We start from the raw sequence: 57,671 nt of genomic DNA, 5'->3' as shown, positions 1-57,671 counted from the left end.
GGTGTGAATCGAAATATTACCTCTTTCTTCCATGTTCGTTTTTAAACCTTATGTAATTATATCAATCTATAGCTACAAAATACGCATTGTGGTGGCTTTCAAATCTTGTTCCACAGCGTTTTTACTACCCGTACTGTGACAGGTTGTCAGAATCTGCGCCAGGTAGTAAAAGCAGGGTCTAAGGTTATGGTTGCTTCTGACAGATTTTATACTTGCCCGGCTGCGCGTTGCAGCAACAGGCGTAAAAACAATGGTTTAAGAAATTATTTTATCTTTGCTTAAGTTAGTGTGCTATAAGTGCCTCGGTTTATATCCTATATCGCCCTGTTTCTCCTGCTCCTGTTTGGGCGGGCTATGGTGCCGGACAGCCTCCTGCTGCGCCTGCACAGCCACGGCCATACGCTGCATGTTCCGCATGAGGACCAGAATCAGGCGCACATCGATAAAAAGCACACGCACTGTGCCGTGGAAGACGTGTTTCACGCACCTTTCCAGCCTAGCCTTGAGCGTATTACGTTTGCACGCCCAACATTTACTGCCATATATACCACCGGCTACTATGCCAGCTGGCAGGCAATCCTCTCCATACCTTTCGATCTGCGTGGCCCGCCTGTGGCCTAGCCGGAGCACCTGAAACGTTTTCTTGTTGTACCTGAGGGCTTTTGCAACTTGCTAAGCCCGAAACATGTGTTTCGGCCAGACACTCCTATCTTTTTTACTCAGTTTATACTTTCAGGGATTATACTTTGATGGTGATCATCAGCATATCCCTATACTATTAAGCCAGATAAACACGTGCTTTATAAATTATATATCAAAAGTCTGTTGCTGCTATTGCTGCTGATAACGGGGCAGCTGGCTACTGCGCAGGACATGTCTGAAACTTCGGCAACAGACCTGGCGGATGCCGAACAGGACTGCGGCCTGACCTTATCAGGTAAGGTGATGGACCACGACACCCGGCAGCCGCTGGTAGGCGCAACCATACTGATCGTGGAGCAGAACAAAGCCACCATGACCGATGAGTACGGCAACTACCACTTTCACCACCTGTGCCGGGGCAACTATACTTTAAAAATTACCTACATCGGGTATGAGGAGGAACGCATTTCCTTTCGGATGAGCACCTCCACCGTACGTAACCTGACGCTGCACACCGATGCCCGCATGCTGCACTCCGTGGAAATCACCGGCTCGCGCATGACGGAGCAACCGCAGGCTTCCGAAACCCTCTCCGGCCGGGAGCTGGCGGAGACGCGCGGCCTTTCGCTGGGTGAGTCGCTGAAGAGACTTAGCGGCGTGAGTTCCATCCAGACCGGGCCCAACGTATCAAAGCCGGTAATCCATGGTCTTTTTGGCAGCCGCGTGCTGATCCTCAACAACGGCGTGCGGCACGAGGCCCAGCAATGGGGCGATGAGCACGCGCCGGAGATCGACCCCCTGAATGCAGACGAAATGAAGGTAGTGAAAGGCGCTGCCGGCGTACGCTATGGCTCGGACGCCATCGGCGGCATCGTGCTGGTAAACCCAAGACCCCTGCCGGATTCTACCGGGCTGAACGGTGAAGTGAACCTGATCGGGAGCACCAACAACCGCATGGGCGCTGCCTCGGCCATGCTGGAGGGCAAACTGGCAAAACTGCCTCCGTTGAGCTGGCGGGTGCATACTTCGGCAAAGAAAGCCGGTAGTGCCAGCACCCCGGACTATGTGCTTAAAAATACCGGCTTTGAAGAGCAGAACCTGTCGGCAACGCTTGCTTACCGGCAGCCCAGATTTGGCTCCGAAGTATACTACAGCTACTTCCACTCCAAGCTGGGCGTGCTTTCTTCGGCGCATATCGGCAGCCCTGCAGACCTTTTTAATGCTATTCAGCGCAAACAACCGGAGGAGACAGGAGATTTCAGCTATGCCATCGAGCGGCCATACCAGGACGTAACGCACCACCTGCTCAAAACCAAGGCCTATTACCAGACCGGCGACCTGGGACAGCTGCAACTGACGTACGCTTACCAGCAGAACATCCGCGATGAGTATGACAAGCACCGCCCCCGCGCCGACGGGCAAGCCGAACTGCACCTCGACCTGGCAACCCATTCTACAGACCTGGCCTGGGAGCACAAGCCTGTCGGCAATTTTTCTGGAAGTATAGGAGTCGGTACGCTGTGGCAGAACAATACCTATAAAAACCGCTACTTCATTCCGTTCTTCCGCAATTTTACCTCCGGCGTGTTCTGGACGGAGAAGTGGCGCAAGGGCAACCTGCAACTCGAAGCCGGAGCACGGTACGACCACAAAGACCTGCAGATCCGCAAGCGCGAAAACGACAGCACCGTGATCCGGCCGGAGTATGCATTCCACAATTTGTCGGGCAGCTTTGGGGCAATGTATGACCTGGGCTATCACCTGACCCTGAGCGGCAACCTTAGCTATGCTTCCCGGGCACCGCATGCCAACGAACTGTTTGCCGAGGGAGTACACCACGGTACCGCCACCTACGAGCAGGGAGACCCAAACCTGAAATCGGAGCACGCGACCAATGCTGTGGCAACGGTAAACTACCACTCCAACCGCCGCCTGAACGGCGAGGTGAGCGTGTACCGCAACTTCATCCAGGATTACATTTACCTGCAGCCAACAGGCGAGGTGATACAGACCATACGAGGTGCTTTCCCGCTGGCCAATTATCAGCAGACCGACGCTACGTTCTGGGGCGTAGACCTGAGTCTTCAGTATAACTTCACCGACAGGTTTATGCTGGAGTCGAAAGGATCGCTGGTGCGGGCCGAGAACAGCCGCGACGGAAGTTACCTGCCGTTTATTCCTGCTGACCGCATCGATAACTCGCTGCGTTACCAGTTGGGCACGATGGGCAGCGGCCGTTTAACCGGAACGTACGTGTCGCTGGGAGCGCTGACTGTTGCAAAGCAGCACCGTGCTGACGCGCAGAGTGAGCCATTTATACTTCCGCCAGACGGGTATTTTCTGGTGCACGCAGAGGCCGGTACAACCGTAAAGATCGGCACCCAGTTGCTGGAAGTAGGTATAACAGGCAACAACCTGCTCAACACCACCTACCGCGATTACCAGAACCGCCTCCGCTACTATGCCGACGAAGTGGGCCGCTTGCTGATGTTTCGGGTGAAAATACCGCTGGCACTATTGAAGAATTAAGCTCCGTAACAAAAACCTGCTGGCAGGGCCTGGGAGCCGGCAGTTTATTTCCGGTAGCTTAGGAATTGCTTAGCTCTGGCAGGGAAATTTTGCTTACCTTATATAGCCTTTGGGTAGTATATAACGTAATGCTCCAACAGGAAACGGTACAAACTCAACTATTTAGATATTTTTAAATTCAGACATAAACCAAGTATACCTTCTAATTATGAAAAAACTATTCAGACCGTACCTCGCTATTTTGCTAATGGGAGCCATGGCAGCCACCACAACTGCTTGTGACGACGACGATGAACCAGCAGCAGAATCTGAACAGGAGATGATCACAACAGTGACGCTATCGCTTGTGCCTTCCGGAAAAGGACAGAGTGTAACGGCCACCTGGAAAGATGCGGATGGCATAACCGGCAGCCAGCAGCCAACCATAGATGTGTTGAACCTGGCTCCGAATACAACTTACACCGGCACGCTTACCATTTTAGACGAGAGCAAAACGCCAGCCGCTAATATTTCTCAGGAAGTTGAGGCAGAAGGAGACGAGCACGAGCTGTTTTATACGACAACAGTTCCAGGCGTTACCATTGCAACTACGGATGTGGACAAGAACAACAGGCCGCTTGGCTTGAAAACAACCGTTACGACTACTGCAACAGGCACAGGCGAGGTTCGCATCCTACTGAAGCACCAGCCTGGCCAGAAAGGCGCTACCAGTGACCCGAACAAAGGCGAAACCGATATCGACGTGAAATTTAATACGGTAGTACAGTAAGCTACCACATATTAACACAGAAAGGCCTGGCTGCATAGCCGGGTCTTTCTGTTTATACTTCATACTTTATACTTCGGGCGCTTTACGCAGGCTCAAAGCTTAAGGCCAAGTGACAGGCCCATCAGTTGCTCGATGGTTTTGCCTATGCGGCTGGCCCGTGTTTCGGGGCGCTTTGCGTCAAGTATGGCCACTACAATTTCCTTGCGGTTTGTGAATGCCAGTTTCTCAAAGCTCTCCAGCAAGCCCACCGCTTCCAGTGCCTCGCGTAGGTCTTCGGGTATGGTTACGGTTTTGGTTTTCCTGTCTATGCCCGGATAATCTACACCGAACATGGAGGGCTCTTTCCGTTCAGCGGCCTGTTTAAAGCGCATCGACGACCAGGTATCATCAATCGCAATCTGCCGCACTCCTTCGTAGCCCATGTCAGCAACGGCTTGCCAGCCTTCGTCGCGGGTGAGGTCAGAGGTTATTTTTGAAGACTTCTTAGGGTAGGCGATCCACAACATGCCTGCAGGTTTAAGGGCTTCTATAGCCTGAGGCGCATCACGCTCCAGTTCGGCTCTGCTCTTCACAAATAACTGCACGGCATCAAAAGTACCTTTTTCACCTGTTGCTTCCTGTGTCGCAAAAGTGTACCCTTCTGAAGAAAGGGTCTGCGCCACTTCTTCCGGGGCATTTAAAAGTAGAAGTTTATGATCAGGCTTTACCTGCAGTTTCTTCCCAAGATTTTGCATGGCTTGCAATGGTTTCAGAGTTACGACAGTACGTTCAGTTCCCTAATCTAGGAGAAATACCGATACCTGCTGCTATTCAAGGCGTGGTTTCTTTTGCAGATAATACTGCAATCATTTATATTCAACTTATATATTGTATCTTATATATGAGCTCAACTACAACTGCTCCTCAGAGGCACTACCTGCTGAATGCCTCCGTTATTGTGGCTGCCCTTGGCTACTTTGTGGACATCTACGACCTGGTGCTTTTCAGCATCGTGCGCATCCCCAGCCTGCAAGCGCTTGGCGTAACAGACCAGGCAGCCTTGCTGGAGCAAGGTGTATTGCTGCTGAACATGCAGATGGTAGGTATGCTGCTGGGTGGTGTGGCCTGGGGTATACTGGGCGATAAACAGGGCCGTCTTTCGGTGTTGTTTGGTTCTATCTTCCTGTACTCGGTAGCCAATATCATGAACGGCTTTGTAACCACTATCCCGATGTACGCTTTCCTGCGCTTTGTGGCAGGCGTGGGACTGGCCGGTGAACTGGGTGCAGGCATAACGCTTGTATCAGAGGTGCTGCCCAAAGAGAAGCGCGGCTATGGCACCATGGTGGTTGCAACCATTGGCATATCGGGGGCAATACTGGCTGGCTTTGTAGGCGAGTATTTTGGCTGGCGCACGGCTTACTTTATTGGCGGCGGACTCGGCCTGCTCCTGCTCTTCCTCCGGATCGGGGTGTTTGAGTCGGGCATGTTCAAAAACCTGAAAGAGAGCAGTGTTACACGTGGAAACTTCTTAAGTTTGTTCAGCAACTCCGGCCGCTTCTGGAAATACATCAAATGCATCCTCATCGGGGTGCCTATCTGGTTTGTGGTAGGCATACTGATCACGTTCTCCCCGGAGTTCGGGATAGCCCTGGGGATAACAGAGCCGGTGTCGGCGGCAAAGGCTGTTTCGTTTTGCTACCTGGGCCTTACTTTCGGTGACTTTGCCAGCGGTTTTCTGAGCCAGCGCTTTAAAAGCAGGCGCAACATTGTGCTGGCGTTCCTGCTCCTGACCTCACTTTTCATAGGCGTGTACCTGCTTGCAGATAACCTCAGCCTGAATGCTTTTTATACCTTGTGTGTGGGGCTTGGCTTTGCCAGTGGCTACTGGGCGGTTTTTGTGACCATTGCTGCCGAGCAATTTGGTACAAACATCCGGGCTACGGTTACCACCACGGTGCCCAACTTTGTACGCGGCGCCGTTGTACCGCTCACGCTGGCTTTTACGGTGCTGAAGGATAGCACTGGCTTGATATCGGCCGCGTTTATACTTGCTGCCATTTGCCTGGTAATTGCTGTTATTTCCATTTTAACACTGGAAGAGACGTATAGTAAAGACCTGAATTACCTGGAGCCGGTGTAGCAGCAACAGCTACAGGTATTGTGCTACTTTTGGCTACAGAATAAAATGTACAAGCATATGAAACACAATATATTTACTTCTTTATATATTACAATTTTATTCTAAATAGTCCTATTTTAAACAACACAGGACATCCACAGGCAGTATAAGGATTATGGAATAACATAATCTAAAACAATGCCTATGGAAAAAATTTCTACTCTTAACAACAAATCCGATTTAACCCTCTTAGCCCTACTTTTTATGCTGCTTTTGATTTCCTGCTCTGCCCGTGTGGAGAAAGAGCCGGAAGAACAAACAGCCTTAACAGTAGCCGAGACAGCGCCCAAACAAGAAGCAGCCATCACCATCGCTGCCATTGAAACGCAGTCCGAAGAGGCTTATTTCGACCTGATTGCCGAAACGTCCGGCTGCCTGGGTGAAAACCTGTGGATAGGTGGTAAGATAGCGCGCACTGACAACGCTGCGCCGGGCAATACAGGAGCTACCACGAAGGGCAATGCATACAAGCTGACAAACCTGACCGCAACCGGTTTGAGCTCCAACAGCACGTATACCTTGAGCAATAACGAGGGCACCTTAAAAGCTGTCGGAGATGATAATGGCACCTTGTACATTCAACTTAGCGAGGGTGCCTTACAACTCGTTTCGCCTGACGGAAACCAGCCTGTTGTTGTAGCTTTCCAAACCTCTCCGGAGGATGGATACTATAACGGCAAACCGGGAAGCTGGCACTGCCAGTAGCACACCGTAACATAAAAAAGCAGCGGCCTGCACTATCTGGTGCAGGCCGCTGCTTTTTTATGTTATATTCACCGCTAGTCTATGTCTTCTTCGCTGCCCTCAAAGCCCAGCGCCTGCATGCGTTGGCTACCGGCTTCTATGGCTTTCTTTAACTCCGGGTTCTGCTCGATGCGCTTGCCAATTTCAGGGTCGAACATGATTTCGAAAATGGTTTTAAGATATGCCTTGTTTCCCATTCGCTGCTCCAGGGCCTCTTTGTCCTGCTCGGTCAACCCCTTCACCCAACGCTCCAGTTCCGGTTTGATCTTGCCGATCTCCACTACCAGTTCATCATTTATTTTGTTGACCATAGCGACGGTCTTCTTGTCGTCTTTTTCAGCAAAAGCCCCTTTCAGGCCGTTGGCATACTTCTCCATGATCTTGTCATACTTTGCTTCGGTAGGGTGCACATTTGCAACTGCAGTAGTTATAGTTGTTTTCAAAGGAGCCGCAACGGTGGGTTGCTGCATCAAGCCCAAGCCCATACCAGCACTCAGGATACTTACGATCAGGAATTTTTTCATACTTAATTTTAGTTTAGTTATAAACTATACGGGAACAAGAAGCTTTGGTAACTGCTGTAAAAGTAAGTATAATTTTGAAAAACAGGCCGCTACATTATTTTACCCGTACTTTTAAAGGCTATTTCTTAATTTTGAGTATGATTTTATACAACGTAACTACCAGTATTGACAACAGAGTGGCTGATGATTGGCTGCAGTGGATGAAAGAGGTGCATATACCCGAGGTAATGGCGACGGGCTATTTTCTGGCTAACCAGATTTGCCGTGTTGTAGAAGATGAGGAAACAGGAGGCACAACCTACGCAGTGCAGTATACCTGCCGCAGTGAGGCAGACCTGCTGGAGTACCAGCGGGAACACTCGCCGGAGCTGCAGCGCAAAGTAAACGAACGCTACCAGGGCCAGTACGCTTCGTTCAGAACGATGCTGGAAATTGTAGGCGTCAACGTAGAGCGCAAGTCGGAAACTGAATAGGTATATAAAGTATAAATCCCGCTGTAAGTATAGCTGCAGCGGGATTTATACTTTAAAGGATAATACTTAGGCAGTGTAGTTCCGGATTTGCTCTTCGGTCATGGTGCAGTTGATCCATTCACCGTCCAGCTCGGCGCCTATCTTGTTGTAGAAGGCAATGGCCGGCTCGTTCCACTCCAGCACCTGCCACCTGAAGCGCTTGGCTCCTACCTCCTTCGCTTCTTGGGCAACCGCATCGAACAGCATTTTGCCAATGCCGCTGCGGCGCAGGCGTTCTGTCACCACCAGGTCTTCCAGGAAAAGCATTTTACCTTTCCAGGTAGAGTACCCGGTATAGTACAGGGCAATGCCTATAATGCCTTCTTCGGACTCTGCTACAAAAAACTTGTAAATCGGCTCCTCGCCAAAGCCGTCGCGACGCATATCTTCCAGGGTGTTGGTTACCTCTTGTGGTGCCCGCTCGAACTCGGCCAGTTCCTTTATTAACGCATGCACCTGCGGAAGGTCATCTATCGTTCCTTTTCTTATGTTTATCATTTGCTAATTGTTGATTGCTGATTGTTTTGTCTGAATCAGGATTTACAGGATTTTAGGATTAGCAGGATTCTCGAACTTTATACTTCAACGGCCGTTATGCCTGCTGGTGAAAACACGCAGCAAGGGCAACAACTTTCTAACTCTTCAACTCTCTACTTCTCTAACTCCAAACGTTCTAACATATTCCATACCGTCCTGGCTTGCACCAGCTCTATGCCAGTTTGCTGACTGGTAAGTTTGTGCAAATATATGTTTTCTGAATCACCTGTGCCTGCTGTTGCTATAACCGTATCGCCCAGTACACTTTCGGCTCTGAAAATGATGTCCACCCCCTTTAGTTGCTGCTCCAGCACTTTTGTTGGCAAAGTATCCAAGGTCCATTGCAGGTAGCGGGTATTGGTTACGTGGCGGTTCAGATCGATATCGTGCCAGCGCACGGGCATTTGCTGCTCGTATTGCGGCTCCTGTAGTTGCGGCAGCTTACCTTTGGCAAAAGGTAGCGCCTCCTGTCCCGGCACAATTTCCACTTCCATGATAAAATCAGGCACCGACACCAGCTGGCGCTTTACCACATCCATTACCAGCCACACGCTGGTGGCCTGCCCCAGCAGCTCCCGCTCCGCGCTGTAGATCCGGAAATCGCGGTGCAGGAACACACGCTCCCTGCCGGAAGCCCAGGTCTCTACAGTTATACTTTCGCCGTGCTTGGGGTAGCGGAACAGTTCCACCCGGATGCGCTGCAGCACCCACGTCAGGCCACGCTCCAGCAAGTCATACATCGAAATGCCTAAGTTCCTGGTATTCTCCCAGGCAGCCTCCTGCATGTAACCCACCAGCGCCGGCAGGGTCGCCTGGCCGCGGTAGTCTATTTCGTTGGAACGTATCTGGAATTGCGTAGCGCCTGCGTATGATTTCATAGTGGTGGGTTTGGTGGTGAGCAAAGTTAAAAAGAATAGCTGTCAAAATAGCCCTCACTCGCGGGACGCGAGCGAGGGCAAGATATATTTCCTAAAATAACATTAACCTGCACGAACAAAAAAGCCGCGCTACCTGTAGCAGGCAGCGCGGCTGAAGTATAAATGGCAGATCTATACTTGTGTTATTGGTTTTGCCCCGCGTAAGGGTTTACGCCCATGTTCTTGTACACAAACGACCAGGTATCGGCAGCCTCCTGGATCAGCAGCGACGTTGGCTTACCGGCACCGTGGCCTGCACGCACATCCACCCGGATCAGGTACGGGTTGCCCGGGGCACCTTTGGCCTGCAGTTCGGAAATGAACTTGAACGAGTGCGCAGGTACAACGCGGTCGTCATGATCGGCTGTTTTTACCAGTGTAGCCGGGTATTTCACACCTTCCTTGATGTTGTGCAGCGGCGAGAACGCGTACAGGTTCTTGAACTGAGCTGCGTCGTCTGAAGAGCCATACTCTGGTACCCACGCCCAACCGATGGTGAACTTGTGGAAGCGCAGCATATCCATTACACCTACTGCAGGCAGGGCAACTTTGGCAAGTTCAGGGCGCTGTGTCATGAAAGCACCTACCAGCAAACCACCGTTAGAGCCGCCAGCTACAGCCAGTTTCTCAGAGGAAGTATACTTCTGATTGATCAGATATTCGGCAGCCCCGATAAAATCATCGAAAACGTTTTGCTTGTTTGGCGTCATGCCGGCTTTGTGCCAGTCTTCGCCGTACTCACCGCCACCACGCAGGTTAGGCATAGCATAAACGCCACCGTTCTCCAGCCACAGCATGTTCGAAATGCTAAAGCTTGGCGTCATAGAGATGTTAAAGCCACCATAAGCGTACAGGTACGTTGGGTTAGTGCCGTCCAGCTTCAGACCTTTTTTGTGCACAATAAACATCGGCACTTTGGTGCCGTCCTTGGATGTATAAAACACCTGCTTCGTCTCGAAAGCGTCGGTGTTGATGTCTACTTCGGTTTTGCGGAACAGCGTTACTTTGTTGTTCGGCACATCATAGTGGTAGATGGTTGGCGGATACGTGAAGGACGTGAACGTAAAGAAGGTTTCCTTGTCGTCTTTCTCGCCGCTGAAGCCACCTACAGTGCCAATGGTTGGCAATTCTACTTTTGTCAGTTGTTTGCCATTCTGGTCAAATACTACTACCTCGCTGGCGGCATCTTTCATGTAAGAAGCAATCAGGCGGCCACCCACGTGCGCAATGCTGGTCATTACGTTCTCCGATTGCGGAACAACAACTTTCCAGTTTGCTTCCTGTGGTTTCTTCGGATCGATGAGCACCAGGCGGTAGCGTGGCGCATTTTTGTTGGTGTGCACCAGCAGCTTATCGCCAATGTTATCTACCACGTTATACTCCGACTCGAAGTTGTTAACAATCGGCTTGATGGTAGATTTAGGATCTTTCAGGTCTTTGTAGAACAACGCGTTAGCACCGCTGGCACCTTCCGATGCGTTCAGGATCAGGAAGCGCTCGTCGTCTGTAGTGTGGCCATAATAGTTCCGAAGCGCATGTGCTTTGTCTTCATAAACCAGCTTGTCCTGGCTTTGCGGCGTACCAATTTTGTGGTAGTATACTTTGTGGTACTCGTTCTTGTTGGCCAGTTTGTTGCCTTCGGTTGGGGCATCGTAGCGGCTGTAGAAGAAGCCGTCTTTGTACCAGCTGGCGCCGGAAAACTTCACCCACTCTATCTTATCGCTCAGCTTTTTGCCAGTTGCCACTTCCATCACCTCGTAGGTGTTCCAGTCAGAGCCGCCGCTCGATGTGCCGTACGCTACATACTTGGCGTCTTTTGAGAACTCCAGGGCAGTAAGCGCTACAGTACCGTCGGTAGAGAATTTGTTCGGGTCCAGGAACACCTTTGGCTCATCCTTCAGCGTGTTTTGTACATACAGTACGCTCTGGTTCTGCAGGCCATCGTTCTTGAAGAAGTAGTACTTGCCACCCTCCTCAAACGGAGCGCCATACTTCGGGTAATTCCAGATTTGTGTTAAGCGGTTCTTAATCTTGTCGCGGAACTCGATGTCTTCTAGATAATCAAACGTAACTTCGTTTTGCTTCTTTATCCACTCATCCACTTCCTCGTTATGGGTTTCGAGCCAGCGGTACGGGTCGGCTACTTTGGTGCCGTGGTAATCGTCGGTGTGGTCAACTTTTTTTGTTTCAGGGTAATTAAGGGCCTTTTCAGCCGGAGTAGCAACTTCGGCTGTTGCAGTAGTTTCGGTATTCACGCTTGTGGTTTCAGTTTGTGTCGATTTGCAGGCCGACACAGCCGTAAGGCCGCCGGCAAGCAGGAGCATGGTTGTTTTCTTCATATAACGTTTGGTCAGCTTTCTGATTCCCTAAGATAAGTTTTTTTTAAGAAATAAAGAGTTCTCCTGCCCTTTAACAATCAACTGAAGGCAAGGCTATATACTCTATAAACCGAAATTCAGCTCGGTGCTGTCGCCAATGTTGATGCTGTGGCTGAGGCCTTTGAAGGAGGCATCGCTGCCGACAATGGAGTCGTGCATCACGGCGTGTACCAGCTCGCTGTAGGAGCCGATGATGGAGTTGCTAAGTATAGAGGACGTGATGGTGGCGTTATCCCCAATAGCAACGTGCGGCCCGATGATGGAATTGGCGATCTGGCAGTTCCGCCCGATACTTACCGGCGGAATGATGATCGTGTTCGGGAACTGGCTGAAGTCCTGGTTGCGGAACTGCGGGCGGTTGAGCAGGGTCGCGTTAGCTTCCAGCAGCGTCTCCTTGCGGCCGCAGTCGAACCAGTTGTCTACGTTTATAGTCCCCATTTTCTCGCCTTGCCGGATCATGTGCATCAGGGCATCGGTCAGGTGGTACTCGTTCTGGGTGCGGATATCTTCCCGGATAATGTGCTCCAGCGAAGCCACCAGCTTTTGCGGGTGCACGATCTTGTAAAGCCCCACCAGGGCAGAGTTCGATTTAGGGATTTTGGGCTTCTCCACCAGCTTCACGATAAACTCATCTGTGCCCACTTCGGATACCCCAAATAGCGAAGGTTTGGCCACTTTCTTCACGCCGAGCACCGAATAAGGAGCTTTAATGAAAGCCTGCAGGTCCACATCCACAATGGCATCGCCCAGCATGATCAGCACACTTTCTTCCTGTTCATAGGTATGGCGTGCTACCCAGAGGGCATGCCCCAGCCCTTCGCGGGGTTGCTGCACTACAAACTCTACGTTAAGCTGCGGGTACTTGCGCCGTACGTACTGCTCGATCTTCTCGCCCAGGTAACCGATCACGAAAACATAATCCTGTATGCCGGCCTGCACCAGCTTATCCACGATGTGGCCTAAGATGGTGTTATCTGCCACAGGCACCAGCGATTTAGGCTGTGTGTGCGTGTGCGGCCGAAGCCTTGATCCAACGCCTGCTACCGGTATTACTGCTTTCATAGATTATACTTTACTTGCAATATATTAAATTTTAAGTATAAACCACAGCCACTGTGCGGTTTAACTACTGTTAAGTTTGTGTAAACAAGGTAGTTCACACTCTGCTTTAACCTCTGTGCCACCAGCGCTTCTGTTTCTCAGCACCTACTTCCTGTTATTCCTGATTTTACCAGCCCAGCAAAGCCTCAGCCGCTCAGGATCTAACCTTTTGAAATGGTTTCGAGTACAGAACAGAATTGTATCTCTATACTTATATCTGTTAATTTGATCATGTTTACCTGTCCTTAGAACGATGATCTGTTAAATTCGTACTCATATCGCTCGTATAGGCAATTCCCAACGTATATAAAACATACCCAAAAACTCATGAAAAAGCTATTCTTTTACCTGATCGGATTCGTGATACTTGCCTCGCAGTCGTCGTGCGGCTACAACACCATGGTGCAGAAAGACGAAACCGTGGAGGCCTCCTGGGCCAACGTGCAGAACGCGTACCAGCGCCGCGCTGACCTGATCCCGAACCTGGTGAACACCGTAAAAGGTGCTGCCAATTTCGAGAAAGAAACCCTGACGCAGGTAATGGAGGCAAGAGCAAAAGCCACCAGCATACAACTGAATGCCGACCAGCTTACACCGGAGAACATCCAGCGTTTCCAGGAGGCACAAGGCCAGTTGAGCGGCTCTTTGTCCAGACTGCTGGCAACAGCCGAGGCGTACCCGGAGCTGAAAGCAAACCAGAACTTCCTGGAGCTGCAGGCACAGCTGGAAGGCACCGAGAACCGCATATCCGTAGAACGGCGCAAGTTTAACGAGGCAGTGCAGGACTATAACACCACGGTACGCTCCTTCCCTAACAACCTGATGGCCGGTATCTTCGGTTTCGAGCGCAAAGGGCACTTCCAGGCAGAGGCAGGCGCAGAGCGGGCCCCTACGGTACAATTCTAAATTGTCGGTTGTTAATTGTTGATTGTTTTAAAATAAGGAACAATTAACAACCAGCAATCAACAATCATCCATAAGTTATGGCTAAAGATAAAATTACACCGGAAGACGAAAAGCTGATTCTGGAAGCAATAAAGGAGGCGGAAAAAAATACGTCCGGCGAAATACGTGTGCACATCGAGAATCATTGCGAAAGCGATGTACTGGACCATGCCACAGAAATATTTGCGCAGCTCAACATGCACCACACAGCCCTGCGCAACGGCGTGCTGTTTTATGTAGCCCTTAAAGACCGGGAATTTGCCGTTTTAGGCGACGCCGGGATCAATGCCATCGTACCCGATCACTTCTGGGAAGATATTACAGAAACGGTTACAGAGCACTTCCGAAACAAACAGTATGCTGAAGGGCTTGCACAGGGCATACGCATGGCAGGCGAGCAACTGAAGGCCCACTTCCCGTACAACGCCCAGGGCGACATCAATGAACTGAGCGATGACATTTCGTTCGGAATATAACAACATGAAGCAACCGATCCTCTTTTTATACTTTTGCCTGCTGAGCATTCTGGCAGTGGGCCAGGATGGCGATTTTCCGCCGCGCCCTACCCCGCCGCGCCTTGTTAACGATCTGGCTGACATGCTGAGCCCGGAAGAGGAACAGGCGCTGGAACAGAAACTTGTCAACTACAACGATACCACCTCCACGCAGATCGCTATCGTTACGCTAACCTCCATTGGCGATTACGATGTGAACCAGTATGCAGCAGAACTGGGCGAACGCTGGGGTATAGGCGGCAAAAAGAACGACAACGGCATCATCATCCTGGTAGCCAAGAACGAGCGGCTGGTGTCGCTGCAAACAGGCTACGGCATGGAGCACATCATTCCGGATGCCATTGCCAAGCGCATTACCGAGCGTACCATCAAGCCTAACTTTCAGCAGGGAGAGTATTACAAGGGGTTAAATGAAGCAACCAGTTTCATTATTAGCCTGGCCAGCGGCGAGTACCAGGCAGACCCGACTGCTACCGCACAAGGTGAGGGAGGGCCATCGCTTTTCATGATCATCATCCTGGTCATCATCATTGTGCTTATACTTTCCAGAATGGGCAAAGGCGGCGGCGGAGGTCGTGGCATGCGCACGTTGGGTGGCCCGCTGCTTGGGCCGGGTGGATTTGGTACATTCCGGACCGGTGGAGGCGTTTTTGGCGGAGGCGGTGGCTTCGGGGGAGGCGGCGGCTTTGGCGGCTTCGGCGGTGGCTCTTTCGGCGGAGGCGGCGCAAGCAGCAAGTGGTAAGCCTTTTCAGGCATACGCTACAAGTATAAAGTATAAACGCCCGGTTCATCAGGTTTGAACCGGGCGTTTATACTTTATACTTGCCTCTTCAGGGTTTCAGCTTATACCAGAGCGCGTTTATGCTCCGGCTATACTTGCCAGTACAATCGTGTAGATAACAACCAGGGCTCCCATGCCCACACCAAAACCCGCTGCCGCTTTGCCTATTTTGCGTTTATGCGCCTGCTTTTTATAGGCAGCTGCATACGTCGGGTCGTTGAGCAATTGGTAATTGGGATTCGATTCGTATATATTGGGAGGTATAGATGCGGTTACAATTCCTCCTACCAACCCGGCAAGCGGGTATAAGATGGTTGCACCTGCCGTACCCCAGAACACACCTTTCCCTTTGTAGTATACATAAGCGTCCTGTTTGCCGCGCATCATCATGTCAGCGGTGTTGTTCGCAGCGGGTGCGGGGTTTGCTGCAGGCTGTGTTACAGGCGGTGCAGCCGCTGTTGCCTGGCCAACCGGTTGAGGCGCACTGGGCAGCTCAACGGCTGTTGCCATTCGGAGCTGGGCCACCTCCTGGCGCAGCACATAAAAAGAAGGACCTTTGGTATCGTTAAAATGCCTGTAATGTACCGTATCCTGATCAACGCGAGTGATCTTGCCGATGATCTCTTCCCCTGTTTTTTTGATGATGATGTCCTGCCCGTTTGCAACAGCACAGCTCAGAAAGAGGCACAGCAGGAGCGCCTGTGTTAGTATGTTTTTCATGATGAGGGAAGTTAAAGCAAAGGCGTATTCTGCGATTCAAACTAACACAATTTATACTATACTTCAAATGCTATATATAATTTTTAGCTGATTCCTTTATCTGTTTTTTCTGTTATTGTATGCAGCCCGCTTAGAAATACCCAGCCAAAAACAGCAGATGTCGTATACCACCCATCTGGGTTCAGGCAAACAGTTGAGCAATTGCCATGTTTTATACTTTTGAAGCTCAGCTATTAAATTATTTTTGCTTACACAACGTTAGCTTAAAACGACCCCTAACTCACACCTTCTGTCGCCTTGTACTAGTTGGGCAGCAGAACCAGTAGAGATGCATGATATTTAAAGAGAAAACCAAAGTAAAGGTAGTAGCAGGCTTCGGCCTCGCCCTCTCTGTAGTGGCAATCGCGATCTACCTCACTTACGCCAGCTTTACACAGCTCCTGACATCGGTGGAGCAATTGTCGCAGCCTAACCGCAAACTGGTAAAACTGCACCACACGCTTTCCGATATCGCCACGGCCGAAAGTTCGATCAGGGCCTACACGCTCACAACAGAAGACCGTTACTTCAAAACCTATCTGAAGGACCTCCGAAAGATAGAGTGCCAGATCGATACGCTGCGCACCATGATGAAGCAAAACGCAACTGAGCTCTCCCGCATTGATTCTATCTCGACGTTGCTGCAGCAGAAAAAGCAAAGTATGGAGCGCTACGTCAGCCTGAAGAAAAAGCGCAAAATGGAAGACTACTCTGACCGGGCCATCCGCCAGATCGTCTCTTCGGCTACGGCGCAGCCTGCCGCCACCATCATAAAACAATACACCAACACAACCACCACTTACCCCGACAAAACACAAGCCAAGGTTAAGGTTGCTGTGCCCGAAGAAAAAAGCAAGCGCGGCCTGCTCGACAAGCTCTTTACCAAACGTAGCGAAGAACCCGATACCATTGAACTGGACGTCACGTTGCCGCCGCAGGAAGGAGTACCGCTTATTACCATGAAGCAGGAAGTAACCGTGGATACCAGTAAAACGCCTGCTCCGCCCGTGGCACAAGTATCGGATGTGCGCAACATCCTGAGAAAACTCATGCGCGAGGTAACCACATATGAGAACATGCTGAAGGCAAAAGAGCTGGCGCTGCTGCAGCAGGATAAACAGATCATGGACCGCATCCGGGGCATGATCTATGAACTGGAGCAGTACGAAACGCTGCAAGCCAGTTCCAGCTCCGTGCTGGCCAGGCAGGTAGCCAACAAAACGTCGTTTATACTTTTGCTGGTTGGCGTGTTCGGCCTGGTAAGCGGCATTGCCTTTATTTTCCTCATCCTCCGCGACATTACCCGAAGCAACGTGTACAAAGCCCAGCTGATCCGCGCACGGAAAGAGGCCATCGGATTGGCGCGTGCCAAAGAGGCTTTTGTTGCAAACATGAGCCACGAGATCCGGACACCCCTGAACGTAGTGCTCGGGTTTTCGGAGCAGTTGCGCCACACGCCCCTTCAGCCCCAGCAGCAGGAGCACCTGCAGGCTATCAGCAGTGCTGGGGAGCACCTGCTGCACATCGTAAACGACGTACTCGATCTCTCAAAGATCGAAGCCGGCAAACTAAGTATAGAAGCCGCCCCTTTCAGCCTGCAGCACGTGGTAACGGAGCTGGAGCAAGCCTTTACCTTGAAAGCACAGGCCAAAGGCATCCGCTTTAGCTGCCAGCTGGACGAGGGCCTGAAACAACCGCTCTTGGGTGATGCCCTGCGCCTGAAACAGGTACTGTTTAACCTGGTAGATAACGGGATCAAATTTACTCATGAGGGGGAGGTGCACGTAAACTGCCGCCTGAAATCGCAGCGGCGTGGCCGCGTAGTTGTGGTCATTGACGTTTCAGATACCGGCATCGGCATCCCGATGGAGCAGACCGCCCATGTGTTCGGCGAATTCAACCAGGCCGATGACTCGATCATCCGGAAGTATGGCGGCACGGGCCTTGGCCTGTCCATCAGCAAACAACTGGTAGAGATGCACAACGGCTCTCTTACGCTCAGGAGCACACCCGGCGAGGGAACAACGTTCAGTATCATACTTCCGCTGAAGAAAGCCGTCGGCACAGCGGTAGGAGCACAGGCACCTATACAGACCACAGCACAGGATAAAGCGCTGTACGGCCGCAACGTACTGGTGATCGACGACGATGCTTATAGCCGCACCCTGTGCGAGCTCATCCTGACACGACTGGGCATGCACGTGTACCTGGCAAACGACGGGCAGGAAGCGCTGCAACTTATCGGGGAACAGCATGTGGATCTGGTGCTGACGGATATACAGCTGCCGGGCATGAGTGGCAAAGCCGTTGCCAGGGCCATCCGTAAACTGAAGCCGGAACTGCCGATCATCGCTCTCACGGCCAATATCATGAGCCGCAACAAACGCTTCTTTGCCAAAACCGGCATATCGGATTACCTGCTCAAACCGTACTCGGAACAGGAGCTATACCAGAAGCTGATCACCTATCTACCGGAACTTCCGACCCCGGAAACAGCGCCAGCCCCTGCTGCAGTTACAGCCAAAGCAAGTAACGATAACCTGTACGATTTAGCGGAAATGCGCCAGTTTGCGGGCTCCGACAGCGAAGCAATGGCTGCCATACTTGAAGTATTGATAAAAGATAACCGGCAGAACCTGCAGCTGTTGGAAAACGCTGCCGCAGACGGAGACTGGCAACAGGCTGGCATGTTGGCGCACCGCATGCAAACGGCTTTCCGGCACCTGCACGCGCAACACATAACACCAGCCTTAAGCGAACTGGAGCAACTGCTACACCAGCATGTCGCGGATACGTCTCACCTGCCCGGCCTGGTATCCGGCCTAAGTATAAGTATAGAAGAAGTACTGCATGCACTGGAGCAGGAGGTGGCAGCCATACGCAGCACAGAGGAAGCCATCGCCTGACAGCAGGTAGTTATACTTCAATGTTATAAAGCCGCATTTTGTTGTAGAGTGTCTTGCGGTCTATGTTGAGCAGGCGTGCTGCTTTGGATTTGTTATACTTCACCTTTTCCAGCATACTCAGGATCAGCTCCTTTTCGCCACGCTCAGCAGCGCTGCGCAGGTCAGTAACAGGAATCACTTCCTGGGCCTCGTGCTGTGCACCATTTACGGCAGGCTCCGGTGTATAATTCGCGATCTCGTAGGGCAGGTCGTCCAGCGTTACCAGGTTTGTTTTAGCCAGCAGCACCGCGCGCTTTACCACATTTTTCAGCTCGCGCAGGTTACCCGGCCAGCTATAGCGCTCAAATACAACAGCCACAGCAGCATCAAAGCCCAGGATGTTTCGCTCCAGTTCCTGGTTAGCCTGTTGCAGAAAGTGTTCTGCAAAAAGCATAATGTCAGGTTTCCGTTCCCGCAGCGCCGAAATATTGATCTTGAACTCGTTCAAACGGTGATACAGGTCCTCCCTGAACTCGCCGCGACTTACCGCCTGTACCAGGTCTTCGTTGGTGGCTGCGATGATACGCACATCCACTTCCAGGTCTGAGGTACTGCCCACTTTCCGTACTTTGCGCTCCTGTATGGCCCGCAGCAACTGCACCTGCACCTCATACGATAAGTTACCGATCTCATCCAGAAACAAGGTACCTCCGTTGGCAGCCTCAAACTGGCCTTCTTTGTTTGCAAGGGCTCCTGTAAAAGCGCCTTTCACATACCCGAACAATTCGCTTGCAGCCAGTTCTTTCGAAAGGGCACCGCAATCAATCGCTACGTAGGGTTTGTTATGGCGCTTGCTGTTGAGGTGTATCTTATGCGCCACATACTCTTTGCCTGTGCCGCTTTCCCCCTCAATGATGACTGACATATTGGTGGGAGCGATCAGGGCGATGTACTCTTCTATGCGGGCAGCCTGTGGGCTTTTACCGGTCACAAACTTATGGTTCCCATTAGAAGTGGTACTCTTTACTGCCACTGTTCCGGCAACGGCTGTTTCTTTCTTCTGCAGCGCTTTCTTTATGGTCAGCAGGGTTTCGTCGGGGTTAATGGGCTTGGTGATGTACTCAAAGGCCCCCATCTTTATCGCTTTCACGGCCGTGCGGATGTCGGCATAGGTCGTCATCAGGATAACAGGCACTTCTTTGGTAAAAATACGGATCTGCTCGAGCAGCTCCAGCCCGGTCTTATCCGGCAACCGGAAGTCGGTCAGAACCAAATCGAAGTTATTTTCCCGGAGTAGTTTTAATCCATCTGCCGCGGTGTAGGCTGTTTGCACACTAAAATTCTGGCGTTGCAGAAAGGTGCTTAGCATGAGGCAAAAAGTCGGGTCGTCGTCTATTAATAGCAGGTTTGGCATAAAGGCAGCAAACGGGTGCATGGTGTCAGGCGATACTTAAACTGCCTGATGGCACCAAAGGTTATACTTAAGGGAACACATGTTCCGGCAGCTAATCAATGTAAAGATAGTGATTAGCAGGCTTATTCAATACAAACGAAGAAGCCAGCGTTTCCTGCATAAACGGCAATAAAAAAGCCCCTGCTGTAGTGGCAGAGGCTCTTGGCTTTCATAGCTTGTGTGTACTAATGGCGGATGGCTAAAAGTTGAGCGGTTTGTGATTATTGTTGCCCTGTAGTGCTGCCTGCCTGGCCGCTTGTTCCGGTTTGGCCGCCGGCACCAGCGTCTGTAGACTTGATAGCAGTTCCGTCTGCGTTAAAACGAGCGATGGCGCGCTTGTTCTCTGCATTGGTGAACAGGATCTCGTAAGTTTCTTTTGCGGCTGCAGCCTGATCAGCTGCTGCTACCTTGTAAACTTCGCTTACAGTCCAGTCTTTAAATACTTCAGACTGAAGTCTTGTTTTCACAGCATCAGGCAGTTGCTCCTGCGTGATTTTCTCTTTACCTGCTTCCTGGCCCTGGCCGGCCGGAGTCTGGGTCTGAGACTGAGTTTGAGTTGATTGAGTTGGTGTATTAGTAGATTGAGCGTTTGCATTCAATGAAGTTGCGCCAACTAATGCGATGGCTGCAGCAAGAAAGGTTAGTTTTTTCATAACTCTTTTTTAAGTGTATCTTCAATTGTCTCTGATCCCCCTTATTGAGATAACTGTGCCAAAAACAGAAACACACATCAAATATCTGAAAGACAATAATTTATACATCAAACTCAATATTCCACAAAGTGTGGAATACCTCACAAGTGTGTAGAAAAAATTCCACAGGTTGTGGAAGTATGAAACAACTCCTGCTGCGCAAAACCATACTTGCCCGTATAGGTTATACTTTGCCGCTGCTGCTTTGCGTATAGTTTGGAGCCAGGTTGCAGCCATTAAAGGGGCGGGTTATATTCTTAAATATTGACTAACTTTAAGCCATGAGCGAACCACGTAAAAAGTTATTCCTGCTAGACGCACTGGCACTTATATACCGGGCACACTTTGCTTTCAGCAAAAACCCACGCATCAACTCTAAAGGTATGAACACGGGCGCCGCCCTTGGCTTTACCAATACCCTGGTAGAGGTGCTCCAGAAAGAGAAGCCGACGCACATTGGCGTAGCCTTCGACTCGGCCGCCAAAACCTTCCGCCACGACAACTTCGCCGAGTACAAAGCAAACCGGCAGGCGCAGCCCGAAGATATTTCGCTGGCCATACCTTACTGCAAGAAGATTGTGGAGGCGTTTAACATTCCGGTGCTGATCCTGGATGGCTACGAGGCCGACGACATCATCGGCACGCTGGCCTGCAAAGCCGAAAAGGCAGGCTTTGATGTATACATGATGACGCCCGATAAGGACTACTGCCAGCTCGTGAATGAGCATATTTTCCTGTACAAGCCTGCCTTTCTGGGCAACGCCGTGGAAGTATGGGACGTGCAGAAAGTACTGGAGAAATGGGAGATCGAGCGCGTAGAGCAGGTGATCGATATACTTGGCCTGCAGGGCGACGCTGTGGATAACATACCGGGTATACCGGGCATCGGCGAAAAAACCGCTAAGTCGCTCATCCAGAAGTATGGCAGCGTGGAGAACCTGCTCGCGCACAGCGGAGAGCTGAAGGGCAAGCAGAAAGAGAACGTGGAAACCTACGCCGAACAGGGCCTGATGTCGAAGGAGCTGGCTACCATCCACTGCGACGTACCGCTGCCATTTGACCCGGAGGCGCTGCACTACGACGGACCAAACGAGGAACAGCTGACAGAGCTTTTCGCTGAGCTGGAGTTCAGGCAACTGTCGCAACGGGTGCTGGGCCATACGCCAGCCGCTGCCCCGGCCAAACCTGCTGCCCGCAAAGGCAAACCTGCCGACCAGCAGCAGACTTCCTTATTCGACTTACAGGTTTCCACGGAGGTTGCTGTGGCTGAAGAAACGGCAGAGGGCATTGCCCAGCCCGTTCAGAACATACGCAACACCCTGCACGATTACTATCTGATCAACACGCCGGAACTGCGCAAAAGCCTGGTAGGCTATCTGCTGCAACAACAGGAAATCTCCTTCGATACCGAAACAACCAGCATAGACCCGATCACGGCCAGGTTAGTAGGCATGTCGTTTTCATACCTGCCGGGCGAGGCGTACTACGTGCCGGTGCCCCCCGACGATCGGCAGGAAGCACAACGCATTATCGACGAATTCCGTCCGGTGCTGGAACATGAAGGTATTGCTAAAATAGGCCAGAACATCAAGTATGATATCCTGGTGCTGAAGAACTATAACCTGGAGATTGCAGGACCTGTTTTCGACACCATGCTAGCACATTACCTGCTCGAGCCAGAGATGCGCCACAACATGGATGTGCTGTCGGAAACGTACCTGAACTATCATCCGGTGCCTATCACAGACCTGATCGGGCCCAAGGGCAAGAACCAGAAAACCATGGGAGACCTGGCTCCTGAGGACATTAAGGATTATGCCTGTGAAGATGCAGACGTCACGCTACGCCTGAAAAATTACTTTGAGCCGCTGCTGCAGGAGCAAAAGCTGATGAAGCTGTTCAACGAGGTGGAAAACCCACTGGTGCAGGTGCTGGCTGATATCGAAAAAGAGGGCATCACCATTGACGCCAATGCACTGGCTGACTTCTCACTGCAGCTGGAAGGCGAGATCCGGAAAATTGAAGATCAGATCTACACGCTGGCAGGCGAGCAGTTCAACATCGGCTCTCCGAAACAGCTCGGCGAGGTGTTGTTCGATAAGTTGGAGCTGCAGGGCAAAAGCAAAGTCAAAAAGACCAAAACAGGGCAGCATGCTACCGGTGAGGAAATTCTATCCAAGCTGGCAGGCGAGCACGAGATCGTGCGCCTGATCCTGGACCACCGCCAACTTACCAAGCTCAAATCTACCTATGTGGATACCTTGCCGCAACTGGTTTGCGCGCAGGATGGGCGGGTGCATACGTCCTTTAACCAGGCAGTTACCGCTACAGGCCGCCTCAGCTCTACCAACCCGAACCTCCAGAACATCCCGATCCGAACCGAGCGTGGCCGTGAAATCCGCAAGGCTTTTGTGGCCCGCGACAGCAAACACCTGCTCATCTCTGCCGACTACTCCCAGATCGAACTCCGTATCATGGCTGATTTCTCCGGAGACCCTACCATGAAGGAGGCTTTCCGTAACGGCCTCGACATTCACGCCTCTACCGCCAGCAAAGTGTTTCACGTGCCCCTGGATATGGTAGACAGTGAGATGCGCCGCAAAGCCAAGACCATTAACTTTGGTATTATCTACGGCATTTCAGCCTTTGGCCTGGCCGAGCGCCTGAACATCCCGCGCCGCGAAGCTGCCGATATTATTGAAGCGTACTTTGCGGAGTTCCCGGCTGTCAAAGAGTACATGGACAATGCGATCCAAAAAGCCCGTGAGCAGGAGTATGTGGAGACCTTGCTGGGCCGTCGCCGCTACCTCCGCGACATAAACTCACGCAACCAGAACATGCGTGGCTTTGCAGAGCGTAACGCCATCAACGCGCCGATACAAGGCACCGCCGCCGATATCATCAAGATCGCCATGATCAACATCCGCGATTACCTGAAGCATGAGAAGCTACAGACCCGCATGATCCTGCAGGTACACGACGAACTCCTGTTTGACGCACCAAAGGATGAAGTAGAAATTGTGACGCCGAAAATTGTGGAGCTGATGACCAATGCCCTGCCGCTGAGTGTACCGATGGAGGTAGGCCTTGGCGTAGGTCAGAACTGGCTGGAAGCGCACTAGGAGTTTCAGGAATACAGGAGGGAAGTATAAGTATAGAGTATCCTGCTGATCCGAAAAGTATTGCTCGGTGAAGTAAAGTATAGCCTGCTGCCTATGCTGCGTGTTTTCACCCGCAAATGGTTAGCCGCCGGAGTATAAAAGGCATAAATATAATTAATCATTCTGTTCATCCTTAACATCTGGCAAATCCTGATTCAGACATAAAAAAAGCACCTCTTGCGGAGGTGCTTTTTTGTTTTATACTTTCTGTTCAGCTGTTACGGGAAGAGTACCGCATCATACTTTGTGATATCTACCTGCGGGATGTTTGCATTATATTTTGCATTGATCGCCTTGATCATCTCGTTGGCAACAACTGCATAGCCACGAGGCGTAGGGTGCACGCCATCCAGTGAGAACAGGTTACCAGAGATATAAGCAGGAGAGTAGCCTACGTTGTTAACTGCAAAGCCACCTTGGATAGAGTTAAAGAAGGCGTTAGAGTCCCACAATGCCAAATCTTTAGCAGCAGCCTGTGATTTGATAAAATTGTTAAAACCAGTAGTTGCGGAAGAAATAGAATTCAATTCAGTTTCATCCAACAAGAGCGCACTTGGCCATGGGTTCTGAGATGTTCCAAGGGACTGCGTAGTATCTACGGCATATCTCGACAACAATACAGTTAATATACCATTTACAACCAAAGGATTTGGCTTATCCTCACCAGTCTGTTTTCTAGCTTGATCTTTAGCTAAGTCCTTCCAGTATTTACCTGTTGGAGTTCCTAGAAGTGGAGCATAGGCAGCCCCTGTTAATGTAAACAAGACTTTGCCACCTGAAGCATCTTTGATATTGCCAACAGGAATTAAAACTCTATTGGCCAGGTTATTTACATTATCCGCGGCTCCAGTAAAGGCCACAAACCCAGGTGCTCCTTTTGCTTTTAAGGCTGCTTTTACACTTGGACCTACAGTTGTAAAAAATGGAACAGCAGTTACATCCGGAACAGTTACTAAAATACCCTTCTTGTTTCCTGCTGTCAAGGTGTCAAGCAGTGCTGTAAAGTTATCTTCAAATGATTTTTGAGGTGTTAATGTACCGGCAAAACCGCCTGCAGTTGCATAACCTAGTACATCGTTTTCGGCCATCCATAAACTGAAGAACGTATGCTTAGCAGCCCTTGCCTGTGCACCCACGTACGCCAGATAGGTTTGACTTGGGTTATTAGTCAAACGCTCAAAGTATGGATTACCTTGTACGCTACCATAACCCTGAACATTTATATCAGCCGTTTTTATACCTGGAATTGAAAGGTTGTTAACGTTCTCAGTATACTTCGTGTAGAGTGGAGCAGTAGCGGTCCCCCCACGTATTGCCAGTTTATCGGTAACAGGCGCTGTAATTGGCAAACCTTGTGGGGTAAAGCCAGCTAATCGCAGGTATCCGGAGCCGTTTGCCTGCTCTTCAGAAAAAAGTGGTTGCTTAAACTCACCGCCGCCTGCATAATCAAGCTGCTGAGCCAATATGGCCGGCAGTGAAGCCAACTGACCTTTACGGGTTAGGCCGCCATCTGCGTATCCGGCGCTAAGCGAGTTACCCACTGCAATGTAAGACGTAAAATCAGCCTCCCCTGCACTCGGAGCCGGGGTGTCAATCTCGGGAGAGCAGCCGGTTAATAGTACACTGGCAAAAAGCGCCAGCATACCGGTTTTATAGAATAAGTTTTTCATATTCGTCAGGAATTAGAAATTGTAGGTGAAAGAAATACCAGGGATGTAAGCAACAGCCTTGTAAGTACCGGCTATACCTCCTGATTTATCCCCGGCATCGGTACGCTCTTTTCTGTTGATGTAAAGGAAAGAAGCATCCAGATTGAAGTTCTCAGACAGTTTATATCCGATACCGCCTGAAATACCACGTGCATCAGAGTCCGGTGTTTCCGGGGTCAGGTAACCTTCCTGCACAGGCGAGTTGTCGTAGTAAGCGCCGGCGCGCAGGGCCAGTGCATCTGTTACTTTATACTCAGCACCAATGCGGTAGATGTAGCTGTCTTCGTAATTGCGGGCATTTTCTGTGAAAGTGCTGCCGTTAACAGGATCTGCATAGTCGAAGCGCAGGCTCTTGTAAGCACTCCACTCTACGCGGTTCACGTCGATGGCAATGGTCCAGGCTTCTGTCGGCATGATACCTACACCCAAAGACAGGGTAGCAGGAAGCGGCAGAGAGGCTTTGAACTTGGTATCCGGGAAGCGGGACTTAAGCGATGAAGCAACGGTGAAAGTAGCATCGCCTTCTTCCACGTCCACATCTACTTTAGAACGGTAGCTAAGACCCAATGAGATCTTATCAGATGGTTTAACATATACACCTACATTGTAGCCAACGCTTGTTCCGTCGCCATCCAGTTCCGCTTTTCCATAGTTACCTTCCTGGTCCTGAACCGGGATGCTGCGCTGCAGGTTTACTTTGCCTTTTACATAAGTCAGGCCTGCACCAATGCCAATTTTATCTGTAATAGCATAGCTCAGGGTAGGCTGGATGTAGATAGCAGAAAGCTTCAGCTGCTCCAGCCCAAAGCGGCCATTCCACTGGTTACCCCACTTCACCGTGCTGCCAAAGGGTGTATACACGCCAATACCGGCTTTCAGCTTGTCGGTGATGCCGTATACAGCATACACCTGGAAAGGAGTACCGGCAGGGTTATCGGTTCTGGCAGTAACGCCGCTGCTCTCCGGAGCTGAGTAAGCAATTTTGGAGAAGATGCCGCTTGCGCCAATAGTTACGCCATTTTCGCGTACATGGCTCATAGCGCCAGGGTTAAAGAAGATGCTCGATGTACCTGTCACCAGGCCGGTGCCCGTGTGGCCCATACCAATCTGCCGCTGGCTTGCCAGGTTTACCTGGTACCCTCCGGCCATTGCCACACCTGAGAGTAATGTTCCACCTAATAAGGCGAGTAATTTGCTTTTCATATAACGTAACTTTAATTGTAGGGTGATAATACGTCTAAACAAATATATAAAATAGTAGCACGTGCAACAGCGGCGGGCATAGCTTTTTTCAAATATTTTTAAAATCGAGTCGAAAACCTGTAATATCCCCTCTCTTCTGGCCCATACTGCTGCTTCTGGCCACTGTTCTGCTGCAATTTGCCTCTCTTCAGCAAGCAAGATCAGGGCAGGCGCAACCCGGATTGGAGCTCCACACATACCTGCAGCAAAATTATAAAGCGCCTATGCCATCCTAGCAGGCCCTTGCGCCGTTACATACTCTCAAAATAGGTAAGATTGAACATGTACGATGTAATTATAATTGGAGGGGGGCCGGCCGGCCTGAGTGCTGCCATGATACTGGGCAGGGCAAGAAGAAAAGTACTTGTATTTGACAGTGGGGAGCCACGCAACCGCTGGTCGGACAGTATGAATGGTTTCCTGACCAGGGATGGCATCAACCCAAGCGACTTTATAAAGATAGGCAAGGAAGAACTGAAGAAGTATGACGTGGAGCTGGTCGAAAAAGTGATCCAGAAAGCCACTTACAGCAAAGGCGAATTCATTGTTTCGGGGCACGATGGCCACGCCTACAGATCGAAGAGGCTGCTGCTGGCAACCGGCCTGAAGGACAAGCTGCCTGAACTGGAAGGGATAGAGTCGCTCTACGGCAAAAGCGTGCACCACTGCCCTTACTGCGATGGCTGGGAAAACCAGGACAAAGCCATTGCTGTGTACGGAAAAGACCGCAACGGCATAGGCACAGCGCTGGGCCTGAAGACCTGGAGCGATGACGTGACGCTGTACACCGACGGAACCAACAAATTGCGCGAGATAGACCGCGAGCTGCTGCAGCGCAACGGTGTTAAAGTAGAAACAGGCGCCATTGCCCGCCTTGAGGGAGAGAACGGACACCTGCAGCGCATCATACTTAAAAACGGACAGGCTCGCGAGCAGCAGGCCATGTTCTTTGCTACCGGCACGCAGCAGCAGGCAGACTTGGGCAATCAGCTGGGCTGTGAATTTACAAGCAAAGGTGTAATCAAAACAAAGCGCCTGCAGAAGTCAAACATACCGGGGCTGTTTGTGGCAGGGGATGCTGCCCGCGACATGCAGCTGGTGATTGTAGCGGCAGCAGAAGGCGCCAGGGCAGGCGTTGCCATCAACATGGAACTGCAGCAGGAAGACAGGCTCTAAATATTCTGTAAAGTATAAAAGCCGCAGGCAAGTATAAATTCATACTTCCCTGCGGCTTTTTTAGCTTTTATACATTGCCTTTATACTTTGCGCATCAGGCAACGTTGGCCGAATCTTTTCTTGCTTCGGCAATCTGCTCGGCTCCTATCGGTTGGAACAGGTGTTCTTTCAGGCAGTACCGGTATCCTTCCACCAACAGGTGCATTACCAAGCGCTCCACGGCAATGGGTTCGTTTTCCTCTGCCTCACGCACATTAGAGAACTGAATGCTGCTGCCATCAAGGATGGTCACTACACCCGGCCCGAAAACCTCAACCTGGTCGCCGTTCTTTATAATGATACCGGTTTCTTCGCTGAGGCCGATGCCGCAATACTCCGGGTCGTGGGCCACCGCGTGTGCCAGCCTGCCGAACCTGCCGCGCTCTACAAAGTGCGTATCGATGTACACGTTATTGATAAACCCGAAGCCGTACGTCGTTTTCATCTCTCCTTTTATAAGCGAATAGTGCCCGTAGCCGTCATAGATCATGCGGTCCGACATCACGGCAGCGCCGGCACTTGTACCTGCTATAATGATGTCCTCGTTCTGAAAGCGTTCGCGCATGATTTCCAGCAGCTTTGTGTTATCTAAAAACTGGGCCAGACGCCGCTGGTCTCCTCCGGTAAAGAAGATAACTTCTGCCTTCTGGATACGCTGAATATATTCCGCAGTATCAGCTTTGTTATCTTCGTCGATGTGCATAAACCGGACACTGCTGCAGCCCAGTTCTTCGAAGGCCTCTTTATAAGCGTTTCCGGATTCCTCAACGGCAGTAGTTGCCGTGGCTATTACTTCTATGTGGGAATGGATACTGCATATTTCCGAACGGATCAGCTTGATGAGGCCGTCATCATCGCCGCCGCCCAAGGCTATTAGTGTGCCTTTGCTCATAACTTATTGTTTCCTCTCTATCTTATTTGCTGTTTTTACCTAAAAATCATGATTCCCTTATACTTGCTACGTCTGCTGTTAGTTGATTTTAGGTATTGAAAAAATAAAATCTCTATCCTGTGTTATACTGCATATTGTATAAAGCATAAAAAGACACATCATAACCTTCTGTCTTATAACAACATAGCTTCTTCAACTACTGTTCAACCGCTAGCAAAACAAACAGGACGATCACTCCCCCGATACCCGGTACGTGCACTACATTGCCATACTTGGGCAAAAGCCTCGCTGCCAGATACAACACATTATTTTTCAGCTACTTGTCCGGAACCGGACAGAATATGTACGACAGCGGACAATAACTGAGCGGACAATCTGCAAAACCATCACTATTTGTTTGAAAATCAATGACTTACAGATGTGGCACGCAAAATGTAATTAAGGTAAATAAGAATAGAAAAAAATTTACAAAGCACAAGCAACCTTTCATACCATGGTGCTATCTATTAAGTAGTTAAGAAAAGAAAGTCCAACCATTAAATTATTAAAGTCATGAAAATCGTCATCTTATTGCTTGCTTTTACAATGGGTATGGGAGCAACCATCAAAAAAACTTCAAAGGATATTCAGGAAGCTGCAGCTCGTGCACAGGAAACTTACGAACTGAGAGAATATCCAAATGTATTGCCGGTTGTTGAGGTAGTTGCACCACAGATCTGACCAACTGACCCGACACGATAACATAGTACCACAAGCGCCACAATAAAACTAAAACAAAATTCAAACCATGAAAATTATCCTTCTTCTATTAGGACTTCTAATCGGCTTCTGCCTGGCTTGCAAAGCTACTTTTGACCAGGGAGCACTCCTGGCCAAACGCCTGCAGACAGAAGCAACTGTTGCCTCCGTTGAGTCTGCTATACCATCCCAGACTGTAGCGAAACTATAGTCTGGGGAACACCTTCTCTGGTTACGTGCCTGCAATTTCCGCTTCAGAAGCCAGCTTCTGATGTTACAAAACACCCCATCCTGCCCTGTACTTGCGCCCTGCTAATGCCTGTTTTCAGCACTAGCAGCTACCTGAAGGTTCTCTTGACCTTGCTCAGCGCATGTTACAACAGCGTCTAACATTTCCTTTTTAAATTAGACTGACTTCTCTAATTTTACCTCTGTATAAGATGAGGTAAAAAGTAGAGGTGGCAATGGTGTGTCTTTGCTGACAGGAAAAAGGCCGTAGCCAGCAGGAGGCATGTTATAGTTCAGCTGCTTTCAGCCTTTGGAGCGGCATGATCTTTTGCTCCTGCTCTGCAACTTTATACTTTATCAAATGCCCGCCTGATAGCTGCAATTGAGCTGCAAGGCGCCCCATGGAGCTTGCCTGCAGGTACAGAACCACAAGGCAGGAAGAGATGATGTTGTAACCTGATTAACTACCAGGAATTTAAAAAGAATAAGGAGAGCGCGTGTTATTGACAACACAATTACCAACTAAACAGAACTACTCCAGCGATTGCCGCTACCCTGCTGTGTACTTTTCATGTCGTTGCATTGCCCTTTAGCGTAACGCAGGTTATAGAACAAACTTCAACAGTAACAAACACAAGGATTTGACTGGCATAGCCTGAGTAATTTTCTCTCCTATTACGAAAGCCCGGGACCCCAAACCGGGCTTTCTGCTTTTCAGGCTCTAAGAAAAAGGCTGTTAAGTATAGTTCAAGCCTGACTTTATACTTCAGCTGCTTTAAAGGTTTGCGTAAGTCCGCACAAAAAAACCTGCTGGTGTTGCACGCCTACGCTTAAGTATGGCAATGCAGTACCTGCAAGCTTCGCAACTGTTAAATTACAGACTAGTAATTATCGCGCTTCTTGAAGATGTCGAGAATACCAGGTTGCTCTTCTTCCTGCTGCTTATTCTTCTTTCTTCTGAAGATTCCGCCATCCTCTTCTTCCTGCTGCTTGTCTTTCTTTCTCCTGAAAATACCGCCTTCGTCTTCGTCCTCATCCTCCTGCTTGCCGAAAGGCCATATACCTTTTTTCTTTTTCTTTTCTTTCACGATGATGTAGCGGATCGAAATGCCGGTTGTCAGGTTTACCCAATCTTCGTGGTTGATGTGCACGGCTGGCTTTACATCAGCAGAAAGCACAAAAGGCAGAAAATTTACTTTATACTCTATACCTGCGATGGCATCCGCACCGGTAAATACACCGCTATCTTTCAGGTTGCCCACGTGCCCGCCGGCACCCAGGTAATAGTTCAGCCCTCTACCCAGGATCGGGAAGTGCCATTCGTAGAGCAAGGTGCCGCTAAACTCCCGGCTCCCCACAGCTGCTATCCCTTCCAGCGTTCCCTTCTCGTGAAGCTTCTGCTGCACGGTTATCCCGAATTGCTTGCCATCTAACCGAATACCTGCTGCTGTGCGGTACTTCTGGGCGTTACCAACGGAAACTATGCTCAATAAAATCAATGTCAAAAAGTAATATCTCTTCATATCGGGTAATTTATACTTTGGCTCCTTACGCAAATATCTTACCTATTGCGTTCATTTCTGCATGTGGCATTTGATCTTCTGACGGCTCAAACCATATGCTGTTATTTCTCTCTTGTATTTTATCCTGAGATTCAGTAGCTTAATCCTGCTAATCCATCACTTAAAACCGGTAAAACCATGAAAAAAACATTACGGGCAGCGGGCTCGCTCCTTGCCATAGGGGCACTGCTCACCAATTGCCAGCAGGCCACCACCACTGCCACCACCACCCCCGAAACACAAACGGCAGAGACCGTGCAGCAGGCGGAGGAGCAACCGGCCGTCAAAACCTATACCATCGAGGAGTTTATGGCCACCACCTCCATCCGGGGCAATGCCATCTCACCGGACAACAGCAAAGTACTCTACTCCAGCAACGAGACCGGCATTTACAACGCCTTCGAAGTACCCGTACAGGGCGGCACACCAAAGCAGCTAACGAGCTCCAAAGACAATTCCGTATTCGTGATCTCTTATTTTCCGGAAGATGAGCGCATACTGTACGCCAGCGACCAGGGAGGCAACGAGATAACGCACCTCTACGTGCGCAACCAGGACGGCACCTCCCGCGACCTTACCCCGGATGCCAAAGCCAAATCGGAATTTGCGGACTGGAGCCACGACAAGAAGAGCTTCTTCTACATCTCCAACAAGCGCGATCCCAAGCTCTTCGACCTCTACGAGATGGACCTAAAGACCTTACAGCCCAGGCTGGTGTTCAAAAACGACCAGGCACTGGATGTAAGCGCCATCTCCAGAGACAAACGCTACATTGGCCTGGTGAAGAGCATCACCACCAACAAATCGGACATGTACCTCTACGACACCAAGACCAAAAAACTGAAGCAGCTCAGCAAAGGACAGGGCGAGGTAAAGTATGCGCCGGAAACCTTTACCCCAGACGGCAAGAAACTATACTTCCTGACGGACGAAGGGCGCGAGTACATGGCGGTAAAAAGCTACGACTTGGCCACCGGCAAAACAGAAGAAGTTGAGCAGGCCGACTGGGACATTATGTACACGTACTTTTCGCGCAACGGCAAGTATAGAGTTACCGGCATTAACAACGATGCCCGTTCCGAGATCAAAATGTATGAAGTTGCTACCGGGCAGCCGGTACAACTGCCTGCCATGCCTGCGGGCGATATAACAGGTATCCGGATTTCGGACGATGAAAGCGTGATGGTGTTTACCGTGAACAGCTCCAAATCACCGAACAACCTGTTCTCTTATACTTTCGACAACCAGCAGCCGAAGCAGCTTACTAATACCATGAACCCGAACATCGATCAGGATGACCTGGTGGAAGGTGAAGTGGTGCGCTACAAATCGTTTGACGGCATGGAAATTCCGGCGCTGCTCTACAAGCCCAAAGGTATAAAAGAAGGCGAGAAGCGCCCTGCTGTGCTGTGGATTCATGGCGGCCCGGGCGGACAGACGCGCCTTACCTATTCTCCGCTGATGCAGTATGTGATCAACCATGGGTATGTGCTGCTGGCTGTAAACAACCGCGGCAGCTCCGGCTACGGCAAAACCTTCTTCGCCGCCGACGACCAGAAACACGGCGACGCTGACCTGAAAGATTGTATCGAAGCGAAGTCATTCCTGGCCAGTACCGGCTATGTGGATGAAAACAAGATCGGCATTATGGGCGGCAGCTACGGCGGCTACATGGTACTGGCGGGCCTGGCTTTTGCGCCGGAAGAGTTTGCCGTGGGCGTGGATATTTTTGGGGTAGCCAACTGGCTGCGCACCCTGCAAAGTATACCACCGTGGTGGGAGTCGTTTAGGGTGGCGCTTTACAAGGAAATGGGCAACCCTAAAACCGATTCAGCTGCGCTATACAACAAGTCGCCGCTGTTCTTTGCCCACCAGATCAAACGCCCTTTGATCGTACTGCAGGGTGCCAACGACCCGCGCGTGCTAAAAGTGGAATCAGATGAGATCGTAGCGGCTGTGAAGAAAAACAATGTGCCGGTAGAGTATGTGGTGTTCCCGGATGAGGGGCACGGTTTCGTGAAGAAAGAGAACGAGATAAAAGGCTATCGTGCCATCCTCACCTTCCTGGATACGCACCTGAAAGGGGCGCCGGGCGGGCAGTCCGGCAGTTCGGGGCAGTAGCAAGCAAAGTATAAATCAAAGTATAAACCTGAAGGTGGCACCCGCTGCTTTCAGGTTTATACTTTAATAATCTCCCCGATACCCCCGTCCTGATTTCTTTTCCGATTGCCTTTTCTTTGATTCCAGCCGTTGTTTTACTGAGGCGCGGGTGGGTTTGGTGGCTTTTCTCTTTTTCTGGCGAGTGAGTGCCTGGCGCAACAGTTCATAAAAGCGCTCCACGCACAGCTCCTTGTTCTGTAGCTGGCTGCGTTCCGTCTGGCAAACCACCTGCAGGTAGCCTTCGCCGTTGATGCGGCTGGCCAGCTTTTCCTGCACCAGTGCTTTTTCTTCCTCCGAGAGCAGTGCAGAGTTACCTACATGAAAGCGCAGCTCCACTTTGGTTGCCACTTTGTTCACGTTTTGTCCGCCGGCGCCTCCGCTCCGGGATGCCTGAAAACTCAGCTCCTGTTCCAGCCCGCGCTCTTTTAAGTTATTCATGCTTTATACCTGTCTCTGTTCTGTTATCTGGCCTTCTTACGGCCCTTATACCCGGTCTGGAAAATATTTGTCCGCCATTCTGCGTCTTTCCTAAAAATGTGGCGTCCTCTGTAAAAATATCCCAACTTTGCCTTTCAAAACTACTGCTATATTCCCAATCTCTATGAAAAAGCTGTTTCTCAGTTGCCTGTTCCTGTTATTTTTTGCTGTTGCACAGGCGGTTCCTGCTAAATCGTTTTACTTCACCACTTCCGACAGTGTAAAGCTGTACGTACGCATAGCCGGAGAGGGCAAGCCCTGCCTGTTTGTACACGGCGGACCTGGTTCGTGGCCAAAGATCTACTACGCGCTTGGCGGCGATGTTACCGAACAAGACATGACCATGATCTACCTCGATCAGCGGGGTTCCGGCCGCTCGGGTGGCGATGATAAAACCGACTACTCGCTCAACAGGATGGTTAAGGATTTTGAGGAGCTACGCGAGCACCTCGGCTACAGCAAATGGCTGGTAATGGCGCACTCCTTTGGCGGCACACAGGCTACAGAATATGCGTATCAGCACCCTGCAAGCATAAACGGTGTGATCCTGGTTGCCTCCACGCTGCACCTCAAATCGTCGCTGGAAAGCTATATCGTTGAAGGTGCCCGCATCCTGAACAAGCCTGAATCGGAGTTCAGAAAAGAAGGCGCATCGGTCGGTGAGACCTTAGGTAAAGTAGTAAGCCAGCTGAACGAGCAGGACCTGATGTATAAAGTGATGTATCCTAAAAAAGAGATGTTCGCGCAGATGAACGCTGTAATGGACACCACCCTTAACTGGCATTTTGGCAGCAAAGTATGGGATTTGCATGAGTATGAGCAGGACTTTACACAAAAATCCGCTTCTGTAAAGGTACCGGTGCTGGTAGTAGCCGGCAAGTACGATTACTCCGTTGGGCCCCAGCATTACCGCCTGTTCAAATTCCCGAAAGCCACCTACAAGACGATGGCTACCGGCCACTGCCCGTACCAGGAGCAGCCCGAGGAATTTGGCAAGTATGTCCGGAAATTTGTAGCACGGCTAAACTAAAACAGCACCCATCATTCCTATCATCCGCAAAGGCAGGCTTTGACAAGGCTTGCCTTTGCTGTTTTTCAAAAACCCTTCCCTTCCGGATGTCCGTAGTACCCATAAGCTTTTGCCCACAATACAGGAAAGTATAAAACAGAAGATTTATGGTGAAGATCGGATACCACGCATCACACGAGCAGTTCAAGCCCAGCGATTTGTTAACGTATGTGCAGCAGGCAGAAAAGGCAGGCTTTAACGCTTCCCTGTCATCAGACCACTTCTTCCCTTGGAGCCTGGATCAGGGCGAAAGCGGCTTTGCCTGGTCGTGGTTGGGAGCTGCCATGCAGGCCACCTCGCTTTCGTTTGGCATTGTGAACGCGCCGGGGCAGCGCTACCATCCGGCCATTATTGCACAGGCCGCCGCCACACTGGCCGAGATGTTTCCGGAGCGCTTCTGGATTGCCGTAGGCAGCGGGCAGTACATCAACGAACATATCACCGGCGACCATTGGCCCGTGAAACATATTCGCAACGAGCGCCTGAAGGAGTGCGTGGACATAATGCGGGCCCTCTGGAAGGGCGAGATGGTAACGCACCACGGCCATGTGGTAGTGGAAGATGCCAAACTCTATACCCGTGCCGAGATTCCTCCTATGATCATCGGAGCCGCCGTAACCGCCGAAACTGCCGAGTGGGTGGGCGGCTGGGCCGATGGACTGATCACAACCTCGCGCCCGCCGGAAGAACTTAAAAAGATGGTAGAGGCTTTCCACAGAGGTGGCGGCGAAGGCAAGCCCATGTACCTGAAAGTGCAGCTGTCCTACGCAGCTACCGACCAGGAAGCCCTGGAAGGCGCTTACGATCAGTGGCGATCCAACATCTTTACCAGCAGCGTTCTCACTGAACTGCGCACCGCCAAGCAATTGCAGGAGGCCGCCCAGGATATACCCAAGGAAGTAATGCGCAAGCACGTCCGCATTTCACACGAACCGGAGCAGCACCTGGAGTGGTTGCAGCAGGATCTGGACCTTGGCTTTTCACAACTTCTCCTGCACAACGTAAACCTGCAGCAGGAGCGCTTCATCGATGTTTTTGGTGACCGGGTAGTGCCGCAACTGCTGAAGCAGTAAACCGCTGCCTTAAAGGCACTTATAACAGACAAAGTATAAACATTAGGACATTTTATTCGTTTCAGAAGTAAGTAAATCTGATTCGATCAATCATGAAATGGTCCTTGAAGTTAGGCAGTGTAGCAGGCATCAAGATTCTGGTGCATTGGACATTCGTGCTCCTTTTAGCATGGATTGTGTTTTCGGAAATGCGCCAGGGCAGCGACCTGCAGACCACCCTGCTGTCGGTTGGGTTTGTGCTTACCATTTTTGCCTGCGTGGTACTGCACGAGTTGGGCCATTCGCTTACAGCACAGCGCTACGGCGTACAGACCAAAATGATCACGCTGCTGCCCATAGGCGGTGTTGCCAGCCTGGAACGCATACCTGAAAACCCGAAGCAGGAGCTGCTGATTGCCCTTGCCGGTCCTGCCGTTAACGTAGTGATCGCTTTTATACTTTGGCTGGCGCTTCCTTCGCTAAGTGGAGTACCTACCGAGGAATTCTTCACCAGGATCACCCCGGCCAACTTCCTTTACCTGCTGATGTTCGTCAACATCATGCTGGTGCTTTTCAATGCCATTCCGGCCTTCCCGATGGATGGGGGCAGGGTACTGCGCGCCTTGCTATCTTTTAAGCTGGGCCGGGTACGGGCCACCCAGATCGCTGCCAACCTGGGGCAGATGCTGGCGATCTTCTTTGTTTTTATGGGCTTTTTTGGCAATCCGTTCCTTATCCTGATCGGGGTGTTTGTGTTCTTTGGCGCTTATTCGGAAAACATGATCGTGCAGCACCTTGACTTTTTGCGGGGCCACAGCGTACGCGAAGGCATGATGACCAACTACGTAACACTCTCGCCAACCGAAACGGTACGCGACGCGCTCGACAAGCTGCTGTTGGGATCGGAACACGATTTTGTGGTGGAGCAGGACGGACAGGTGGTAGGCACGCTTACCCGGATGCAGCTGATCCAGGCCATCAAAAATGAGCAGATGCAAGCCCCGGTTGCCAACATCATGACGCAGGAGATCCGCACCTTCAATGTGCAGGACAAGCTGTCGGAAGCATACTCAGAACTGCAGAAGGCCCGTGCTTCTATTTATCCGGTACTCGAAAACGGTCGCCTGGCCGGTGTTATCAACTCCGATAACATCAACGAATTTATCCTGATCAAGTCTGCACTCGCACACTAAGCCTGAAGTATAAACCTGCCTTTACAGGCTTTTGACGGCTGAAAACAACGGCTTCAACTACATTTCATACTTATCTACGAAAAAAATCGTATTTTCTGTTTTCTATTTACGAAACTCTTCGTAAATAGAGGTAGTGCAACCTATCACAAAATAAAACTATCAATAAGATATGGGTACAGATCCGTCTCAGAAACCAACCGAAGCCGAACTGGAAATACTCCAGGTACTGTGGCAGCACGGCCCCTCCACCGTACGCTTCGTGAACGAAGAACTAAGCAAAACCAAAGAAGTTGGTTACACCACCACGCTTAAGATCATGCAGATCATGACGGAAAAGGGCATGCTGGAGCCCGATAAATCGAGCCGCACGCACGTGTACCGTCCGTTGTTGAGTGAAGAAGCTACCCAGCGCAAGCTCCTCGACCGCTTCCTGGACACCACTTTCCGGGGCTCCGCTATGAAGCTCGTTATGCAGGCGCTCGGCAACCACAGCACCTCACCCGAAGAGCTTGACGAAATAAGAAACCTGTTAGACAAACTGGAAGGAGGTAAAAAATGAACCTGATCCAACACTTTATCTCTGAAGCCATGGTGGAGGCACTTGGCTGGACGCTGCTGCACTCGCTTTGGCAGGGTGCCCTGGTAGCGCTTATACTTGCAGGGCTGCTCGTGTTGCTGCACAGCCATACTTCCAGGCTGCGGTACTGGATAGCCGGCGGCGCGCTGCTCGCTCAACTGCTGCTGTCGGTAGCTACGTTTGCCTACTTCTATTATACTGCAGAAACCAAATCGCCCGGCTATACTTTGCAGTCTTCTGCAGCACCGGTTATCGCTACTGCAGCCCAGGTACAAAGTACCGCATTGCCTCTTTGGGAGAAGCCGTTGCTGGTAGCCCAGGTATACTTTGAGCAACACCTGCCGCTGATCGTAACGGTATGGCTGCTGGGCCTGCTGGCCATGGCGCTCCGCTTCCTGGGAGGCATAGCGTATACCCAACGCCTGCGCCATTACAGATCGCAAACCTTTGGTACACACTGGCAGGAGCTCGCCGGCACCCTGGGCCGGAAGATGGGGATCAGCCAAAGTATAAAACTGGCAGAATCGGCGCTGGTGCAGGTGCCCATGACCATCGGCTACCTGAAGCCGGTTATAATTTTACCACTGGGCGCAGCGGCAGGCCTGAGCCAGCAGCAGGTGGAAGCTATACTTGCCCATGAGCTGGCCCATATTCTGCGCAAAGATTACCTCCTCAACCTGCTGCAATCTGTTGTTGACATTTTGTTCTTTTACCATCCGGCCATGTGGTGGATATCAGCGGTGGTGCGGGCCGAGCGCGAGCATTGCTGCGATGACCTGGCCGTGGCAGCCTGCGGCGATTCCCTGACCTATGCCCGTGCCTTAACCCAACTTGAAGCCATGCGACAGTCCAAAGCTCCTGCCCTGGCCATGGCGCTGGCAGGACGTAAAGGCTCACTGCTCAGCCGCATCAGGCGCCTGGTAGGTCAGCCTTCGCTGCGGCCCACGTTCTCCGAAGGTTTTATGGCAGCCCTGGTACTGATACTCGGTCTGGTGATGCTGTCGTACGGCGCTGCGGCCGGCCTGAAACCTGTGGCAGCCAAAGAGAACAAAGCAACAGAGCCCATAACAACCGAACCGGCTAAACCGGAAGAAACAGTTGCAAAAGCAGCGCCTGCAGAAGAATTTACCGCCGCCGAAGTACACGTGGTGCAGGACACTACCGGCAGGGCACAGGATGTGGTGATCATCAAGAATAAAAAAGGAGCCGTTACCGAGCTTTACGTCAACGGCAAACGCATCCCGAAGAAAGATATTCCCAGGTATACTGACCTGGTGAACCAGCGCCTGCAGGCTACTGCACGTGCACCCAAGGCCACTCCCGAAGAGGTAGAAGCCAGCATGAAAGCAGCCCGTGCCGCAGCCGGAAAATCGCGCAGGAAAAACGAAGAATACCGCTACAACTACAGCTACAACGGAACAGAGAACGTGCCGCCACCGCCGCCTGCACCACCTGTGCCACCAGCACCGGGCATACCGCCTGCACCTGGCATCGCGCCGGTCCCTCCAATGCCGCCAATGCCGCCTGTGCCCCCATTCTCCGGAAACAAAGAAGACAAAAAGCGATTTGAGAAAGAACAGCAGCGCTTTAACAAAGAGATGGAGAGGCATAAAGAGGAGATAAAGCGCTATGAAAAGCAAATGAAGGAACAGCACCCTGAGGCGTTCAACGAGCAGCGTTTTAATGAGCAGATGAAGCGCCACGAAGAAGCCATGCGCAGCCATGCGGAGCATATGATAAAGCATGAACAAAACGCCATCAAGCATCAGGAACATGCCCGGAAAATGCAGGACGTGCGAAACGAGCTGGAAAAGGATGGGCTGATCAAGAAAGGAGCAAAGAAACTGGACTTCCGGCTGGACAGCAACGGCATGTACATCGATGGTAAAAAGCAACCGCAGGAGGTGTATGAAAAATACCGTAAAATGACACAGACCGAAGAGGGTAAAGACAGTAGCTACATCATCAACATGAACGAAGATTAAGCCGTTTTATGTACTTTCACCCCAAAGCGCCTGCCTGGCTATGTATAAAGTCAGGCAGGCGCTTTGGCTTTATACCATTCTTTATTTTAAATTTCAGCAGGCATATCCCTTTTTTAGCTGTTTTCCGTAAGTATAGGGCATCAGAAATGTCTGATGCCAGTACCAAACCGAAAGCTTTCATTTAAAGAAACGCTGCCCTACTCTATGACCAACATATACTCTGCTCTTTTGAAGCTCCGCATCAGGAATGCCGTTCCTGTTCTTTTGCTTTTTGCGCTGTTGCTCTCTTTCAGCGCTGCCGCCACCGAAGGCTGCCAGATGGTGCCCCTGCCACTGGAGCAACGCATAAAAGAATCTGAAATAATAGTGGAAGGCGAGGTGCTCTCGCAGAAGGCCTTCTGGGACGACCGACACGAGAATATTTATACTTCCCACACCATTAAAGTATTTAAGGTGTTTAAAGGACAGGTGCGCGACGAGCAAATCGAAGTAATTACCGAAGGCGGCGCCATCGGCCTGAAAAAGCACGTTTATTCTTCGGCGCTGCAGCTGTACCGTGGCCAGCAGGGTATACTGTTCCTGAACCCGGAAAAGCAGCTGAAATCGCCGGGGAAAGGATTGGCAACCCGCGCCTACGGCAGCCAGCAAGGCTTTGTAACCTACGACCTGGAGCAAAGCGCTGCTGCCGATGTGTTCAACACCTACAGCTCGGTACGCGAAGTATACAAATCCATTACCGACCGCACAGGTGCCAACTACCGCACCCTTTCAAAAAATAAGCGTCTCGAAGACTTTGCCATCGACCAGACAAAACAACAGCAACAGCAACCTGCGGCGGTACCGGTAATCACGAACTTTTCGCCAGTTGTTACCAGCGCCGGCACAGGCGTAGTACTTACCATCAACGGCACTAATTTTGGCAGCACCCGCGGCGCCGGCAGGGTAGAGTTCCGCAACTCTGACGACGGAGGCAAAACATTCATCCAACCTGTGGAGCGGGATTATGTTTCCTGGACAAATAACCAGATCAGGGTACGCATTCCATCGCAGGGCAAAGATGGCGGTACTGCCGGCTCCGGCGAGATCCGGGTAGTAAACAACGAGGGCTCCTCCATACAAAGCTTAGGCAAGCTTACCATCGAGTATGCCTGGTCTAACGTAACGCTTGCCAAGCGCGCTTTTCAGCCGGTGCTCAGCAACATGGACCGCAACGGCGGCTATACCATTCAGTTTGCCCCAAGTATGCAGAGCCGGGCGGCCGCCCAGGAAGGTTTCCGCAGAGCCATGAACAGCTGGGTGTGTAAAACCGGCGTGAACTGGCAGATCGGTGCCGGCACTACCATTGAAGCATCTTCAGACGAAAACGCAGACATCAACGTGATCCGCTTTGCACCAGGCTCCGTAACCGGGGCGGGTGTGCTGGCCCGCACTGTAAGCCGCTACGACGGCTGCCGCATTGGCTCCGGTACTACCGCCGATACTCTGTTCTGGCTCAGCGAATTCGACATGGAAGTAAACAGCAACATCAACTGGCAATACGGACCGGGTGCCCCATCGCCCCAGCAGTTTGATTACGAGACGGTGGTGCTGCACGAGTTGGGCCACGCCCACCAGTTAGGCCACGTAATCCTGCCCAACGTAGCCATCATGCACTATGCCATTGAATCTGAAAGAATCATCCGCGGCATCAGCTCAGCAGACATCGAAGGTGCAACGCTGATCATGGAAAAAAGTGTGGTCCCTATACAGAACGCCTGCGGACGAGAGCCTATGGTTCGTGAAGAAGAAGGTGATTGCAACCTGCCGCCAGAAATCTATACCCTGGATGTATCGTTTGCCTCGTCTGACGCGGTTAAGATAAACTGGCAAACTAACAATGAGCGAACCGTCGACTTTTTTGTTGTGCAGCGGCGCGAGGAAGGCAGCGAAGAATGGACCGACGTTGGCGAGGTAAATGCCAAAGGCCCAGCGAGTGGTTTGTTGAGCTATACGTTCACTGACCCGAGCCCGCTGCCATGTATAGGTTTCTATCGCCTGAAGTTTGTTTACAGCGATGGCAGCTCGCGCACTACGTATAGTTCGCGTGTTATCAACTCCGCCTGCGTGGGGCAGCTACGGGTGTATCCTAACCCGATCAACCCGGACGATAATACCATTACACTCAATTATATTGTGCGGGCAAACACGCAGATGACGCTGCAATTCTACGATGCGTCAGGCAAGCTCTTCAAAGACCTGGAAGTAACTTTCAGCGATGCCCTGGTACCTGTGGAAGTTGATGTGTCGGAACTGGCCGGTGGCATGTACATCATGCGCTGGAGCGATGCCACCAACAGCGGGCAGATCAAGATTGTAAAACTAAGGCACTAATTACAGTAGACGGTGAGTATAAAAAGGAGGGGCAGCTATAGTATAGCTGCCCCTCCTTTTTATACTTTCAAATCATACTTAGTCTATCTTGATTTTCTTTTTCGGACGCTGCTGTTCCTGTGTTTTAGGCACGTTCAGAAGAAGCACGCCGTTTTCGTAATGCGCTTTGATGTCCTCAGGTTTAACAGACTCAGGTAGGCTGAAAGAGCGGCTGAACGAGCTGTAGTTGTACTCGCGTCTTCTGTAATTCTCCTTGTCCTCTTTCTGCTCCTGTTCTTTCTGGCAGCTAATGGTCAGCATACCTTCTTCCATATCGATGTTGAAGTCATCCTTCTTCATGCCCGGAGCTGCTACCTCTATGGTATACTCTTTGTCGTTTTCGCGGATGTTTACAGCCGGAACACTCGTCTCAAACTGTTTTCTCCAGTGCATTGGCAGCATAAAGAGATCCTGATCAAAAAAGCGATCAACATCTGTAAAGAAATCTGTGAAAACTGAACGGGTTGGGGCAGAGGTGCCTCCGTTTCTTCTCATTAGGTTTGGCATAGCTTTATCCTCCTATTGTTAAAGGTTTAAAAAATTATAAGTGTAGAGGTTTTCAACATCTATAATTATACTTATTTTTATTTACCTTTTACGAAGCACAAATTGTGTTGTTGTGAAGCTAGATTCCATTCACACTTGAAAATGAGCTGTTTAAATAAAAGAGAGACAAGCATGGCCAGCGCAATGGCTGGTGCTGCTTGTCTCTTGCTGTCACTGAGCGAGGTAATGTACCCTTGTACAGGTGGCCTGTTTTCCCCCGTCTGGCCGGTTACACTACCTCGCTCCGTCAGATTTGTGGGGCATTAAGTTTGTTAGCTTGGAAAGGTCTTTTACACGTATACAAATTTTATCAATCAGGGCTATGCTTTCAAGGCAAAAGTAACATCAAAAGTAACTTGCCTTTTTTGCTCATTAGCCTTAAGACAGCAGCCATTACTCCTTCCAGACCAGCATACTTCTAGTTTACATTGCTTATAAAGTATAAAAAAGTAACATACCCCTGACACTCCGTCGGCAGCTGTTGCCAGAAAATTTTGACGTAGCAATATTATAGCAAGAGGCCTATATTTGAAGCTAGAAGGCTAAAGCCATACCCTCCGCAACATCACGCCATGGCGAAGAAACGAAGAAAATTGACCCAGTGCCCCAACTGCGGCTATACGTTTGATGACACCAACAACTACTGCCCTAACTGCGGCCAGGAAAACCACGACCTGAACGTACCGGTAAAGCACCTGATCGCCGAGTTCTTAGAAGGCACCCTGCACTTCGACACCAAAGTATGGAAGACCCTGAAATACCTGATCCTGAAGCCGGGTTTGCTTTCAGAGAAGTTCAACATCGGGCAGCGCGCCTCGTATGTGCCACCCTTCCGGCTCTACGTGTTTGTCAGTTTGATCTTCTTTTTTGTGCTGGCGCTCACCACCAAAAGCACCGTTCAGCTACAAAGCACTAAGGGCGACAAACCCGTTGCTGCACTGCCCGGCATGACCATCAATGCAAACCTCGCTGACTCGCTGGCACTGGCCGCCGACTCGGCAAAGCTCGAAAAGCTGGAAGAGGTGGCAGCAGCAGCAGAAGAAATGAAAGCGCTGAAAACGAATATAATTCAAGACGAGCGTGCGACACTGGTAGCAGAAAAGTTCAGTAAGTTTATCAGCAACAGCGAAGGGTCAAAACAGAAGTTATTAAAGAACATCTCTTTTATGATGTTCCTGCTCATGCCGTTTTTTGCATGGTTGTTAAACTTGTTCTACAGGAAGCAGGGCCGCAACTACGTCGAGCACCTGATGTTCTCCATCCACCTGCACACATTTTACTTTATCTTGCTGATAATTAGCATGCTGGCAGGTCATTACCTGCCTGTTCCTGATCTTAGCGGGGTGGTGATCGGTATCATGATTTTATACTTGTTCCTGGCACTGCACCGGGTGTACAAGCAGTCGTATGTGCGTACGTTGTTGCGCCTCATACCCATTGGTTTCACTTATTTAATTACATTAGCTTTTTTCTTGGTGAGTACCGTTTTTATGAGCGTGCTGCTGAGCTAAGCCTTCTATAATTTACTCTATGACATTTACCACCACCTGGGACAAACTGCTATCTAAAAAGCGCTTCGAGACAGACGATAAAAAGTATAACACAGACGAGTCGGTGCGCGGCGAGTTCCAGCGCGACTACGACCGCATTGTGTTTTCCTCTGCCTTCCGGAGGCTGCAGAACAAGACCCAGGTAATGCCCATGCCGGAGAGCGATTTTGTGCACACCCGCCTGACGCATAGCTTAGAGGCTTCAGTGGTAGGTCGGTCGCTGGGGCGCATTGTGGGCAAAAGTATACTGGAGCGCCACCCCGGCCTTACCCAGGAGAAAAACATACAGGAAGCCGACTTTGGCGATGTAGTAGCTGCCGCCTGCCTGGCGCACGACATCGGCAACCCGCCGTTCGGGCACTCCGGCGAGGATGCAATTTCGGCTTACTTCCGTAGCGACGAAGCGCAGCCCTTCCTGAAGAACCTGACAGATTCCCAACGAGCCGACCTGTTCAACTTTGAAGGCAACGCTGCCGGCTTTCGCATACTTACCTATACCTATCCGGCGCACTGCAACCTGCCGGGCGGCCTCAGCCTGACCTATACCACACTGGCTACCTTCACCAAATATCCGAAGGAATCGTTGCCGCTCCTGAAAGGTACCACCAACACCAGCGAAAAGAAGTATGGATTCTTCCAGACCGAGCGCAACTGGTTTAACACCATTGCAAACGAGCTGGGCCTGCTGAAGAAAGGAGAGCAGGGACAGGTATTCTACCACCGACACCCTCTGGCGTTCCTGGTAGAGGCAGCCGACGACATCTGCTACCGCATCATTGATTTTGAAGACGGACTGAAACTCGGCCTTGTACCCAAAGAACAGGGTTTGAACCTGTTGCGCCAGATCCTTAACGATGCTCCCGGCCGTGTCTCCAGCCTTACGTTTTATGACTGGAAAGAAGAGATCGGCTACCTGCGTGCGCGCATCATCGGCAAGCTGATAAACGAAACCACCGAAGTGTTCCTGCGCCACGAGCAACAGATCCTGCAAGGCACTTACGACAGGCCGCTCATCAATGAGCTTGAAAGCAAACCTATACTTGACGAGATCAAGAACCTTTCCATTAACCTGATCTACCGGAACCGGCCGGTGCTGGAGATAGAGGCTGCCGGCTTTGAGGTATTGGGCGGATTGCTGGATGCCTGCATGAAAGCCGTGTTCCGCCCGGAGTCGAAGCACCATCGCAAGCTGGCTGACCTAATACCGCCGCAGTACCTGAACCTGCCTGAAACAGTGTCTGATTACGAGCGCATCGTCCACATCACCGATTATGTAGCCAGCCTTACCGACCAGGCAGCCATTAACCTTTACCGCAGGATTAAAGGGATTGAACTGCCCCGGATGTATTAGGCTGAAGTATACATGGAAAGGTTGAAGGCCTGGAGGCCAGACATTATACTCCTGCTGGTTGGCCTGGTATATTATGTCGTAGCGCTTCCGGATAGCTCAAGGGAGGTACGCAGGGCAAAATGGCTGATCTTCTTCTTTTTTCTGCTATCCCTTCTCCTCAACCTGCCAAAGCAGCACCTGCTGCAGCAGCTGTTCGGCTAAACCAAGTATAAACCAGCCTCTTAGAACAACTCCCCCTGCACGGCCTGCACAAACCTTTTAGGTGGTTTCAGGTCAAAGCCACAGGCCTTGTTCAGGCGATCGATCAGGTAAGTGGCCAGTTCCGGGGAGGCAGTGTTGTCCGGCTCGTGCACAAAGAAGTATAATTTCTGCAACCCTGCATCAAACCATACTTTCAGGCGCGCTACCCATTCATCGATGCGACTGTAGTCGGTCGGGTGCAGGCCGTTTCCTACAAAGCGAACCATGGCGGTGGTTGAGGTAAGGCGCATGTGCAGCACATCGCGGCGGCCCGAAACATCCGTCAGCACCGTGCTCACCCTATACTTCTCCAGCACCTCAAACAGCTCCAGCGAGGCTACGTTATCTACAAACCAATCTGGGTGGCGCAGCTCTACTGCCAGCGGCACGCTTTCCGGCACAAATTTCACAAAGCCTTCTAAGTCAAGCAGCTGTTTTGGTCCAAAAGAAGGCGGCATCTGCAAAAACGAATCCCCTAATTTCTCTTCTAACCCTGCGATGGTCTCGCAAAAAGCGGCTGTCAGATCCAGCGACCGGCTCAGGGGCGACTCATGGCTGATGAGCTGCGGAAACTTAGGACAGAACGTAAACCCCTGCGGCACGGTCTGCCGCCAGCGCTCTATGGTACTTTGGTTTGGGATGTGGTAGTGCGTACTGTTAAGCTCAATGGTGTTGAACTGTTTGCCATACCACAGCAACGAGTCTTTCTCGGGCATACCGGCCGGATAGTAAGCGCCTACCCACGGCTTGTTTACCCACACCGGTAACCCGATGTATACTTGCGGGGTGCTACTGCCAGCTCCAGATTTATACTTCGAAAGCAGCGGCAAAGTATCCGGATGATCGGGCGGCAAGGTGAAGTCGACACGGCTGATATCGGAGAGTTTTCCAAAGTCCATGGTACTATGCTTTTATAAAGTATACGCTTTGGCAGAAGATTCGCCTTAAACAAAATATTACACCAAAAGTTCCCGTTAAACCTGCAGCTTCTGACCGAAAATAAAAAATATTTTTCGTCTGCAGCTACTTAATATACTGCTATAGGAATATATGAAAATATGCTCATGTAAGCTAAAAAAGGCATTTTTGTCATTATAGCCCTTATAGCAATTTTGCGAGGCAGCGCGTACTCCCCCATAACCATGGGCACATTCGAGCGTATAAGCCCTCATTTGAAAAATATTCCGTAACTTTACGGCTTCACCAACTAAAAACGATATGAGAAACGATAGAAAGTGCTTTATCTTAACCGTAATCATTTTTCTATTTATCGGTATTAGTCAACCATTATTTGCACAAGACGACGACCAAACCCAGACTGGGCCAGCCTCATGGTATGGCAGCCAGTACCACGGGAGAAAAACCAGCAGCGGCGAGCGCTACAACAAAGAAGCCATGACCGCCGCCCACAAAACCCTGCCCTTCGGCACAAAAGTAAAAGTAACCAACCTGGCCAATAACGAATCCGTTATCCTGCGCATCAACGACAGAGGCCCCTTTGTAGGCGACCGCATCATTGATGTATCGGAGGCAGCTGCCCGTAAGCTTGAAATGCGTGGTGCAGGCATTGCCCGCGTTGAGGTAGAGGTACTTGAAATTCCGGGCAATGCTGTTGCCGTGAAAGAAGCCTTTAAGCACACACCAGCCTACACGATACAGGCCGCTTCCTACATCGATTACCAGCACGCCTACGAGCTTAGCCAGAAACTGAAGGCATTTGACAAACACCTTCCAGTAGAGGCTGTTGAAGAGCACGTAAACGGCAAAAAGGTAGTACGCCTAAAAGCAGGTCGCTTTGCTGACAGAAAAGAAGCAGAGGCCTTTAACGAACTGCTGGCAGAAGAAGGATTGTCAGGACTCGTAAGAGAAGCGTAAGACTACATCTCCTGGATTTTAGCTTAAAGCGCAAGCCCGTAAAGGCCTTGCGCTTTTTTTATTTCCCCCGCTCCACAGCGCCAGGTGAGGCAATCTGTCTCAGGTTTCGCAGACAACTATGCTGTTTTCATCTACAAAAAGAAGCTCTCCGGCAGATAGAGAAGGTTTAAACTTTGAAATGTAAGTGTAAATCTCTATACTTAGTTACCGAAACTGTACTTATCAAACGAAACTAACCTCTTATACCTTGAAACGACGAAATTTTCTTGAACTGACGGCGCTGGGCTTTGGCGGATTAATGCTGCCAAGTATACCTGTGTTCGGCGATATTATCGCGCCGGAACGCCTGCTGGAGACCGTGGACCCGGCCCTGAAAAAGCGCCTGGCCGACGTAGCCCTGAACACAGCCAAATCAAAAGGTGCCTCTTACGCCGACGTGCGCATTGGCCGCTACCTGCAGCAATATGTGTTTACCCGCGAAAAGCAGGTACAGAACATTGTAAACGCTGAGTCTTACGGCATAGGCGTACGCGTGCTGGCCAACGGTACCTGGGGCTTTGCGGCTACCTCTGACGTAACCGACAAAGGCATTGCTAAGGCAGCTGAACAGGCGGTAGCCATTGCCAAAGCCAACGCGAAGCTACAGAAAGAGCCGGTGCAACTTGCTCCTGTAAAAGGCTACGGCGAAGTAAGCTGGAAAACACCGATCGAGAAAAATGCCTTCGAGGTGCCGATCAACGAGAAAGCTGATCTGCTGCTGGCTGCCAATGCCAAGGCAATGGAAAATGGCGCCAACTTCGTTAACTCGGCCCTGTTCCAGATAAACGAGCAGAAGTATTTTGCTTCTACCGATGGCTCGTACATCGATCAGGACATCCACCGCATCTGGCCAAACTTTACGGTTACGGCTGTTGATAAGGCTTCCGGCAAGTTCCGTACACGCGAGGCGCTCAGCGCACCAATGGGAATGGGCTATGAGTACATGATCCCGAAGGCGGGCGAAAAAATAAAAGGACCTGAAGGCACCGGCCTGACCGGCTACCGCTATGCCTACGACATGCTCGAGGATGCCGCCCTGGCAGCTAAGCAGGCACGCGGCAAACTTACTGCCAAGTCCGTAGCAGCTGGCAAGTATGATCTTATACTTGACCCGAACCACTTAGGCCTGACCATCCACGAATCAGTGGGCCACCCGCTGGAGCTTGACCGCGTGCTGGGCTACGAAGCCAACTATGCCGGTACCTCTTTCGCTACGCTGGACAAGTGGAAGTCTAAGAACTTCAAGTATGGCTCCGATAAAGTAAACATCATTGCAGATAAAACCCAGAAAGGCTCCCTTGGCCTGGTAGGCTGGGATGATGAAGGTGTGAAGACCAAGCAGTGGGATCTGATTAAAGACGGCGTTCTGGTGAACTACCAGGCCATCCGCGACCAGGCGCACATCATCGGTGAGAAAGAATCACATGGTTGCGCCTATGCCGATAACTGGAGCTCAGTGCAGTTCCAGCGCATGCCAAACGTATCGCTGGCGCCAGGCAAGCAGAAAATGAACGTTGACCAACTCATCAGCAGCGTAGACAAAGGTATTTACATTGCCGGCCGTGGCTCTTACTCTATCGACCAGCAGCGCTATAACTTCCAGTTTGGCGGAACGGTGTTCTACGAGATCAGCAAAGGCAAAATTGTAGGCATGCTGGAGGATGTGGCTTACCAGAGCAACACCCAGGAATTCTGGAACTCCTGCGCCGGCTCCTGCGACGAAAGCGACTACCGTTTGTTCGGATCGTTCTTCGACGGCAAAGGTCAGCCAAGCCAGGTAAGTGCAGTATCACACGGCTCTGCCCACACCCGCTTCAACGGCGTGAACGTGATCAACACAGCGCGCAAAATTTAGCGCGAGTCCCGAGTTCTGAATTCTGAGTCCTGAGTTATACTTTGTAAAATGGCCGAAAGTATAGTTGCTACCAAGTCTTATAGCTTTGCGTTGCGTGTGATCAAGCTGTACAAACACCTGACACAAGAACAGCGCGAGTTTGTGCTGGCAAAGCAGGTGTTAAGAAGTGGCACATCTATCGGAGCCAATGTAGAAGAAGCACTCGGAGGCCAAAGCAAAGCTGATTTCAGGCATAAGCTAAGTATAGCCCTAAAAGAAGCAAGAGAAACAAGCTATTGGCTTCGACTGCTCAACGACTCAGAATACATTAAGCCAGAAGCTTTCAAAAGTATACATGGCGAGTGCGACGAGTTAATCAGAATTATCAGAAGTATAATTCTGACCTCGCAGCAAAACGAGAACAACTCGTGACTCAGAATTCAAGACTCAGAACTGAACCAGTAATACAGTTTGAAATTTAGCAAAGACATCAAAAATGGCAATATTAAGTAAAGAAGAAGCTCAGGCTATACTGAAAAAGGCTTTGAGTTTTTCGAAAGCTGATGAGTGTGAGATTACACTTAGCGGCAACACAGGCGGCAACATCCGCTATGCCCGAAACGAAGTATCCACGAGCGGCGCCGAAGACAACGTGTCGATGTCGGTGGAGTCGCGTTTTGGCAAGCGCTCTGGCGTGGCAACTATAAACGAGTTCGATGACAAATCGCTGGAAAAAGTGATTCGTCGTTCGGAAGAAATTGCGCGCATTGCACCGGAAAGCCCGGAGTATGTGGAAATGCTCGGCCCTCAGAAATACATCACCACAAAAGAACTTTTTGACGCAACAGCTAAAATAGACCCGGCTTACCGTGCCGAGGCAGCTGCTAAAAGTATAAATGCTGCGGCTGCCAAAGGCTTAACGGCTGCCGGCTTCCTGGAGCACTATACCAACTTCGTAGCAAAGCTAAACTCTAAAGGACTATTCGCTTACCACCCATCTTCGGTGATAGATTTCTCAGTTACCATGCGTACTGAAGATGGCACCGGTTCTGGTTATGTAACGCAGGATTTTTCTGACGCCAGCAAACTGGACACGGGCAAAGCCTCTCAAATTGCAGCCGACAAAGCCGTAAATTCACGCAATGCCAAAGCCCTGGAGCCAGGCAAGTATACCGTTATTCTGGAGCCTGCCGCTTCAATAGACCTGCTGCAAAACATGTTCTTCAACATGGACCAGCGCAGCGCCGAAGAAGGCCGCAGCTTTATGAGCAAAGCCGGTGGCAAAACCAAAGTAGGCGAGAAGCTGGTAGACGAGCGCATCACGGTTTACTCAGACCCAGCTAACCCAGAGGTTCCTTCGTCTCCGTTTGCAGGCGATGGGCGTCCGCAGGAGAAAGTTACTTGGATAGACAAAGGGGTAGTGAAGAACCTGTACAACTCGCGCTTTTGGGCCAGTAAAACGAACAGCAAATCTATACCTACTCCGGGCAACGTGATCATGGAAGGCGGCACACAGTCGCTGGAAGATATGATCAAGAGCACCAAGCGTGGTATTTTGGTTACGCGCCTGTGGTACATCCGCGCCGTAGACCCTCAGACATTGCTCTACACCGGCCTTACCCGCGACGGTACTTTCTACATCGAGAACGGCAAGATCCAGTACCCGGTGAAGAACTTCCGTTTCAACGAAAGTCCGGTTATCATGCTCAACAACCTGGAAGCACTTGGTAAACCACAACGCATCAGCGGCAGCCTTATCCCGCCAATGAAGATTCGTGACTTTACCTTCACCAGCTTGTCTGACGCGGTATAATAACTGTTGTTTATACTTTCAATATTCTTGTCATCTCGACGATAGGAGAGATCTGATTCAGATAATAAATTCAGATCTCTCCTGCTGTTGAGATGACAATTAGTTTAAACCTGAATATTCCTGTGCCTCCTTTCACCTTCGTACGCTTACAATACCGCTCCGGCAACTGGGATACCGACCCTCGTATGCCTAGCAATCTGCTGCACTCGCTCATCGAGTACACCACGGTAAAGGTGGCGGAACAGGAGAAAGTAGTAGCGCTGGAAAGTACAGAGATCTTTAACTATCCTTTCTGTTACATGAGCGGCCACAGGCTGGTGCAGTTTAACCAGAAAGAGCGTAAGAACTTTGAGACGTATGTACGCAACGGCGGCTTTGTGTTTGTAGACGATTGCAACCACGACATCGACGGGCTATTTGCCAGGTCTTTTGAAGAGCAGATGAAGCAGATCTTCGGACAGAGTGCGCTCAAGAAGATCCCGAATAACCATAAGCTGTACAAGTCCTTTTTCACCTTCGACGAAGGGCCACCCACCACCTCGTTCGAGCTCAACGGCTGGGGCGACGACCTGGTGCACGACTACCTGAAGGCTATCGAGATCAACGGCAGAATAGGCGTACTGTATAGCAACAAAGATTACGGCTGCGAATGGGACTACGACTTCCGGAACAAGCGCTGGCTAGCAGAAGACAACACTAAATTCGGCGTCAACATCATCATGTATGCGCTTAGCAGTTAACATTTAACAGTTAGCAGTAAACAGTTATTAGTGATAAAAGGAATCAGTTCAGAAGGCGATGTGAAGTAACTGTTGGTGAAAACACCAACAATGGCAGGGAACAGGTAAAATGATGTAGGACAAGTAAAACAGTGGCTAAAAGTATAAATTTTATGACTGCTACATAGTATAGACATTAGCCAGGTGCACAGTTGACGATTTTTTGTTTGAGCGGTCAGCGAGTGGGGGTAGGGGCCCTCGAAAAACAAAATCGTCTTGATTTTTTGCTTACTTTTTTATCAAGAAAAAAGTAAGGCCCGCCGGCGAGGCGAGCAATGAAACAAATTAAGTTGAGTTTGCAAAAGCTTCAACTACAAAGCATTTAAAGTCATCAATCAACATAAATGACTGAACAAGACATACAACACCTCCTACAAAAGCTGCCACAGCTAAAGCAGGAGATACAGAAAATAATTGTAGGCCAGGAAGAGGTGCTGGACGAAGTCCTGATCACCATGCTGGCTGGCGGACACGGTTTGCTGGAAGGCGTACCAGGTTTGGCGAAGACCTTGCTCGTACGCACCCTCAGCAGCGCAATGGACTTAGGCTTCAGAAGAATTCAGTTCACTCCGGACCTGATGCCGACGGATATATTGGGGACCGAAGTACTGGAAGAAGACCACGCCACAGGCAAACGCTTTTTCAAGTTCAATGAAGGGCCGATCTTCTCGAACATTGTGTTGGCCGATGAGATCAACCGTACGCCGCCCAAAACGCAGGCAGCCTTGCTGGAGGCCATGCAGGAGCACGAAGTAACGTATGCCGGCAAAACCTACGCGTTGCCAAAGCCCTTCTTTTTGCTGGCTACCCAAAACCCGATCGAACAAGCAGGCACCTATCCTTTGCCCGAAGCGCAGCTCGACCGTTTCCTGCTCTACATCAAAATAAAATACCCAAGCGAGCAGGAAGAACTGAACATACTTTCCAGCACTACCGGCACGCGGCAGGCGCAAGTACAATCAGCTATCACCGGGGAGGAGGTACTGCAACTGCGGCAATTGGTGCGCGAGGTAAGTATAAACAATGACCTGCTGAGCTACGTGAACCAGATCGTGCGAGCCACCCGCCCTGATTCCACAACGGTAGATTTTATAAAGCAATACGTGCGTTGGGGAGCAGGACCGAGAGCCGGGCAGGCACTTATACTTACAGCCAAAGCGCGCGCCTTGCTGCATGGTAGGTTTGCCGTAACCGAGGCAGATATCCGTACAATGGCTTACCCTGTGCTGCGCCATCGCGTATTAGTAAACTTTACAGCCGAGGCCGAACGTATTACACCAGACAGGATAGTAGACGAGCTGCTGCAAAGTATAAAACTACCAAAGGCAGTGCTGGCCTAATGAATATAAATTAAGCAAAGTATAGCGTGCAAGAAGAAGTAGATACCGTCAAGATTTCAGAGGCACAGATCAAGATACTGAGAAGCATTTTGGGAGAAAGAATATACTTTTTCTACTCCGATAAGCTTCAGGTGGAAGGAGATAACGGCTGCTTTCTGTTCTGGGCAAACGGGTTTGCGCTTGCTCTTTCTACCATACACAGCGCGCCCGGCATGTTCAGGACCTACATCAACATCAGTGCAGACTACAGGCTATCTTCCAGAGAATCGGCAACTTATTATGTGTTCGACATAACCGTAAGCAGCGCCCCCTTGTGGCAGGAAGGCGCTTTGCAGTTCAGCAAACTCTCGAGCTTAAGAATATTTTCTGACCCAATCCTGATGATCGAGATCTACCAGAACAACGGCAACTCCGCTGAAAAGATAGTCACACATGATTGCGCCATGGTATTCTACTCGCCCAGCCGGAAGCTCATGCTCAAAGCCAGACAGGAATTGATTGGCGGCGTCGACATCATCCTGGACGAGGCGTTTATAGATGCCCAGGTCAAAAAAATGAAACTCCGCAGCACCCTTGTCTAAAGAAAAATTTATCGATCCCAAAGTACTGGCTACCATCAAAGACCTGCCGCTGCTGGCAAAAACAGTAGTAGAAGGCTTTATGAGCGGCCAGAACCAAAGTCTGCGGCGTGGTGCTGGTCTGGAGTTCAGCCAGTACCGCAGCTACCAGCCCGGCGACGACCTGCGGCAACTCGACTGGAAGATGTTTGCCCGCTCCGATCGGTATTATATCCGCGAGGCGGAGGTGGATACGAACATCACCGTGCGGTTTATTATTGATGGCAGCGCCTCTATGGGGCACGAAGATATGAACGGCCTGAGCAAGATGGATTACGCCCGCTTCCTGGTGGCGTCGCTGGCGTACCTGGCCACCACGCAAGGCGATGCGGTAGGCTTGTACGTGCTGCACGAAGAGCAGCTCATCAACCTGACACCGCGCTCGGATAACATGCACCTGCAACGCTTCTGGCACCAGCTCAGCGAAATAAAGCCAGCAGGACGTTTTCCAAATCCGGCAACAGCTGCCAATCTGTTTTCAGACCGACGCCAAAAGGAGCTGACCGTTTTTGTGACAGACTTGTACGAGTACGAGGATGAGATCAAAAACCTGCTCTACAAGCTGGGAGCACAACGACATGAATTGCTGCTCTTTCACCTGATGAGCCGCAACGAACTGGATTTTACCTTCGACGGTACCCTGACCTTCGAAGACCTGGAGACGGGGCAGACCCTGCAGGTAGGAACAGCCGAGCAGCGAAAATCATACTTAACTAAATTACAGGAATGGCTGCAGCAAACTGAAAAAGACATGCGTAACCGCCAGATCGCCTACGACCGCTTCGTCACCGACGAGCCACTTGACAAAGCTCTCCGGACATTTTTAAAGAACAGGCTGCTGTATGGTTGAATTGTTGATTGCTAAATAGCTAAATTGTTAATTGCTCATTGTTGTCTTGAAATGAAGAACCCACCCCTAACCCCTCCGAGGAGGGGAATACCTTGCACGAGTAAAATTCCGCTCTTGGGAGGGGTTAGGGGTGGGTTAATGCACATGAAAATATTTCCGGATATTTATACTTTAGCGACCATTGTGCTTGCTGGTGAAAACACACAGCAAAAGCAAAAGACTCTCTAACTTTCTAACTCTAAAACTCCCAAACCCTCTAACTCCCGTGTTCTTCCTCTCTCCATACTGGCTATTTGCAGCGTCGGCTATATTGGTGCCAATTGCCATACACCTGTGGAATAAGCGACAGGGGAAGACGGTGAAAGTGGGCAGCCTGCGGTGGCTGGAGGCATCAGCAAGCAAGCGCTGGAGCAGTATCCGGTTGAAGGATGTGTGGCTGCTTGTGCTGCGCTGCTTTATACTTATACTTTTAGCTGGTGCTTTGGCAAAACCGGTCTGGGTTCATCCACCAGGAAAGCAGAAAAGTCGGAATGCAGTTTACGTAGGGCAGGAGCTGCTCTATAGTACCGCAATTAAAAGTATAAAGCCTGCTGTTGATTCGCTTCTGCAACGCGGGTATACCTTGCACCACTACGCTCTTGGCTTTGCACAAATAACACAAGAGCAATGGCAGGCCCTCAGCAGCAACCCAAACGACTCCACCGTTGGTAACGGTAACCACTGGGCGCTGCTGCCGGCTATGGCACAGCATTACCCTCAGCCGCAGGACAGTGTCTGGCTGTTTACTTCCGATCAGCAGCGGCATTTTAAAGGAGCCCCCACCGCTATGCAGCAAAACATCATCTGGATACCGGTTGCACTTGAGGCCACTACCACCTGGTTGCAGGCTGCTATTAAAATCGGCCCCGACAGCATACAGTTTATACTTGGAAACAGCACCCGCGAGGGCACTACCTTCAGCCGTATCCGCAGCGCATTTTCTGATCAGGCACAAAGTATAAATGTAGGCGCAGGCAGGCAGGTCCGGCTACAGCAGCAAGGCGACAGCCTGTGGGTGCACATGCAAAAAGATGAGCAGAAGGTATTTGTCAGAAATAAGCCGCTGCGGGTAAGTATAGTTTCTGGTAAAGCGCAGCAAGCCGACGTAAAATACCTGCAGGCGGCCATTCAGGCCATCAGCAACTACACCGGAATTCCGATAACAATGAAACCTGTAGCAATCACAGCGTCTCCGGATACAGCTGCGGCCTGGCTGTTCTGGCTCAGCAGTGAGGAACTGCCTCAGACATGGAAGCAGCAGGTACAGCAACAAGGCACCCGGGTGTGGCTGCAGAAAGCGGAAAAACCAGCAACCACCACTGCTCATTTTGCTTCGGCGGGAGGCAACATCAAACTCAGACAGCTTTCCAAAATAATCGCTTCAGATCGTTATACTTCATTGTGGCTTACTTCGTCTGGCGAACCGCTGCTAACAAAGCAACCTTTAGGCAAGGGAGCTATTTATCATTTCCGAAGCGGGTTTAGCCCGAGGTGGAGCCAGTTGGGGCAAAGCGCCCAGTTGCCGGAGTTATTGCTGCCGCTGCTCTTGCCACAAGCCGCTGCTTCGGTGTACGACGTTCGGGCACTCGACGAAGAACAGCTGAAGCCGACTGTAAAAACGTTGCAGGAAAGTATAAAACAGGAAAGTCAGCAAAGTCATCTGATTCCCTGGTTGGTTTTGGCAGCTTTTATCTTATTTTTAGCAGAGCGACTTATCGCCACTAAACGAGCAACAGCATGATGCCAGTGCAGGATAACCTATACGCGCTACAGCACATTCGCCGGAAGTACATCCGCGCGAAGCTGCTGCTGTACGCCCTGCAGGCCCTTGCGGTGGCTGTGCTGGGGGCTGCTATACTTTACAAATGGCAGGTCGAGGTGCCAATACTCGCTGCTGTAGCTGTTTCGGTCATTTTAACTGCTGTTTTATACTTTACTTGGGGCTGGAACAAGGTGCGGCAAACGAATCTTCGGCAGGTTGCCCGCCACCTCAACCGCAACTACCCGCAGCTGGAAGACAGCACCGAACTGTTACTGCGTCCCTCCTCTGAACTGAACTTCCTGGAGCGGCTGCAGCAACAAAAAGTATCGGAACAACTGCAGGCGATCGAACCGGAAAGCCAACCCGTATTTTACGTAAGAAAGAACCCTACCTTGCTTGCCCTGGGCCTAGCCCTACTTATTGCAGCGGGTATACTTTTTCTGCCTGCAGCACCGCTGGCTGGCGCCACGTTCCCAAAGCAAGTGCAGCTTGATTTCCCCAACACGCCCAAAGAGGTAGCCGA

The 57,671-nt window shown here is 50.7% G+C and carries 51 protein-coding genes (2 of these 51 only partly in view); 34 read left to right on the top strand and 17 right to left on the bottom strand.

Annotated features, from left to right (window positions below):
• Positions 1-33, bottom strand: the start of a protein-coding gene (htpG, locus tag MJ611_RS06380) for a molecular chaperone HtpG (protein WP_250428676.1). The gene continues 1,791 nt to the left of window position 1, outside the view; only the first 33 of its 1,824 coding nucleotides appear in the window; it begins with the start codon at positions 31-33; its stop codon lies off the left edge, out of view.
• Positions 34-297: 264 nt separating this feature from the next.
• On the opposite strand from htpG, the gene MJ611_RS06375 reads away from it, so the two are divergent.
• The 3 genes from MJ611_RS06375 to MJ611_RS06365 all read left to right on the top strand — a co-directional run bounded on the left by MJ611_RS06375 (position 298) and on the right by MJ611_RS06365 (position 3,940).
• Positions 298-621: a hypothetical protein gene (locus MJ611_RS06375; RefSeq protein WP_250428675.1), complete on the top strand. Its 324-nt coding sequence runs from the start codon at positions 298-300 to the stop codon at positions 619-621.
• 174 nt (positions 622-795) lie between these two features.
• Entirely contained in the window at positions 796-3,171 is a 2,376-nt protein-coding gene (locus MJ611_RS06370; RefSeq protein ID WP_250428674.1) for a TonB-dependent receptor, read from the top strand.
• Positions 3,172-3,379: 208 nt separating this feature from the next.
• Entirely contained in the window at positions 3,380-3,940 is a 561-nt protein-coding gene (locus tag MJ611_RS06365) for a hypothetical protein (protein WP_250428673.1), read from the top strand.
• A gap of 92 nt (positions 3,941-4,032) precedes the next feature.
• On the opposite strand, the gene MJ611_RS06360 is transcribed toward MJ611_RS06365, so the two are convergent.
• Positions 4,033-4,674, bottom strand: coding sequence for a YdeI/OmpD-associated family protein (locus MJ611_RS06360; RefSeq protein ID WP_250428672.1), 642 nt, complete (start codon positions 4,672-4,674; stop codon positions 4,033-4,035).
• Between the two features lie 146 nt (positions 4,675-4,820).
• On the opposite strand from MJ611_RS06360, the gene MJ611_RS06355 reads away from it, so the two are divergent.
• Both MJ611_RS06355 and MJ611_RS06350 read left to right on the top strand, forming a co-directional pair.
• Positions 4,821-6,062 carry an MFS transporter gene (locus tag MJ611_RS06355; protein WP_250428671.1) on the top strand — a complete coding sequence of 414 codons (1,242 nt, stop codon included), beginning with the start codon at positions 4,821-4,823 and terminating at the stop codon, positions 6,060-6,062.
• 243 nt (positions 6,063-6,305) lie between these two features.
• Positions 6,306-6,806, top strand: a complete 501-nt coding sequence (locus MJ611_RS06350) for a hypothetical protein (protein ID WP_250428670.1) — start codon at positions 6,306-6,308, stop codon at positions 6,804-6,806.
• A 74-nt stretch (positions 6,807-6,880) separates the two neighbouring features.
• Here MJ611_RS06350 and MJ611_RS06345 read toward each other — a convergent pair whose 3' ends face one another.
• Positions 6,881-7,369, bottom strand: a complete 489-nt coding sequence (locus tag MJ611_RS06345) for a hypothetical protein (RefSeq protein WP_250428669.1) — start codon at positions 7,367-7,369, stop codon at positions 6,881-6,883.
• 137 nt (positions 7,370-7,506) lie between these two features.
• Between MJ611_RS06345 and MJ611_RS06340 the strand changes: the two genes are divergently transcribed.
• Complete coding sequence (locus MJ611_RS06340; RefSeq protein ID WP_250428668.1) at positions 7,507-7,842, top strand: DUF4286 family protein; 336 nt, start codon at positions 7,507-7,509, stop codon at positions 7,840-7,842.
• A gap of 66 nt (positions 7,843-7,908) precedes the next feature.
• On the opposite strand, the gene MJ611_RS06335 is transcribed toward MJ611_RS06340, so the two are convergent.
• The 4 genes from MJ611_RS06335 to MJ611_RS06320 all read right to left on the bottom strand — a co-directional run bounded on the left by MJ611_RS06335 (position 7,909) and on the right by MJ611_RS06320 (position 12,775).
• Complete coding sequence (locus MJ611_RS06335) at positions 7,909-8,379, bottom strand: GNAT family N-acetyltransferase (protein WP_250428667.1); 471 nt, start codon at positions 8,377-8,379, stop codon at positions 7,909-7,911.
• A 152-nt stretch (positions 8,380-8,531) separates the two neighbouring features.
• Entirely contained in the window at positions 8,532-9,296 is a 765-nt protein-coding gene (locus MJ611_RS06330; RefSeq protein WP_250428666.1) for an acyl-[acyl-carrier-protein] thioesterase, read from the bottom strand.
• A 182-nt stretch (positions 9,297-9,478) separates the two neighbouring features.
• The gene (locus MJ611_RS06325) at positions 9,479-11,674 is read right to left on the bottom strand and encodes a prolyl oligopeptidase family serine peptidase (protein ID WP_250428665.1); all 2,196 of its coding nucleotides are present in this window, start codon (positions 11,672-11,674) and stop codon (positions 9,479-9,481) included.
• A gap of 102 nt (positions 11,675-11,776) precedes the next feature.
• Positions 11,777-12,775 (bottom strand): sugar phosphate nucleotidyltransferase, encoded by a 999-nt coding sequence (locus MJ611_RS06320; protein WP_250428664.1) that lies wholly within the window; start codon positions 12,773-12,775, stop codon positions 11,777-11,779.
• 366 nt (positions 12,776-13,141) lie between these two features.
• On the opposite strand from MJ611_RS06320, the gene MJ611_RS06315 reads away from it, so the two are divergent.
• The 3 genes from MJ611_RS06315 (at position 13,142) to MJ611_RS06305 (ending at position 15,016) form a co-directional block, all read left to right on the top strand.
• Positions 13,142-13,720 carry a LemA family protein gene (locus tag MJ611_RS06315; RefSeq protein WP_250428663.1) on the top strand — a complete coding sequence of 193 codons (579 nt, stop codon included), beginning with the start codon at positions 13,142-13,144 and terminating at the stop codon, positions 13,718-13,720.
• Positions 13,721-13,797: 77 nt separating this feature from the next.
• On the top strand, positions 13,798-14,235 hold the full coding sequence (locus MJ611_RS06310; RefSeq protein ID WP_250428662.1) for a TPM domain-containing protein: 438 nt from the start codon (positions 13,798-13,800) through the stop codon (positions 14,233-14,235).
• Positions 14,236-14,239: 4 nt separating this feature from the next.
• Complete coding sequence (locus MJ611_RS06305) at positions 14,240-15,016, top strand: TPM domain-containing protein (protein WP_250428661.1); 777 nt, start codon at positions 14,240-14,242, stop codon at positions 15,014-15,016.
• Positions 15,017-15,133: 117 nt separating this feature from the next.
• Here MJ611_RS06305 and MJ611_RS06300 read toward each other — a convergent pair whose 3' ends face one another.
• A complete protein-coding gene (locus tag MJ611_RS06300; RefSeq protein WP_250428660.1) occupies positions 15,134-15,775 on the bottom strand; it encodes a hypothetical protein in 642 nt (213 codons plus the stop codon).
• A 332-nt stretch (positions 15,776-16,107) separates the two neighbouring features.
• On the opposite strand from MJ611_RS06300, the gene MJ611_RS06295 reads away from it, so the two are divergent.
• Positions 16,108-18,720 carry an ATP-binding protein gene (locus MJ611_RS06295; RefSeq protein ID WP_250428659.1) on the top strand — a complete coding sequence of 871 codons (2,613 nt, stop codon included), beginning with the start codon at positions 16,108-16,110 and terminating at the stop codon, positions 18,718-18,720.
• A gap of 10 nt (positions 18,721-18,730) precedes the next feature.
• On the opposite strand, the gene MJ611_RS06290 is transcribed toward MJ611_RS06295, so the two are convergent.
• On the bottom strand, positions 18,731-20,134 hold the full coding sequence (locus tag MJ611_RS06290) for a sigma-54-dependent transcriptional regulator (RefSeq protein WP_317233134.1): 1,404 nt from the start codon (positions 20,132-20,134) through the stop codon (positions 18,731-18,733).
• 239 nt (positions 20,135-20,373) lie between these two features.
• On the bottom strand, positions 20,374-20,805 hold the full coding sequence (locus MJ611_RS06285; protein WP_250428658.1) for a hypothetical protein: 432 nt from the start codon (positions 20,803-20,805) through the stop codon (positions 20,374-20,376).
• A gap of 320 nt (positions 20,806-21,125) precedes the next feature.
• Here MJ611_RS06285 and polA point away from each other — a divergent pair, with 320 nt between their 5' ends.
• Complete coding sequence (gene polA / locus MJ611_RS06280) at positions 21,126-23,966, top strand: DNA polymerase I (RefSeq protein WP_250428657.1); 2,841 nt, start codon at positions 21,126-21,128, stop codon at positions 23,964-23,966.
• Between the two features lie 257 nt (positions 23,967-24,223).
• Here polA and MJ611_RS06275 read toward each other — a convergent pair whose 3' ends face one another.
• Positions 24,224-25,675: an SGNH/GDSL hydrolase family protein gene (locus MJ611_RS06275; protein WP_250428656.1), complete on the bottom strand. Its 1,452-nt coding sequence runs from the start codon at positions 25,673-25,675 to the stop codon at positions 24,224-24,226.
• A gap of 12 nt (positions 25,676-25,687) precedes the next feature.
• Positions 25,688-26,917, bottom strand: coding sequence for an OmpP1/FadL family transporter (locus MJ611_RS06270; RefSeq protein ID WP_250428655.1), 1,230 nt, complete (start codon positions 26,915-26,917; stop codon positions 25,688-25,690).
• A gap of 321 nt (positions 26,918-27,238) precedes the next feature.
• On the opposite strand from MJ611_RS06270, the gene MJ611_RS06265 reads away from it, so the two are divergent.
• The gene (locus tag MJ611_RS06265) at positions 27,239-28,132 is read left to right on the top strand and encodes an NAD(P)/FAD-dependent oxidoreductase (protein WP_250428654.1); all 894 of its coding nucleotides are present in this window, start codon (positions 27,239-27,241) and stop codon (positions 28,130-28,132) included.
• Between the two features lie 94 nt (positions 28,133-28,226).
• On the opposite strand, the gene MJ611_RS06260 is transcribed toward MJ611_RS06265, so the two are convergent.
• The gene (locus MJ611_RS06260; protein ID WP_250428653.1) at positions 28,227-29,063 is read right to left on the bottom strand and encodes a cyanophycinase; all 837 of its coding nucleotides are present in this window, start codon (positions 29,061-29,063) and stop codon (positions 28,227-28,229) included.
• A 552-nt stretch (positions 29,064-29,615) separates the two neighbouring features.
• On the opposite strand from MJ611_RS06260, the gene MJ611_RS06255 reads away from it, so the two are divergent.
• Positions 29,616-29,783, top strand: a complete 168-nt coding sequence (locus MJ611_RS06255) for a hypothetical protein (protein WP_250428652.1) — start codon at positions 29,616-29,618, stop codon at positions 29,781-29,783.
• 67 nt (positions 29,784-29,850) lie between these two features.
• A complete protein-coding gene (locus MJ611_RS06250; protein ID WP_250428651.1) occupies positions 29,851-30,012 on the top strand; it encodes a hypothetical protein in 162 nt (53 codons plus the stop codon).
• Between the two features lie 898 nt (positions 30,013-30,910).
• On the opposite strand, the gene MJ611_RS06245 is transcribed toward MJ611_RS06250, so the two are convergent.
• A complete protein-coding gene (locus MJ611_RS06245) occupies positions 30,911-31,552 on the bottom strand; it encodes a hypothetical protein (protein ID WP_250428650.1) in 642 nt (213 codons plus the stop codon).
• 177 nt (positions 31,553-31,729) lie between these two features.
• On the opposite strand from MJ611_RS06245, the gene MJ611_RS06240 reads away from it, so the two are divergent.
• On the top strand, positions 31,730-33,712 hold the full coding sequence (locus tag MJ611_RS06240) for a S9 family peptidase (RefSeq protein ID WP_250428649.1): 1,983 nt from the start codon (positions 31,730-31,732) through the stop codon (positions 33,710-33,712).
• 63 nt (positions 33,713-33,775) lie between these two features.
• Here MJ611_RS06240 and arfB read toward each other — a convergent pair whose 3' ends face one another.
• A complete protein-coding gene (gene arfB / locus MJ611_RS06235; protein WP_250428648.1) occupies positions 33,776-34,189 on the bottom strand; it encodes an alternative ribosome rescue aminoacyl-tRNA hydrolase ArfB in 414 nt (137 codons plus the stop codon).
• A 163-nt stretch (positions 34,190-34,352) separates the two neighbouring features.
• Here arfB and MJ611_RS06230 point away from each other — a divergent pair, with 163 nt between their 5' ends.
• The 6 genes from MJ611_RS06230 (at position 34,353) to MJ611_RS06205 (ending at position 42,474) form a co-directional block, all read left to right on the top strand.
• Positions 34,353-35,258 carry an alpha/beta fold hydrolase gene (locus tag MJ611_RS06230; RefSeq protein WP_250428647.1) on the top strand — a complete coding sequence of 302 codons (906 nt, stop codon included), beginning with the start codon at positions 34,353-34,355 and terminating at the stop codon, positions 35,256-35,258.
• A 146-nt stretch (positions 35,259-35,404) separates the two neighbouring features.
• The gene (locus MJ611_RS06225) at positions 35,405-36,370 is read left to right on the top strand and encodes a TIGR03885 family FMN-dependent LLM class oxidoreductase (protein ID WP_250428646.1); all 966 of its coding nucleotides are present in this window, start codon (positions 35,405-35,407) and stop codon (positions 36,368-36,370) included.
• 92 nt (positions 36,371-36,462) lie between these two features.
• The gene (locus MJ611_RS06220; RefSeq protein ID WP_250428645.1) at positions 36,463-37,542 is read left to right on the top strand and encodes a site-2 protease family protein; all 1,080 of its coding nucleotides are present in this window, start codon (positions 36,463-36,465) and stop codon (positions 37,540-37,542) included.
• A 169-nt stretch (positions 37,543-37,711) separates the two neighbouring features.
• Complete coding sequence (locus MJ611_RS06215; RefSeq protein WP_250428644.1) at positions 37,712-38,101, top strand: BlaI/MecI/CopY family transcriptional regulator; 390 nt, start codon at positions 37,712-37,714, stop codon at positions 38,099-38,101.
• Positions 38,098-40,104, top strand: a complete 2,007-nt coding sequence (locus MJ611_RS06210; RefSeq protein ID WP_250428643.1) for a M56 family metallopeptidase — start codon at positions 38,098-38,100, stop codon at positions 40,102-40,104. Before MJ611_RS06215 ends, MJ611_RS06210 begins: the two co-directional genes overlap by 4 nt.
• A gap of 204 nt (positions 40,105-40,308) precedes the next feature.
• Positions 40,309-42,474, top strand: a complete 2,166-nt coding sequence (locus tag MJ611_RS06205) for an IPT/TIG domain-containing protein (protein WP_250428642.1) — start codon at positions 40,309-40,311, stop codon at positions 42,472-42,474.
• Positions 42,475-42,552: 78 nt separating this feature from the next.
• On the opposite strand, the gene MJ611_RS06200 is transcribed toward MJ611_RS06205, so the two are convergent.
• Positions 42,553-43,020: an Hsp20/alpha crystallin family protein gene (locus MJ611_RS06200; protein WP_250428641.1), complete on the bottom strand. Its 468-nt coding sequence runs from the start codon at positions 43,018-43,020 to the stop codon at positions 42,553-42,555.
• 611 nt (positions 43,021-43,631) lie between these two features.
• Here MJ611_RS06200 and MJ611_RS06195 point away from each other — a divergent pair.
• From MJ611_RS06195 to MJ611_RS06185, 3 genes are read left to right on the top strand one after another with little or no spacing between them, the layout of a single operon-like run.
• On the top strand, positions 43,632-44,570 hold the full coding sequence (locus MJ611_RS06195) for a DUF3667 domain-containing protein (RefSeq protein WP_250428640.1): 939 nt from the start codon (positions 43,632-43,634) through the stop codon (positions 44,568-44,570).
• A gap of 19 nt (positions 44,571-44,589) precedes the next feature.
• Positions 44,590-45,960: a dGTP triphosphohydrolase gene (gene dgt / locus MJ611_RS06190; RefSeq protein WP_250428639.1), complete on the top strand. Its 1,371-nt coding sequence runs from the start codon at positions 44,590-44,592 to the stop codon at positions 45,958-45,960.
• A 12-nt stretch (positions 45,961-45,972) separates the two neighbouring features.
• A complete protein-coding gene (locus MJ611_RS06185; protein ID WP_250428638.1) occupies positions 45,973-46,161 on the top strand; it encodes a hypothetical protein in 189 nt (62 codons plus the stop codon).
• A gap of 20 nt (positions 46,162-46,181) precedes the next feature.
• On the opposite strand, the gene MJ611_RS06180 is transcribed toward MJ611_RS06185, so the two are convergent.
• A complete protein-coding gene (locus tag MJ611_RS06180) occupies positions 46,182-47,099 on the bottom strand; it encodes a DUF72 domain-containing protein (protein WP_250428637.1) in 918 nt (305 codons plus the stop codon).
• 319 nt (positions 47,100-47,418) lie between these two features.
• On the opposite strand from MJ611_RS06180, the gene MJ611_RS06175 reads away from it, so the two are divergent.
• The 10 genes from MJ611_RS06175 to MJ611_RS06130 form a co-directional block, all read left to right on the top strand.
• Entirely contained in the window at positions 47,419-48,075 is a 657-nt protein-coding gene (locus MJ611_RS06175; RefSeq protein ID WP_250428636.1) for a septal ring lytic transglycosylase RlpA family protein, read from the top strand.
• 247 nt (positions 48,076-48,322) lie between these two features.
• On the top strand, positions 48,323-49,969 hold the full coding sequence (locus MJ611_RS06170) for a TldD/PmbA family protein (protein WP_250428635.1): 1,647 nt from the start codon (positions 48,323-48,325) through the stop codon (positions 49,967-49,969).
• A 48-nt stretch (positions 49,970-50,017) separates the two neighbouring features.
• Positions 50,018-50,380 carry a four helix bundle protein gene (locus MJ611_RS06165; protein WP_250428634.1) on the top strand — a complete coding sequence of 121 codons (363 nt, stop codon included), beginning with the start codon at positions 50,018-50,020 and terminating at the stop codon, positions 50,378-50,380.
• Positions 50,381-50,444: 64 nt separating this feature from the next.
• Positions 50,445-51,761 carry a TldD/PmbA family protein gene (locus MJ611_RS06160; protein ID WP_250428633.1) on the top strand — a complete coding sequence of 439 codons (1,317 nt, stop codon included), beginning with the start codon at positions 50,445-50,447 and terminating at the stop codon, positions 51,759-51,761.
• A 122-nt stretch (positions 51,762-51,883) separates the two neighbouring features.
• Positions 51,884-52,501, top strand: coding sequence for a DUF4159 domain-containing protein (locus tag MJ611_RS06155; RefSeq protein WP_250428787.1), 618 nt, complete (start codon positions 51,884-51,886; stop codon positions 52,499-52,501).
• Positions 52,502-52,884: 383 nt separating this feature from the next.
• Positions 52,885-53,880: an AAA family ATPase gene (locus MJ611_RS06150; protein WP_250428632.1), complete on the top strand. Its 996-nt coding sequence runs from the start codon at positions 52,885-52,887 to the stop codon at positions 53,878-53,880.
• A 26-nt stretch (positions 53,881-53,906) separates the two neighbouring features.
• A complete protein-coding gene (locus MJ611_RS06145; RefSeq protein ID WP_250428631.1) occupies positions 53,907-54,461 on the top strand; it encodes a hypothetical protein in 555 nt (184 codons plus the stop codon).
• Positions 54,454-55,347 carry a DUF58 domain-containing protein gene (locus MJ611_RS06140; RefSeq protein WP_250428630.1) on the top strand — a complete coding sequence of 298 codons (894 nt, stop codon included), beginning with the start codon at positions 54,454-54,456 and terminating at the stop codon, positions 55,345-55,347. Before MJ611_RS06145 ends, MJ611_RS06140 begins: the two co-directional genes overlap by 8 nt.
• A gap of 265 nt (positions 55,348-55,612) precedes the next feature.
• On the top strand, positions 55,613-57,127 hold the full coding sequence (locus MJ611_RS06135) for a BatA domain-containing protein (protein ID WP_250428629.1): 1,515 nt from the start codon (positions 55,613-55,615) through the stop codon (positions 57,125-57,127).
• On the top strand, positions 57,124-57,671 hold the beginning of the coding sequence (locus tag MJ611_RS06130) for a DUF4175 family protein (RefSeq protein WP_250428628.1). 1,627 nt of this gene lie beyond the right edge of the window; 548 of the gene's 2,175 nt are visible here — the first part of the coding sequence; the start codon lies at positions 57,124-57,126; its stop codon lies off the right edge, out of view. The genes MJ611_RS06135 and MJ611_RS06130 overlap by 4 nt, the downstream gene beginning before the upstream one ends.

The organism is Pontibacter ruber, from assembly GCF_023630205.1.
Taxonomy (GTDB): domain Bacteria; phylum Bacteroidota; class Bacteroidia; order Cytophagales; family Hymenobacteraceae; genus Pontibacter; species Pontibacter ruber.
Note: the sequence above shows the minus strand (reverse complement) of the source record. Positions and strands in the feature narration are given on the sequence as shown.

Coding starts and splice junctions, on each gene's coding strand:
- dgt (WP_250428639.1), top strand. CDS start 44,590: ATGACATTTACCACCACCTGGGACAAACTGCTATCTAAAAAGCGCTTC.
- MJ611_RS06350 (WP_250428670.1), top strand. CDS start 6,306: ATGCTGCTTTTGATTTCCTGCTCTGCCCGTGTGGAGAAAGAGCCGGAA.
- MJ611_RS06205 (WP_250428642.1), top strand. CDS start 40,309: ATGACCAACATATACTCTGCTCTTTTGAAGCTCCGCATCAGGAATGCC.
- MJ611_RS06340 (WP_250428668.1), top strand. CDS start 7,507: ATGATTTTATACAACGTAACTACCAGTATTGACAACAGAGTGGCTGAT.
- polA (WP_250428657.1), top strand. CDS start 21,126: ATGAGCGAACCACGTAAAAAGTTATTCCTGCTAGACGCACTGGCACTT.
- MJ611_RS06175 (WP_250428636.1), top strand. CDS start 47,419: ATGAGAAACGATAGAAAGTGCTTTATCTTAACCGTAATCATTTTTCTA.
- MJ611_RS06270 (WP_250428655.1), bottom strand. CDS start 26,917: ATGAAAAGCAAATTACTCGCCTTATTAGGTGGAACATTACTCTCAGGT.
- MJ611_RS06330 (WP_250428666.1), bottom strand. CDS start 9,296: ATGAAATCATACGCAGGCGCTACGCAATTCCAGATACGTTCCAACGAA.
- MJ611_RS06185 (WP_250428638.1), top strand. CDS start 45,973: ATGGAAAGGTTGAAGGCCTGGAGGCCAGACATTATACTCCTGCTGGTT.
- MJ611_RS06320 (WP_250428664.1), bottom strand. CDS start 12,775: ATGAAAGCAGTAATACCGGTAGCAGGCGTTGGATCAAGGCTTCGGCCG.
- MJ611_RS06160 (WP_250428633.1), top strand. CDS start 50,445: ATGGCAATATTAAGTAAAGAAGAAGCTCAGGCTATACTGAAAAAGGCT.
- MJ611_RS06255 (WP_250428652.1), top strand. CDS start 29,616: ATGAAAATCGTCATCTTATTGCTTGCTTTTACAATGGGTATGGGAGCA.
- MJ611_RS06285 (WP_250428658.1), bottom strand. CDS start 20,805: ATGAAAAAACTAACCTTTCTTGCTGCAGCCATCGCATTAGTTGGCGCA.
- MJ611_RS06310 (WP_250428662.1), top strand. CDS start 13,798: ATGGCTAAAGATAAAATTACACCGGAAGACGAAAAGCTGATTCTGGAA.
- MJ611_RS06230 (WP_250428647.1), top strand. CDS start 34,353: ATGAAAAAGCTGTTTCTCAGTTGCCTGTTCCTGTTATTTTTTGCTGTT.
- MJ611_RS06265 (WP_250428654.1), top strand. CDS start 27,239: ATGTACGATGTAATTATAATTGGAGGGGGGCCGGCCGGCCTGAGTGCT.
- MJ611_RS06290 (WP_317233134.1), bottom strand. CDS start 20,134: ATGCACCCGTTTGCTGCCTTTATGCCAAACCTGCTATTAATAGACGAC.
- MJ611_RS06345 (WP_250428669.1), bottom strand. CDS start 7,369: ATGAAAAAATTCCTGATCGTAAGTATCCTGAGTGCTGGTATGGGCTTG.
- MJ611_RS06335 (WP_250428667.1), bottom strand. CDS start 8,379: ATGATAAACATAAGAAAAGGAACGATAGATGACCTTCCGCAGGTGCAT.
- arfB (WP_250428648.1), bottom strand. CDS start 34,189: ATGAATAACTTAAAAGAGCGCGGGCTGGAACAGGAGCTGAGTTTTCAG.
- MJ611_RS06240 (WP_250428649.1), top strand. CDS start 31,730: ATGAAAAAAACATTACGGGCAGCGGGCTCGCTCCTTGCCATAGGGGCA.
- MJ611_RS06295 (WP_250428659.1), top strand. CDS start 16,108: ATGATATTTAAAGAGAAAACCAAAGTAAAGGTAGTAGCAGGCTTCGGC.
- MJ611_RS06300 (WP_250428660.1), bottom strand. CDS start 15,775: ATGAAAAACATACTAACACAGGCGCTCCTGCTGTGCCTCTTTCTGAGC.
- MJ611_RS06355 (WP_250428671.1), top strand. CDS start 4,821: ATGAGCTCAACTACAACTGCTCCTCAGAGGCACTACCTGCTGAATGCC.
- MJ611_RS06360 (WP_250428672.1), bottom strand. CDS start 4,674: ATGCAAAATCTTGGGAAGAAACTGCAGGTAAAGCCTGATCATAAACTT.
- MJ611_RS06195 (WP_250428640.1), top strand. CDS start 43,632: ATGGCGAAGAAACGAAGAAAATTGACCCAGTGCCCCAACTGCGGCTAT.
- MJ611_RS06220 (WP_250428645.1), top strand. CDS start 36,463: ATGAAATGGTCCTTGAAGTTAGGCAGTGTAGCAGGCATCAAGATTCTG.
- MJ611_RS06305 (WP_250428661.1), top strand. CDS start 14,240: ATGAAGCAACCGATCCTCTTTTTATACTTTTGCCTGCTGAGCATTCTG.
- MJ611_RS06260 (WP_250428653.1), bottom strand. CDS start 29,063: ATGAGCAAAGGCACACTAATAGCCTTGGGCGGCGGCGATGATGACGGC.
- MJ611_RS06215 (WP_250428644.1), top strand. CDS start 37,712: ATGGGTACAGATCCGTCTCAGAAACCAACCGAAGCCGAACTGGAAATA.
- MJ611_RS06245 (WP_250428650.1), bottom strand. CDS start 31,552: ATGAAGAGATATTACTTTTTGACATTGATTTTATTGAGCATAGTTTCC.
- MJ611_RS06365 (WP_250428673.1), top strand. CDS start 3,380: ATGAAAAAACTATTCAGACCGTACCTCGCTATTTTGCTAATGGGAGCC.
- MJ611_RS06210 (WP_250428643.1), top strand. CDS start 38,098: ATGAACCTGATCCAACACTTTATCTCTGAAGCCATGGTGGAGGCACTT.
- MJ611_RS06200 (WP_250428641.1), bottom strand. CDS start 43,020: ATGCCAAACCTAATGAGAAGAAACGGAGGCACCTCTGCCCCAACCCGT.
- MJ611_RS06225 (WP_250428646.1), top strand. CDS start 35,405: ATGGTGAAGATCGGATACCACGCATCACACGAGCAGTTCAAGCCCAGC.
- MJ611_RS06275 (WP_250428656.1), bottom strand. CDS start 25,675: ATGAAAAACTTATTCTATAAAACCGGTATGCTGGCGCTTTTTGCCAGT.
- MJ611_RS06150 (WP_250428632.1), top strand. CDS start 52,885: ATGACTGAACAAGACATACAACACCTCCTACAAAAGCTGCCACAGCTA.
- MJ611_RS06180 (WP_250428637.1), bottom strand. CDS start 47,099: ATGGACTTTGGAAAACTCTCCGATATCAGCCGTGTCGACTTCACCTTG.
- MJ611_RS06165 (WP_250428634.1), top strand. CDS start 50,018: ATGGCCGAAAGTATAGTTGCTACCAAGTCTTATAGCTTTGCGTTGCGT.
- MJ611_RS06325 (WP_250428665.1), bottom strand. CDS start 11,674: ATGAAGAAAACAACCATGCTCCTGCTTGCCGGCGGCCTTACGGCTGTG.
- MJ611_RS06315 (WP_250428663.1), top strand. CDS start 13,142: ATGAAAAAGCTATTCTTTTACCTGATCGGATTCGTGATACTTGCCTCG.
- MJ611_RS06250 (WP_250428651.1), top strand. CDS start 29,851: ATGAAAATTATCCTTCTTCTATTAGGACTTCTAATCGGCTTCTGCCTG.